Annotated in this window: 40 protein-coding genes and 3 tRNA genes; 18 read left to right on the top strand and 25 right to left on the bottom strand. The window is 34.0% G+C overall.

Annotated features, from left to right (window positions below; genetic code table 11):
* Nucleotides 1–99 precede the first annotated feature (99 nt).
* From PMI10_RS11090 to PMI10_RS11060, 7 genes are all read right to left on the bottom strand, one after another.
* A complete protein-coding gene (locus PMI10_RS11090; protein ID WP_007807757.1) occupies nucleotides 100–1,395 on the bottom strand; it encodes a cryptochrome/photolyase family protein in 1,296 nt (431 codons plus the stop codon).
* A 155-nt stretch (nucleotides 1,396–1,550) separates the two neighbouring features.
* Nucleotides 1,551–1,994 (bottom strand): sterol desaturase family protein, encoded by a 444-nt coding sequence (locus PMI10_RS11085; protein ID WP_007807755.1) that lies wholly within the window; start codon nucleotides 1,992–1,994, stop codon nucleotides 1,551–1,553.
* A gap of 253 nt (nucleotides 1,995–2,247) precedes the next feature.
* A complete protein-coding gene (locus tag PMI10_RS11080) occupies nucleotides 2,248–3,087 on the bottom strand; it encodes a phytoene/squalene synthase family protein (RefSeq protein WP_007807752.1) in 840 nt (279 codons plus the stop codon).
* 3 nt (nucleotides 3,088–3,090) lie between these two features.
* Nucleotides 3,091–4,557, bottom strand: coding sequence for a phytoene desaturase family protein (locus PMI10_RS11075; RefSeq protein WP_007807749.1), 1,467 nt, complete (start codon nucleotides 4,555–4,557; stop codon nucleotides 3,091–3,093).
* A 36-nt stretch (nucleotides 4,558–4,593) separates the two neighbouring features.
* The gene (locus PMI10_RS11070) at nucleotides 4,594–5,493 is read right to left on the bottom strand and encodes a MerR family transcriptional regulator (RefSeq protein WP_007807746.1); all 900 of its coding nucleotides are present in this window, start codon (nucleotides 5,491–5,493) and stop codon (nucleotides 4,594–4,596) included.
* Between the two features lie 74 nt (nucleotides 5,494–5,567).
* Nucleotides 5,568–6,527: an ion channel gene (locus PMI10_RS11065; protein WP_007807744.1), complete on the bottom strand. Its 960-nt coding sequence runs from the start codon at nucleotides 6,525–6,527 to the stop codon at nucleotides 5,568–5,570.
* A gap of 125 nt (nucleotides 6,528–6,652) precedes the next feature.
* Nucleotides 6,653–7,153, bottom strand: a complete 501-nt coding sequence (locus PMI10_RS11060; protein WP_007807741.1) for a tetratricopeptide repeat protein — start codon at nucleotides 7,151–7,153, stop codon at nucleotides 6,653–6,655.
* Between the two features lie 328 nt (nucleotides 7,154–7,481).
* On the opposite strand from PMI10_RS11060, the gene PMI10_RS11055 reads away from it, so the two are divergent.
* The 6 genes from PMI10_RS11055 (at nucleotide 7,482) to PMI10_RS11030 (ending at nucleotide 16,974) form a co-directional block, all read left to right on the top strand.
* Nucleotides 7,482–7,859, top strand: a complete 378-nt coding sequence (locus PMI10_RS11055) for a hypothetical protein (RefSeq protein ID WP_007807738.1) — start codon at nucleotides 7,482–7,484, stop codon at nucleotides 7,857–7,859.
* A gap of 174 nt (nucleotides 7,860–8,033) precedes the next feature.
* Complete coding sequence (locus tag PMI10_RS11050) at nucleotides 8,034–9,116, top strand: efflux RND transporter periplasmic adaptor subunit (protein WP_007807736.1); 1,083 nt, start codon at nucleotides 8,034–8,036, stop codon at nucleotides 9,114–9,116.
* A 25-nt stretch (nucleotides 9,117–9,141) separates the two neighbouring features.
* Nucleotides 9,142–12,309, top strand: a complete 3,168-nt coding sequence (locus PMI10_RS11045; RefSeq protein ID WP_007807734.1) for an efflux RND transporter permease subunit — start codon at nucleotides 9,142–9,144, stop codon at nucleotides 12,307–12,309.
* Entirely contained in the window at nucleotides 12,302–13,735 is a 1,434-nt protein-coding gene (locus PMI10_RS11040) for a TolC family protein (RefSeq protein WP_007807732.1), read from the top strand. Before PMI10_RS11045 ends, PMI10_RS11040 begins: the two co-directional genes overlap by 8 nt.
* 271 nt (nucleotides 13,736–14,006) lie before the next feature.
* A complete protein-coding gene (locus PMI10_RS11035; protein ID WP_007807730.1) occupies nucleotides 14,007–14,993 on the top strand; it encodes a hypothetical protein in 987 nt (328 codons plus the stop codon).
* Nucleotides 14,983–16,974, top strand: coding sequence for a RecQ family ATP-dependent DNA helicase (locus PMI10_RS11030; protein ID WP_007807728.1), 1,992 nt, complete (start codon nucleotides 14,983–14,985; stop codon nucleotides 16,972–16,974). The genes PMI10_RS11035 and PMI10_RS11030 overlap by 11 nt, the downstream gene beginning before the upstream one ends.
* A 196-nt stretch (nucleotides 16,975–17,170) precedes the next feature.
* Here the strand turns inward: PMI10_RS11030 and PMI10_RS11025 are convergent, their stop codons facing one another.
* Nucleotides 17,171–17,395, bottom strand: coding sequence for a helix-turn-helix domain-containing protein (locus PMI10_RS11025; protein ID WP_035631743.1), 225 nt, complete (start codon nucleotides 17,393–17,395; stop codon nucleotides 17,171–17,173).
* Between the two features lie 58 nt (nucleotides 17,396–17,453).
* On the opposite strand from PMI10_RS11025, the gene PMI10_RS11020 reads away from it, so the two are divergent.
* The 4 genes from PMI10_RS11020 to PMI10_RS11005 all read left to right on the top strand — a co-directional run bounded on the left by PMI10_RS11020 (nucleotide 17,454) and on the right by PMI10_RS11005 (nucleotide 19,453).
* On the top strand, nucleotides 17,454–17,642 hold the full coding sequence (locus PMI10_RS11020) for a SymE family type I addiction module toxin (protein ID WP_035631741.1): 189 nt from the start codon (nucleotides 17,454–17,456) through the stop codon (nucleotides 17,640–17,642).
* Nucleotides 17,643–17,968: 326 nt separating this feature from the next.
* On the top strand, nucleotides 17,969–18,385 hold the full coding sequence (locus tag PMI10_RS11015; protein WP_007807726.1) for a lipocalin family protein: 417 nt from the start codon (nucleotides 17,969–17,971) through the stop codon (nucleotides 18,383–18,385).
* Between the two features lie 316 nt (nucleotides 18,386–18,701).
* Complete coding sequence (locus tag PMI10_RS11010; protein ID WP_007807724.1) at nucleotides 18,702–19,235, top strand: DUF2975 domain-containing protein; 534 nt, start codon at nucleotides 18,702–18,704, stop codon at nucleotides 19,233–19,235.
* A 2-nt stretch (nucleotides 19,236–19,237) separates the two neighbouring features.
* Nucleotides 19,238–19,453, top strand: a complete 216-nt coding sequence (locus PMI10_RS11005; protein ID WP_007807723.1) for a helix-turn-helix domain-containing protein — start codon at nucleotides 19,238–19,240, stop codon at nucleotides 19,451–19,453.
* Nucleotides 19,454–19,723: 270 nt separating this feature from the next.
* Here the strand turns inward: PMI10_RS11005 and PMI10_RS11000 are convergent, their stop codons facing one another.
* The 4 genes from PMI10_RS11000 to PMI10_RS10985 all read right to left on the bottom strand — a co-directional run bounded on the left by PMI10_RS11000 (nucleotide 19,724) and on the right by PMI10_RS10985 (nucleotide 26,737).
* Nucleotides 19,724–20,725, bottom strand: a complete 1,002-nt coding sequence (locus tag PMI10_RS11000; protein ID WP_007807720.1) for a PorP/SprF family type IX secretion system membrane protein — start codon at nucleotides 20,723–20,725, stop codon at nucleotides 19,724–19,726.
* 17 nt (nucleotides 20,726–20,742) lie between these two features.
* Entirely contained in the window at nucleotides 20,743–25,185 is a 4,443-nt protein-coding gene (locus PMI10_RS10995; protein ID WP_007807719.1) for a PKD domain-containing protein, read from the bottom strand.
* A gap of 311 nt (nucleotides 25,186–25,496) precedes the next feature.
* A complete protein-coding gene (locus PMI10_RS10990; RefSeq protein WP_007807716.1) occupies nucleotides 25,497–25,958 on the bottom strand; it encodes a DUF1810 domain-containing protein in 462 nt (153 codons plus the stop codon).
* Nucleotides 25,959–26,110: 152 nt separating this feature from the next.
* A complete protein-coding gene (locus PMI10_RS10985) occupies nucleotides 26,111–26,737 on the bottom strand; it encodes an alpha-ketoglutarate-dependent dioxygenase AlkB family protein (protein WP_007807714.1) in 627 nt (208 codons plus the stop codon).
* 148 nt (nucleotides 26,738–26,885) lie between these two features.
* Here PMI10_RS10985 and PMI10_RS10980 point away from each other — a divergent pair, with 148 nt between their 5' ends.
* The gene (locus PMI10_RS10980; RefSeq protein WP_007807712.1) at nucleotides 26,886–27,662 is read left to right on the top strand and encodes an XRE family transcriptional regulator; all 777 of its coding nucleotides are present in this window, start codon (nucleotides 26,886–26,888) and stop codon (nucleotides 27,660–27,662) included.
* A 123-nt stretch (nucleotides 27,663–27,785) separates the two neighbouring features.
* On the opposite strand, the gene PMI10_RS10975 is transcribed toward PMI10_RS10980, so the two are convergent.
* The 6 genes from PMI10_RS10975 to PMI10_RS10950 all read right to left on the bottom strand — a co-directional run bounded on the left by PMI10_RS10975 (nucleotide 27,786) and on the right by PMI10_RS10950 (nucleotide 30,868).
* Nucleotides 27,786–28,277, bottom strand: coding sequence for a hypothetical protein (locus tag PMI10_RS10975; RefSeq protein ID WP_007807710.1), 492 nt, complete (start codon nucleotides 28,275–28,277; stop codon nucleotides 27,786–27,788).
* A gap of 62 nt (nucleotides 28,278–28,339) precedes the next feature.
* Nucleotides 28,340–29,206, bottom strand: coding sequence for a chromate resistance protein ChrB domain-containing protein (locus PMI10_RS10970; RefSeq protein ID WP_007807709.1), 867 nt, complete (start codon nucleotides 29,204–29,206; stop codon nucleotides 28,340–28,342).
* Between the two features lie 175 nt (nucleotides 29,207–29,381).
* On the bottom strand, nucleotides 29,382–30,200 hold the full coding sequence (locus tag PMI10_RS10965) for a hypothetical protein (RefSeq protein ID WP_007807707.1): 819 nt from the start codon (nucleotides 30,198–30,200) through the stop codon (nucleotides 29,382–29,384).
* Between the two features lie 359 nt (nucleotides 30,201–30,559).
* Nucleotides 30,560–30,642, bottom strand: a tRNA-Leu gene (locus PMI10_RS10960).
* A 41-nt stretch (nucleotides 30,643–30,683) separates the two neighbouring features.
* Nucleotides 30,684–30,756 (bottom strand) — tRNA-Lys (locus PMI10_RS10955).
* Between the two features lie 39 nt (nucleotides 30,757–30,795).
* A tRNA-Lys gene (locus PMI10_RS10950) sits at nucleotides 30,796–30,868 on the bottom strand.
* A 126-nt stretch (nucleotides 30,869–30,994) separates the two neighbouring features.
* On the opposite strand from PMI10_RS10950, the gene PMI10_RS10945 reads away from it, so the two are divergent.
* Nucleotides 30,995–31,513 (top strand): shikimate kinase, encoded by a 519-nt coding sequence (locus tag PMI10_RS10945; protein WP_007807705.1) that lies wholly within the window; start codon nucleotides 30,995–30,997, stop codon nucleotides 31,511–31,513.
* On the opposite strand, the gene PMI10_RS10940 is transcribed toward PMI10_RS10945, so the two are convergent.
* Nucleotides 31,505–32,005 (bottom strand): phosphoribosyltransferase family protein, encoded by a 501-nt coding sequence (locus PMI10_RS10940; protein ID WP_007807702.1) that lies wholly within the window; start codon nucleotides 32,003–32,005, stop codon nucleotides 31,505–31,507. The two genes, PMI10_RS10945 and PMI10_RS10940, sit on opposite strands and share 9 nt — an antisense overlap.
* Before the next feature lie 153 nt (nucleotides 32,006–32,158).
* A complete protein-coding gene (locus tag PMI10_RS10935; RefSeq protein ID WP_035631747.1) occupies nucleotides 32,159–32,548 on the bottom strand; it encodes an RNA-binding S4 domain-containing protein in 390 nt (129 codons plus the stop codon).
* A gap of 79 nt (nucleotides 32,549–32,627) precedes the next feature.
* On the opposite strand from PMI10_RS10935, the gene PMI10_RS10930 reads away from it, so the two are divergent.
* The gene (locus PMI10_RS10930) at nucleotides 32,628–33,818 is read left to right on the top strand and encodes an FKBP-type peptidyl-prolyl cis-trans isomerase (protein ID WP_007807698.1); all 1,191 of its coding nucleotides are present in this window, start codon (nucleotides 32,628–32,630) and stop codon (nucleotides 33,816–33,818) included.
* A gap of 71 nt (nucleotides 33,819–33,889) precedes the next feature.
* Here PMI10_RS10930 and PMI10_RS10925 read toward each other — a convergent pair whose 3' ends face one another.
* The 3 genes from PMI10_RS10925 to PMI10_RS10915 all read right to left on the bottom strand — a co-directional run bounded on the left by PMI10_RS10925 (nucleotide 33,890) and on the right by PMI10_RS10915 (nucleotide 36,340).
* Entirely contained in the window at nucleotides 33,890–34,843 is a 954-nt protein-coding gene (locus tag PMI10_RS10925; protein ID WP_007807696.1) for a transketolase family protein, read from the bottom strand.
* A 78-nt stretch (nucleotides 34,844–34,921) separates the two neighbouring features.
* A complete protein-coding gene (locus PMI10_RS10920; RefSeq protein ID WP_007807695.1) occupies nucleotides 34,922–35,773 on the bottom strand; it encodes a transketolase in 852 nt (283 codons plus the stop codon).
* Between the two features lie 252 nt (nucleotides 35,774–36,025).
* Nucleotides 36,026–36,340: a hypothetical protein gene (locus PMI10_RS10915; RefSeq protein ID WP_007807693.1), complete on the bottom strand. Its 315-nt coding sequence runs from the start codon at nucleotides 36,338–36,340 to the stop codon at nucleotides 36,026–36,028.
* Between the two features lie 392 nt (nucleotides 36,341–36,732).
* Here PMI10_RS10915 and tgt point away from each other — a divergent pair, with 392 nt between their 5' ends.
* From tgt to dnaB, 5 genes are all read left to right on the top strand, one after another.
* Entirely contained in the window at nucleotides 36,733–37,863 is a 1,131-nt protein-coding gene (tgt, locus tag PMI10_RS10910; protein WP_007807692.1) for a tRNA guanosine(34) transglycosylase Tgt, read from the top strand.
* A 100-nt stretch (nucleotides 37,864–37,963) separates the two neighbouring features.
* A complete protein-coding gene (locus PMI10_RS10905) occupies nucleotides 37,964–39,052 on the top strand; it encodes an LptF/LptG family permease (protein WP_007807689.1) in 1,089 nt (362 codons plus the stop codon).
* A complete protein-coding gene (locus PMI10_RS10900) occupies nucleotides 39,039–39,926 on the top strand; it encodes a DMT family transporter (protein ID WP_007807687.1) in 888 nt (295 codons plus the stop codon). The genes PMI10_RS10905 and PMI10_RS10900 overlap by 14 nt, the downstream gene beginning before the upstream one ends.
* Nucleotides 39,927–40,037: 111 nt before the next feature.
* On the top strand, nucleotides 40,038–40,991 hold the full coding sequence (locus tag PMI10_RS10895) for an acetyl-CoA carboxylase carboxyltransferase subunit alpha (RefSeq protein WP_007807685.1): 954 nt from the start codon (nucleotides 40,038–40,040) through the stop codon (nucleotides 40,989–40,991).
* A gap of 140 nt (nucleotides 40,992–41,131) precedes the next feature.
* Nucleotides 41,132–42,679, top strand: a complete 1,548-nt coding sequence (dnaB, locus tag PMI10_RS10890) for a replicative DNA helicase (RefSeq protein WP_007807682.1) — start codon at nucleotides 41,132–41,134, stop codon at nucleotides 42,677–42,679.
* 87 nt (nucleotides 42,680–42,766) lie between these two features.
* Here dnaB and PMI10_RS10885 read toward each other — a convergent pair whose 3' ends face one another.
* Nucleotides 42,767–43,285 (bottom strand): hypothetical protein, encoded by a 519-nt coding sequence (locus tag PMI10_RS10885; RefSeq protein ID WP_007807680.1) that lies wholly within the window; start codon nucleotides 43,283–43,285, stop codon nucleotides 42,767–42,769.
* A 111-nt stretch (nucleotides 43,286–43,396) separates the two neighbouring features.
* Nucleotides 43,397–43,948 (bottom strand): T9SS type A sorting domain-containing protein (locus tag PMI10_RS10880; protein ID WP_007807678.1); only part of this gene is annotated, 552 nt, incomplete at its 5' end.

The following is a 43,948-nucleotide window of genomic DNA, read 5'->3' as shown; positions in this document are numbered from 1 at the left end:
AAGCAATCACATGCAGCATATCTTTTTGACTAGCAAATTTGCTTCTTGTTAGTGTGGTTGCTTCGTTCCTCGCAAAGACTTTGCAGAGGTAATTTTTGTTTACCTCACAATCCCCGCCTTATAAGCCGCAATAGCACGATCTCTCGCAAAAGCATGATCAATCATAGGTCCATTATAACCCAAATCAAATTCGGGAATCCATTTGCGGATGTAGATTCCTTTTTCGTCAAATTTCTTCTGTTGAATTTCAGGATTAAAAACCCTGAAATAAGGTGCGGCGTCACAGCCAGTTCCTGCAGCCCATTGCCAGTTTCCGACATTCGAAGCCAATTCAAAATCAAGTAATTTTTCAGCAAAATAAGCTTCGCCCCATTGCCAGTTAATCAATAAATGTTTGCACAAAAAACTCGCAACCACCATACGTACGCGATTGTGCATATACCCCGTCTCATTTAACTGACGCATTCCCGCATCGACCATTGGGTAACCAGTTGTTCCGGAACACCAGCGTTTAAAATCGTCTTCGTTATTTCGCCATTGAATGCCATCATAAGCCGATTTGAAATTATGATCGACTACTTTTGGAAAATTAAACAGAATCTGAATAAAAAATTCACGCCAAATCAATTCGCTCAGGAAAGTCTGGTTTTTCCCGTTTGCCCAATTTATCAATTTGCGAATACTCACAGTTCCAAAACGTAAATGTGGAGAAAGATAAGAAGTACTGTCCAGAGCCGGAAAATCTCTGGTTTCTTTATAATTTGCAATTTGAGTTAAGTTATACGGGAATACTTTTATTGTACTTCTTTCAAAACCTGTTTCAGATAATTTTGGAAATTGAAATTGATTTTTGGCAAAATTCAAAAAGTGTGGTTTTGTATCATATTCCTGAACTGTTCCTGAAAGATGATATTTCTCCAGCCATTTGTTTTTGTAAGGTGTGTAAACCGTGTAAGGAAGTCCGTCGGATTTAGTGATTTCCTTTTCTTCAAAAATAACGTGGTCCTTGTATGATAAAGATTCAATATTATTTTGCTGTAATAATGCATCAATTTCCTGATCGCGTTTTATGGCATAAGGTTCGTAATCTTTATTGAAGAAAACTTTCTGAATATCAAATTCGGTTAAAAGTGATTTCCAGACTTCGGCAGTTTTTCCTTTTTTAATTAAAATGGAAGAATCAATAGCGGAAAGCTGTTCGTTTATTTTTTCGAGGGAATCGTATATAAAACTTACCCTTGCATCGTTCTTTGGAAGGTGGTCGAGAATATCTTCATCAAAAATGAATAATGGAATCACAGGAAAATTAGACTGTAATGCATGAAATAACCCAATATTATCGTCTAAACGTAAATCGCGTTTGAACCAGAAAAAGGTGATTTTTTGTTTTGTCATTATGTTAGTTTCTGATTGTGTTTTTTTTATTGCCACAGATTTTTATGATTTTTAAAGGATTTTTAATCTGTGTTAATCAATGAAATCTGTAATAAAAAAATATTTCATGACAAGTTAAGTATGCAAAATCATGCTTTTGATTTTGTTTTCTACGATTAGTTTATTTTATAATATTTAAAAGGAACGAATAACATTCCAAAGCATTCGCCATCTTCTTTACCCAGATGTTTATGGTGTATTTTATGTGCTTTTCGCAATCCGATGAGGTATTTGTTTTTTGTATTTTTAAACCATTTAAAACGTTGATGAATTAAGACATCATGAATTAAAAAATAACAGATGCCATAAAATGTTAGCCCACATGCGATGAAAAACAAATAATTGAATCCACCCTGAACACCAAAATAAAACAGAACAATACTCGGAATAGCGAAAATGACAAAGAAAATGTCGTTGCGTTCAAAAGTATGTTCGTATTTCGGTTGATGGTGATCGGCATGAAAGTACCACATAAGTCCGTGCATAATGTACTTGTGTGTGAGCCAGGTTACACATTCCATGAATAAAAAAACACCTAAAAAGATTAAAAATGAAATCATTTTGTATTTGCTGAATTATTAAATTATTACTTAAAATCTTGAGAGGTTAGCTTTAAATATTAAAAGATTGACTCAAAAGAATATTTTTCACTATAAGCATTTCTTAACACATAGAAACATAGAATTTTTAGTTGAAAATAAGGCGTTTCACTTTTTTAAAATACACATAGCTATGTGGAAAATGATATATCATTTCATTTCGATCTAACTGAGGCAAATAATCTATGTTTCTATGTGTTAAGAAAAAAAACATTTACACTAATTTTAGTTTGTAAGTAACAAAAGATTGTGCTAAAAGTCCTGCTTTAGTATAGTTTGAAACTCTAATTCTGGAATTCCCAATTTGATTGCTGGGTGTGTTTTTTAGCTTCTTTAAAAGTTTTTTATAATAGACAAAAGCAGTATAAACACCAAATTGAGCTTCGATCGGGAGTTTTACAATTCCCTGATAAGCAATCCTGAAATCTTCTTCAATTTCGTTTATGATTGCTGTTTTTGAATTTTCATCAAAAGTATTCAGATCAACACCCGGAAAATAATTTCGGTTTAGAACCAGATTGTCATCTTTTAAATCCCTTAAAAAATTTACTTTTTGAAAAGCTGAACCTAATCGCATTGCTTCGTGCTTTAGCTGCTCGTATTTTTCAGTTTTTCCGTTTACAAAAACTTTCAGGCACATTAAACCCACCACGTCTGCGGAACCATAAATATAGTCTTCGTATTCTGTTTGTGTATTGTAAGTTGATTTTACCAAATCGAGTTTCATGCTTTTTAAAAAAGCCTGTACCAAATCGTCGGTAATATTATATTGTTTTACAGTATGCTGAAAAGAGTTGAGAATAGGATTGAGGCTGATTCCCATTTCCATAGCTTTGTAATATTCTTTTTCGAAATCATTAATAAGTTTTTCTTTGTCATAGTCATGAAATGAATCGACAATTTCATCTGCAAAACGCACAAATCCGTAAATGCTGTAAATGGCACCTCTGATATTTGGTGATAACATATAAACAGCCAAAGAAAAGGATGTACTATAGTTTTTGGTAACCAACTTGCTGCACTTAAAAGAAGTAGTATCAAATAGTGATTTCATTTTTTACGATCTAATAGATTTTTGAATTAACTCAGCAACCAATTTTCCTGAAATTAAAGCAGGAGGAACACCAGGGCCAGGAACTGTCAATTGTCCTGTAAAATATAAGTTACGAATTTTTTTGCTTTTTAGTTTTGGTCTTAAAAAAGCGGTTTGCAATAAGGTGTTTGCCATTCCGTAAGCATTTCCTTTGTAAGCATTATAATCGGCTACAAAATCGTTTTTACAGAATGATTTCTTAAATATAATGCTATTTTTAATTTTTTGTTGTGTAAGCTGTTCAAAACGAGTAATTATTTTTTCGAAATATGCTTCTCTAAGTGCTTCAGTATCATTTATTCCCGGTGCTAACGGAATGAGGAAAAAACCACTTTCCATTCCTTCCGGTGCTGCAGTTTTATCTGTTTTTGATGGGAAGTTAGCATAAAATAAAGGAGCTTCCGGCCATTTTGGATCATCATAAATAGCTGAGGCATGCTGGTTAAAATCAACATCAAAGAAAAGAGCATGATGTGAAATGTTTTCTATTTTTTTATCAAAACCTACAAAAAACAAAAGAGAAGAAGGTGCGAAAACGCGGTTTTCCCAATATTTTTCTGAATAGACACGATGTTTTTCTTCCAGTAAAGTTTCGGTATGATGATAATCGGCACCACTTAAAACAATGTCTGCTCCAATAAATTCCCCATTTATTACAATTCCGGTCGCAGTTTTATTTTCGACAACTATTTTTTCTATTGCTGAATTGGTTTGGATTGTAACCCCCAGTTCAGTTGCCAATTTTTCGATCCCGCAGACCACATCAAACATCCCGGTTTTGGGATGCCAGGTTCCTAAACCAAAATCGGCATAGTTCATGAAATTATAAAATGATGGTGTTTTTGTCGGTTTTGCTCCGAGAAATAAAACGGGGAATTCCAGTATCTGAATTAATCTTTCGTTTTTGAAATTCTTCCTTATATCTCGGCTAACGGTACTAAAAAACTGATTTAGTTTTAGAACTGTTTTTGGAGTAATTAATTCCAATGGCGAAATTCCCGGACGATATACCAAATCTTTTATGGCAATATCATAATTGCTTTTTGCATGACTGATGAAGTTTTCGAGTCTTTTACCGCTTCCTTCTTCAATGTTTTCAAAAGTGGTTTTTATCTTCTCTAAATTATCGAAGATGCTAATGAAATCATCAACTCCAAAATAAACCCGATATGCGGGATTTAGTTTTATGAGTTCGTAATAATCAGATGTTTTTTTGTTGAAATCCTGAAAGAAAAGCTCAAAAACATCGGGCATCCAATACCAGCTTGGCCCCATGTCGAAGGTGAAGCCGTTTTTACTGAATTGTCTTGCCCTGCCGCCAATTGAATCATTTTTTTCGTAAACAGTAACTTTATGACCATGCTGTGCCAGGTAGCATGATGCTGCTAAAGCTGAAAAGCCTGATCCTATTATTGTGATAGTTTTTTTCATTTGTTTAACAAATGTATAAAAACTTTAAACAAAAAATTATATTTTATTAATTGTTTCCTCGATTGAGTCAAAAATAAAAGTTCTTTGAGATAAATTTTTCCTGTCGATATGTTCTGTCATTTTTCCCATGAGCCAAATTTCATTGTTTTTTAAAAGCAATTTTTGCTCCATTGTTTTTACATATTGGTTAACATTGGTGCGATCTGGCTGGACAGTCATAAAGGTGACAAATGTTATTGTACTGAAATGTCTGGTGATATCTTCAAGGTTTTCGATCGGCATACTTTCACCCAGATAGATAGTTTTGTAACCTTGTAATAAAATTTCATATTGAAGATATAGTAATCCTATTTGATGAATTTCATTTAATGGTAATGAAAGTACAAATACTTTATGGGTTTTAGTTGGCTTTAAAATCTGTATTCCTTCTGTATAAATTAATATTTTTTGCCTGATCAAATGGCTCATAAAATGCTCATTTGCAGGACTTATTGTCTGAGACTGCCATAATAATCCTAATTCTTTCAATAAAGGAAGGAAATTTTCTTTGAAAACTTCTTTAAATGATTTTTCAGCAATCAGCAAGTCAAAAGTGTTAAAAAAGATTTCCTGATCAAAATTCATCATGGCCATTTTAAAGGAATTAATGGCATAATTCTGCGAATTTTTCTTAGAAATAATTTCACGGACTGATTCCTGGATTTTCTCTTCTGAGAATGTGGCGATTTTAGATATTTTATAACCATATTCATGAAGTAATGTAATGTTTAATAGTTTTTGTAAACTGGATAAATTATACATTCGAATGTTAGTGTCAGTTCGCATGGGCTCCAGAACTTTATATCTCTTTTCCCAAATGCGGATGGTATGTGCTTTTATTCCGGATAAGTTTTCAAGATCTTTTATACTGAAAACTGTCTTTATGTCGTTTATCATTTTTGTTATTGTGTAAAAGTAAAAATAGAATAAAGTCTGAAATTACCTTTTAAACTAGTTTAAAATGATGAATTTTAAAAAGTGTATGGGTCAAATTTGTTTAACAAATCTAAATGCAGAATTGTTTTAGAACCATCTTTGCTTCTATTGTACATCGTTTTAAATTTGGCTCCGTATATAATTTCATTAAAAGTATAAGATGTTCTTGCAGCAACAGTATTACTGAAGAGGTCATCAAAAGTGGTGATGAATACTAAAAATTCACCATGGATTTTCTTGAAATCTTCTTCGGTAAAATTATATAAAGGGCTGTTTTCGGTAATGGGGTGAACTAATGTCCAGCTTAATGAAAGTGCATTAACCCGATCTAATTCTAATTCTAAATTATAAAATTTGTTAGTCATTTTTCCGTTTTCCTCTACACTCATACCCAATGTTACTTTTGCTTTGGCATCAGTAAAATTGGTATTTTTAAAAGGAACGAGCCTAATCATTAACCCTTTCTTGTCTTCATATGGAGCTATTAAAGCATTATGTGAAAATTTTAAAAAAGCTGTTGGTTTGCTGAATCTTCCAAAAAATAAACCTGTTGCAATTGCAAAACTCAAAAGACCAATTAAAGCTTCAGCGGCTGAAAGTGCACTGGTTAAAAAACCAGTTGGGCTTATATGTCCGTAACCAACGGTGGTAAAAGTTTGTGCACTAAAAAAATAGGCCTGGCCAAACTGTGTTAATACACTTTGTGATTGGGCAATTCCGTCAAGGTGCTGAATGCCAATTGCATAATAGATAAGTGCAAAAATAAAATTGATTACAATATAAAATGCAAATAAAATAAGCATGAATTTCCAGTTGGGCATATCAATCATAGTGTGGTACCAACTGATTCGGCGTAACAGATGCATCCCTCTTTTTTCGATATTAGGAGTTCCGTCTTTGTTTACAAATCTTCCTCCGTAGCTGTTTGCGTTGGTTCCAAAACCTGAATTTTTATCGGCTTTTGCTTTTGTATTTACATTTCTTAGAAGTGCCATTGATTTTTGCTTTTAAACAAATGTAGGAATATCTTTTTAGGATAAATAACTTCATTATTTTTAATAAAAAAAGCAATCTGTAAGATTTTAATTCTTCCAGATTGCTTACTGTTAGCTAGTTGTACTTATTTACAAAAAGTAGCTCTGTTTTTGATAGCACTCTGGCTGCCTAATTCTATTGCTTTTGAAAAATCCTTGCAGGCATTTTTTTTGTTCCCGATTTTGTTATAAGCTAAAGCCCTGAGATTGAAGGCTACATAATCTTTAGGATTCAAACCAATAGAGGAGGAACAATCTTTAATGGCTTCCTCATATTTCATTAACTTGTAATTGACATTGGCCCTGCCGGTAAAAGCGTCAGCATTCATGTCATCCAATTCGATTGTTTTATTAAAATCGGCAATGGCTCCGGTCAGGTCATTAGCTTTGAATTTTGCAACTCCTCTGTTTTGATACGCTGCAACAAATTTTGTATTCAGGCCAATAGCTTTGGTGTAGTCTGCAATTGCTCCTTTTGTGTTTCCGGCTTCTGCTTTTTTAAGAGCTTTGTCAAAAAAATCGTTTGCAGATTGTGACCAGCCCAGGCAGGTCATCATAAAAAATAAAGTAAGTAGTAGGTTTTTCATAAAAACTAATTTGGGGGTTTAGATTAATATTGTGAAAAACGAATATAGAAATATTTATTTTGCAAGAAAAGTTCTTTTGCTCAAAAATGAGAAGAAAAATAGAAATAAATTTGCCTTTCTTAGCTACTTAAATGATTGACAGCGATTAAAAAGCTGTAAATATTTTTTTTTCGTACAGAAAAAGTCTTCTATTTTTTACAAATAAAATCTAAAATTTTTAGTGTTAATTTTTTAAAGCGAAAAAGAAAACGTTTTCGTTTCTTTTACTTGTTAAAGCTTATTAAAATTTATTTTTTTGTTTCAATACTTTCATTACTTTCGCAGTCAAATGAGAAAATTAATTGTATTTCTGGTATTCATGAATTTCCTTCTGCTTGGCGGAGGGCAATATCTTAATGCGGGTACACATCAAAATTCTCATCTTCATGCTTATGAGCATAAACACCGTGTAAAATACACTAATCAGGATCAGGGCAGTTCCATAATCGAGGAAGCTGATTTAGATGAGGAGCATTTGGGTGATGATACTTTTAAAAATAATGTAGTAAATAAAAATTTTGCTGCAAATTACAGCTTGCTTGATAACTGGTATTTGACATTCTCAAGTCAGATCATTGTAAATTATCACAGTCATTTTAAATTCTTCGTGCCATTCTGTGGCAATTCAAATCCTATTTATATTACTCAGAGAGTTTTAAGAATTTGATTCTACTTATTATCGGTTACCAATAAGCGTGATCATGTATAAGTACGGATTGTATTTTTAAGATACTTTTTCATTTTAACTTTTCACGGTTTATTCTGGCGACTGATTTTATGTTTCAGACCTCAGGAATCTTGTATTCCTGACATCCTATCGCTTAATTTCCAAATTTATATCATGAAAAGAGTAGTTATTTTAACGGGCTTATTAGCCTTGTTGTGCCTAACCAGTTGTACATCAAAAAAAGAAGAAAAAGAAGAAGCAGAAAAATTTACAGTAACCAATCCTGTAAAAATAGACACTTCATTTGCCAAACAATATGTTTCGCAGATTAAATCTGTACGAAACATCGAAATCCGTGCTCAGGAAAAAGGATTCCTGCAAAACATTTATGTTGATGAAGGCCAGTTCGTAAAAGCGGGTCAGGTATTGTTTAGAATCATGCCGAAAATGTATGAAGCTGAATTACTTAAAGCTCAGGCAGAACAAAAATCTGCTGAAATAGAATTACTAAACGCCAAAACTCTGGCCGATAAAAACATCGTTTCAAAGAATGAACAGGCTGTTGCCCAGGCTAAACTTCAGTCGGCAAAAGCTGAGGTGGCCCTTGCAAAACTGCATTTATCATTTACTGAGATCAAGGCTCCGTTTGACGGAACAATCGACCGTCTTCCTTTAAAATTAGGAAGTCTTATCGATGAGGGTGAATTGTTGACCAGCCTTTCTGATAACAGTCAGATGTTTGCTTATTTCAACGTATCAGAACCAGAATATTTACAATATCAAACCGATGTAAAAGATCGTGCAGGAAATAAAGTCAGTTTGATTTTAGCTGATGGGCAAGTTTTTAAATACAAAGGAAATGTAGAAGTAATCGAAAGTGAATTTAACAATGAAACCGGAAATATTGCTTTTAGAGCAAGATTTCCTAACTCTGGTAAATTACTTAGAAATGGTGAAACAGGACAAGTTCAAATGCTTGTGCCTCTTAAAAATGCAATCGTAATTCCACAAAAAGCAACGTACGAGATCCAGGATAAAAAATATGTTTTTGTTGTAGATAAAAATGATAAAGTAAGTTCAAGAGAGATCACTATTACAGGTGAAATTCCGGATTTATACGTGATACAAAGCGGACTTACTGAAAATGACAAAATTTTACTTGAAGGGGTTCAGAAAGTAAAAGAGAATGACAAAATTAAATACGAATTCCAGTCTCCTCAAACGGTAATTAATAATTTACGCGTAAAAGCAGAATAGGTTTAATCATTAAAAAAATATAAAAATGTTTAATAAATTTATTCAAAGACCTGTACTGTCGATCGTAATATCGTTGATAATTGTCTTTTTAGGGGTGTTATCGGTACTAAATTTGCCTATTACCCAATTCCCTACTATTTCTCCTCCTTCGGTAACTGTTACTGCAGATTATCCCGGATCTAATGGTGAATTGATGATTAAAGCGGTTGTTATTCCTTTAGAAAGAGCTTTAAATGGAGTTCCGGGAATGAAATACATGGCTTCTGATGCCGGAAATGATGGTGAAGCTACCATAAAAGTTGTTTTTAACTTAGGTACTGATCCTAATCAAGCCGCAATTAACGTTCAAAACCGTGTTGCTTCGGTTACTAATAAATTACCTCCATTAGTAATTAGAGAAGGTGTGAAAATTACCCGTGAGGTTCCTAGTATGTTGATGTATGTGAACCTTTATAGTACGGATAAAAATACCGACATGAAGTTTTTATACAACTATGCCGATATCAATGTACTGTCAGAGTTAAAAAGGGTAAATGGTATTGGATCCGGAGATATCTTGGGAACACGTGAATATGCTATGCGTATTTGGTTAAAACCGGATCGTATGTTAGCTTACAAAGTTTCTGCCGATGAGATAATGGATGCTTTATCAAGTCAGAGTTTAGAAGCCTCACCAGGTAAAACAGGAGAGAGTTCGGGTAAACGTTCACAGGCGTTTGAGTATGTATTGAAATATTCCGGACGGTTTACGACTAAGGAGCAATATGGCAATATTGTAGTAAAATCAAATGCTAACGGAGAGCTTTTGCGATTGAAAGATGTTGCTAAAATTGAATTTGGCAGCTCGATGTATGATATTTATTCTAATTTGAATGGCAGGCCATCAGCAGCGATTGTATTAAAACAATCTTTTGGAAGTAATGCCAATCAGGTTATTGAAGACGTAAAAGCTAAACTTGAAAAAATTAAACAAAGATTTCCAAAAGGAATGGATTATGAAATCTCTTATGACGTTTCTAAATTCCTGGATGCTTCTATCGAAAAAGTAATTCACACTTTGATTGAAGCTTTTGTTTTGGTAGGATTGGTTGTATTTCTTTTCTTAGGTGACTGGCGTTCTACGGTAATTCCGGCAATTGCGGTACCGGTTTCGTTAGTTGGAACTTTTGTATTCATGACATTCTTCGATATTTCATTGAACTTAATTACATTATTTGCTTTGGTATTAGCGATTGGAGTCGTCGTCGATGATGCGATTGTGGTTATTGAAGCCGTTCACGCGAAGATGGAAGAGGAACATCTTTCACCATTTAAAGCGACTAAAAAAGCGATGCATGAGATTGCCGGGGCAATTATTGCGATTACGTTCCTGATGGCTGCGGTATTTATTCCGGTTGCTTTTATGTCTGGTCCTGTAGGAGTCTTTTACAGACAGTTTTCGATTACGATGGCAACAGCAATTATCCTTTCGGGTATTGTGGCATTGACTTTGACACCGGCACTTTGTGCGATGATGTTAAAAAATAATCATGCTATACCTAAAAAGAGAACTCCTGTAAACAGATTTATAGATGGTTTTAATAATAAGTTTAACCTGGCACAAGGTAAATATCAAAATGTATTAGGTAAAATTATTAACAGAAGAGCAGTTACTATTATCGCACTTCTGGGCTTTTGTGCAGGAACATGGTTGATTAGCAGCACAGTTCCTTCCGGATTTATTCCAAATGAAGACCAAGGGATGTTTTATGCCGTTATTCAGACACCTCCGGGTTCATCATTAGAAAGAACAAATAATATTGCAGAGAAATTACAAAAAATAGCCGAAACAGTAGAAGGAGTAAAATCGGTTTCTTCATTAGCCGGTTATGAAATTTTGTCTGAAGGTACAGGTTCGAATTCAGGAACATGTTTAGTTAACCTTAAGGATTGGAATGACAGAAAGCAATCTGTTCTGGAGATTATGACAGAACTGGAAGAAAAATCCAAAGACATTTCCGGGGCTAATATCGAATTTTTCCAGCCGCCTGCCGTTCCCGGATATGGAGCTGCGGGAGGATTTGAACTTCGTTTACTGGATAAAACAGGTTCAGGGGATTACAAAAAAATAGAAAAGGTAAATAATGATTTTGTTGCTGAGTTAAACAAGCACAAAGAATTATCTAATGTATTCAGTTTCTATAGTTCTAGTTTCCCTCAGTACATGATGAAAGTAGACAATGATTTGGCACAACAAAAAGGGGTTTCTATCGAAAACGCCATGAACACACTGTCAACTCTTGTGGGGAGTAACTACGAAATTAGTTTTATTAAATACGGAATTAACTATAAAGTAATCGTTCAGGCGGCTCCGGAATATCGTGCCTTGCCAGAGGATATTTTGAAACTTTATGTAAAAAATAACCGTGATGAAATGGTGCCATTTTCAGCTTTTATGAAATTAGAAAAAGTATATGGTCTTTCGGAAATTACGAGACATAATATGTATACTTCTACTCAGATAAGTGGTTCTGCTGCTCCGGGATACAGTAGTGGAACAGCCATTAAGGTTGTTCAGGAAGTTGCTGCTGAGAAATTACCAAGAGGATATGATATTGACTGGGCGGGTATTTCTGCCGATGAGGTGGCTCAGGGTAATCAGGCAATTTGGGTATTCCTGATTTGTTTAGGATTTGTGTATTTGGTTTTGGCAGCTCAATATGAGAGTTTTATTCTGCCATTATCAGTAATTCTTTCTTTACCGGCGGGTATTTTTGGCGCTTTCCTTTTATTAAAATTAACAGGATTGGAGAATAATATTTATGCTCAGGTTGCCATGGTAATGCTTATTGGTTTACTTGGTAAAAATGCGGTATTAATTGTAGAATTTGCTATTCAAAGGCATGCGGCAGGAAAATCAGTTCTTGAAGCAGCTATGGAAGGCGCGAAAGCGAGGTTCCGTCCTATTTTAATGACTTCATTTGCTTTTATAGCAGGATTACTTCCACTTGTTTTTGCCTCAGGTCCGGGTAAAATTGGTAACAGAACTATTGGTACTGCTGCAGCTGGAGGTATGTTGATCGGAACCATTTGCGGGGTCTTTGTAATTCCGGGATTGTATTACATTTTCGCAAGAATTGCTGAGAAATACAAATTGGTGAAACATGAAGAAGAGAATCCATTAACAGAAGAAATTGACAATAATCATGTATAAATTCAAATTACAATATAGTATTGCGTTAGGTCTTTGTCTTGCAGCGGTTAGCTGCAAGGCTCCGCAAGCCACAACGGAAACCCCAAGTAAAGTTGTCGTTCCTGAAGCTTACACAGACAGTAAGGATACAACAAATATGGCTGCTATTCCGTGGCATGATTTCTTTAAAGATCAAAATCTGGTAAATCTGATTGATACTGCCCTGAAAAATAATCAGGAATTATTGATCACTTTGCAGGAAATTGAAATCGCTAAGAATGACATTCGTATAAAAAAAGGGGCTTATTTACCAACTGTTGGCGTTAGGGCAGGAGCAGGAGTAGAGAAAGTAGGAAGATATACGAGTCAGGGTGCCGGTGATGCCACTACAGAAATTAAGCCCGGTAAAGAAACACCGGATCCGCTTGGAGATTTTGTTGTAGCCGCCTATGCAAACTGGGAAGTAGATATCTGGAAAAAACTGCGCAATTCCAAGAAAGCAGCAGTAAGCAGGTATTTATCAACAGTAGAAGGAAAGAATTTTGTAGTTACAAATCTGATCGCTGAAATCGCTAATTCTTATTACGAATTATTGGCTCTTGACAGTCAGTTAGATATTGTGAAACAAAATATAGAATTACAATCTAATGCTTTAGAAATCGTAAAGATCCAGAAACAGGCAGCCAGAGCAACAGAATTGGCTGTTCAGAAATTTGAGGCTGAAGTACTGGATTCTAAAAGCAAAGAATTTGACATTCGTCAGCAGATAAAAGAGACGGAAAACAGGATTAACTTTTTGGTGGGTCAATATCCACAGGAAATTAAGCGAGATAGAAACAACTTTTTAAGTTTGTTGCCATCAACTGTGAGTTCTGGAATTCCGTCTCAATTATTACAAAATCGTCCTGATATCAAACAGGCAGAAATGGAGCTTACAGCTGCAAAACTGGATGTAAAAGTAGCTCGTGCCGAATTTTATCCTTCATTGGACATTTCGGCTGCGGTAGGGGTTAATGCTTTTAATCCGTCTTACCTGTTTACGTTTCCGGAATCACTTTTGTATTCTTTGGCCGGAGATATTGCTGCGCCGTTGATTAACAGAAATGCTATTAAAGCTGAGTTCCGCAATGCCAATGCAAGACAGCTTCAGGCGTTGTATAACTACGATCGTACGGTTTTGAATGCTTATATCGAAGTTTCGAACGAGCTTTCTAAAATTGATAATCTTCAAAAAGGATACGATTTAAAATCACAACAGGTGGATGCTTTAAACAAATCGATAGATGTTTCAAATGATTTGTTTAAATCGGCAAGAGTAGATTATTTTGAAGTTCTGATGACACAACGCGATGCATTAGAATCTAAACTCGAACTGATAGATACTAAAAAAGAACAGCTTAATGCTGCAGTCCATGTTTACAAGGACTTAGGCGGTGGCTGGAAATAGATTATTTTTTAACTAACTAGATTGCGACTGAACCTTCCGAAAGTAAAATTTCGGGAGGTTTTTTTATGATTTTGTGTTTGAGATTTATAATGGTGAATTTTGTAATATAAAGATTGTTATATTAGCTGAATGAATTACCAGTACCTTATTATAATACAAAGCTAACTCATGTTGGGTAGAGATTGGAGCCATTTTATGGCTGGTATATAGGTTACTGGCAAGTGTAAAGACGACCATGCAAACAACAAACCGACTGATAAAAAATTGAAATATGTATTATTTAAGGGAACAAGATAGTAGCATAGAAGAAATTTGCTATAAGCAAGAACATATTGACAAAGTTTGGGACGAAATCAAACAAGTCATTCCAGAATATTTTCAGCGATGTATTGACACAGAAGGCGGACACACTATTCAAGACAGTGAAGTAGATAAACTTGCTGAAAAGTTTGGTTCTACTTCAAGACCTCAAAATAAGGTAAAAGACGTCAAGAAAGTTCTTGAAAGACTATTGAAGGAAACAATTGCTGACTTTGAAAAAGAACGACAACCTTATCAAGACATTCTTGACCTGGAGTCTCTTGAAGAATATAAACACGATGTAAATTCCTTTAAAAATACTGTTTTAAAAAATCAAATTCCTATTATTCGTAAGACACTTCAAAATAAACAAGCGAAGGAACTTGATAAATTTCGTATTAACTTCAACAAGGCGCAACCAGGACACTTATTTGAAGTAACTTCAAATATTATCAAGTTAGCAAACGAATGGCATAATGAACGGTATAATGCAAAGGAATTTGAGCAAATAAATTTTTGTGATGATTTAGGCTACTATAATTTAGACGAACCAAATTATACAGCGTTTGGCGTTATTGGAGGTGGCATAAAAAGCCATTTTATTTTTAAATTGTTTCCCGAAATGTATCCATATAGGAGCAGAGAAGGTGTTTGGGCATTGTATTATTTAAGCAATAAGAAAAAGTTTGGTTGCACACAAGATTCTCAATTTCTAATGATTAACATAGAAGAAGGCACAACCCAGCAGAATTACTTTTATCCCTATGGACTTTTTGCTTTCTATGCATTACGAATTTTTAATAAACTCAAAGAATTATACGCTAAACACGGAATCAGTTTACCAATAGAATATAGGTTTGTAGCTGTTGACGCGTTTCTTTCATTTGTTTCGAGAAGCCACCAAGATGAAATAAATGTCTTAAAAAAGAATTCGCAAAATTATCATTATGACTACTAAAGCAGTTGAAGTTTTTGAAAAGGAATTTCCTTTATTGGCAAGTAGTTTTTCTTTAAAACCCTTTCAAGAAAAAGTAATAAACCAAGTAATTACTAATGGCTCAACGTTGGCAGTAATGCCAACAGGTGGTGGTAAATCCTTAATTTATTGGGTAACAGCAAAAGCTTTAAAGGGAACTTGCTTAGTTATTTCACCACTTATTGCCTTAATTGACGAACAAGCCGAAAAACTATCAAAAGAAGGCCTAGATGTATTAGCAATTCACGGTGGGATGGCTGCTTCTGAGCAAATCAAACAACTTAAAAAATTTGCAAAAGGAGAATCTCATCCCGACTTCATTTTTGCAAGTCCTGAAAGAATGGCAACTGATGGGTTTTTTGAATACTGTATCTCATTACAAAAAGACAAAATCAAATTAGCTGTAATTGATGAAGTTCATTGTATTAGCCAATGGGGATTTGATTTCAGACCATTTTACAAGCATATACCTATATTTTTAAATTCGGTTTTCTTTAATCAATGGCCAAAGATTTTAGGTTTAACTGCAACAATCAACCCAAGAGAATTAATAGATGTTATAAGTGATTTTAAAATCGACAAAAAATCAATCTTAAAAGATGATGTGCTTTTGCGTTTTGATATTGATTTAAAAGTGGAGAAATTTTCAAATGAAGAAGAAAAGCGAGAAAGACTTTGGGAAATAATAGAAGATCATAAGAGCGAAAAGATTTTGGTTTATTTATATCGCAAGTATCACAAAGGCGGTGTAGAAGATTTGTGTGATGTTGCAAATCAAAAAGGTTTAACCGCATTGTCTTTTCACGGTGATATGACAAGTTCAGAAAGACAGCAAATAATAACAGAATATAGAGACGGTTCAACAAATTTAGTTTTTGCGACCAATGCATTTGGAATGGGTATAGATATTCCAAATATTCGTGTTGTTATTCATTTTATGTTACCCGAATCAATTGAACAGTATTACCAAGAAATTGGAAGAGCAGGACGTGACCAAAATGGTGCAACTTCTCATATGCTTTATTCAAACAAAAATATTCAGGTTCGAAAAACGCATTTTATTGACAAGTCATTTCCCAAAGGGAGTGATGAAATAAAGGAATTATTTAAAAAAGCCAGCAATAATGAAATTGGTAAAAAGACACTTCAATATTTTGCAGAAGAAGAATTACAATCTGCACTACCTTATTTTTTGAATAGCCACGCAATTACAATTGAAGGAAAAGGGTTTACAGGACTAAAAGTTTTTAAAACAAACACCAATACAAGATTAAAATCCATCGTAGATTCGTCAAAAACAGGTATGGTAATTCCAGTTCTTTCAAGGCCAGAAAATTCAATGCTATCCTGCAAAGACTTTTTCAATATTACTTATAAAGCATTGGTTGACGATGAAGTGACATTAACAAAAAATCTTGATAAATGCTTAATTATTAATGCGGCTGAATATGAATTAAAAAATGACCAACTTGAAAGCATAAGTAGGGAAACAGCAAGGAAAAGAGAATACAAACACAACCTATTAGACTATCTCGTTTATCTTCTTGAGAACTTTGACGGTTCAAATTCAATGCATCAGGAAATTGGAAGATATTTAGGTGTAAACAAACACTTGCTTAACAAAATCCATAAAACCGAGAGCGGAATTTGGGTTCGTTCAAAATCAGAAGTCATTATTGCAAACATTTTATATCGTTCAGGTATAGATTTTCAATATGAAGAAAAACTTTACTACAACGCCATAGAATGGAAAGAGCCTGACTTTACAATTAGATATAAGGGTAAGACTTGGTATTGGGAGCACCTTGGACTTTTAGGAGAGGATCAATACAATGAAAATTGGCAGGAGAAGAAACAAATTTTTAAAGACCTTGGAGTTTTTGACAATGTAATTACAACAAAAGAAAGCGCAGTTTTGAGTAACCAAGCAAATGAATTAATTAAAAAAATTGCAACAACTTGAATATGGTGAACAGACAGAACCTAAACTCGTTCCTAATTTTGATTGCTTTATCGCTTATCTTTTGGGGAGTTATACTCAGAGAACTTTTTTGTGAAGCTTGTATGAATAGTGCTTAAGAAGCCTAAACTGGTGCTCGTTTGCAACGAGTACCTATATAAATTAAAAAAATGTATGGTAGCGTTTGCAACGCGGATAATTAAGATAAATCTATCAACTTTGACAAGGAAATTTCCAGAGCGTTGGTGATTTTTATTAACGTCAGTAAACGTGGGTTTGTTTTACCGTTTTCGATCATATGCAATTGAGTTCTGCTGATCTCACAATCAAAGGCAAAAGCTTTTTGATCAAGATTCTTTTCCTCTCTCAATTGCTTAATCTTTTCGCCTAATTTCTTAAAATATTTTTCTTCTTTCGTGTTCACTATAACGAATATCTAAAATTTATGCTTACCTTGTGTTCGTAATAACGAACACTTAATAATGAGCCAATTCAGGAAACTAAAAATACATAGGAAGTTCCGCACCAGAAGGTGGGACAATACGACTGTTCCCGAAATCAGGTTAGAAGGCAAATGGCTTGAAAGACTTGGTTTTAAGGAAGGACAAATCGTAAACATAGAACAAAAGAAAAACAAGCTGACTATTACTATATATAAAGGACAGAAATAACTACGCTCTACGAAGTCTTTCTTTAAAAAAACAAATATTTAAAGTTAGGATACATTGTATTGTTATTGCTGTACTAAGTCAGGAGACTTTGCCGGCATGAGATGGCCGGAAACAATTAGGTTAAATTAAGGTGTATATAAACGCTTTCCGGAAATTTATTCCAGAAGGCTTTTTTATATTATTATTTAAAATATTAACATAAAATTACGTTTTTATCAAATAAGCGTCAATTATGTAAGTTTTTTTGAAAATTATGAAACAGATTTGAATGACATCGAGTGTAATTTCGCTTATATAAATCAAACATAATTTAAAAAACAACAAACATGAAGACGAGAAATTTTTTATACGTATTAGCACTAAGTTTTGGATTATTCGCAGCAACATCTTGTAGTAACGATGATAATGACGGAGAAACAATAGTACCAATCCAGGGGAAGTACAGCCTAAGCAAAACAGGGACAATTGTTAACGGACAAGAAGTGTTAATTGATGCTGCAGAAAATCAAAGTGGCTGTAGTAAAGATTATTTAGAACTAAAATTGAGTAACGTAGCAATTATAGGTGATTATGGTGCTGGTTGTACCTTAACAGAAGCTACGGGGACATATGTAAGATCTCATAATGATTTAACTATTACTATTAATAATGCCAGTACAACCAGCGACATCATGAATCTTACTAATAAAGAATTAAAATTAAAAGATAAGACTACTGGTGAAATTACAGTTTATACAAGATAAAATAATATCTTAAGGCAAAATCTGATTCTTGAGAATTGGAATTAAAAACGGAAATCACTGATATAAAAGTTATTTCCGTTTTTTTTAGGCCTTATTTAAAGGTACTGTAAAATATAATTTTGTGATTTAATATTAAAAATGAAGTTATTTTTAATATTTTATAATTATTTTAATGGAAACAGTATTAGCAAAAACTAAGGGTATTGTTTTGCGATCTTTAATTTTTTTTTTTTTTTTTTTTTGAATATAGATGTATATTTATTGTTTATCGATAAATATATGTTATATTTGCGATATAGTTTTAATCTTTAACGTTATGTCAAAAAGAAACTTTGTATTTAAAGGTTTGTATATTGTTGCCTGGGTCATCTTCGTTGGCTTATGCATTGAAGCCGGAGGATTGATAGTCAATTTTTTTTTCAGTCTGTATAGGCCTGAATTTGTCCCAAACTTATACCAAAAGTTGGACTTAAGTGAAATGTATGAACGTAGTAAATGGGCTTTTTTCAGTATATATAGTTTTATCCTGGTCATCTCGATTTTGAAAGCAGTCCTGTTTTATGTAGTTATCAGACTAGTGAGCAAAATTAATTTATCAAAACCCTTCAGTAATTTTGCTTCGAGACAGATTTCGCAAATTAGTTACTACACTCTTTCAATAGGACTTTTAAGCTACTTAGCACGAGAGACAGCCAAAAAAATGCAAGATCAAGGCTATATTATTGACACCTTAAACCATTTTTGGGCAGACAGTCAGGCATTTATTTTAATGGCAGCTGTAATCTATATTATTGCGGCTATTTTTTCAAAAGGAGTTGAAATCCAAAACGAAAACGATTTAACTGTTTAGCTATGCCAATCATTGTAAATTTAGATGTGATGATGGCAAAACGGAAAATTTCTTTGAATGAACTTTCTGAAAGAGTTGATTTGACATTGTCTAATCTTTCTATCTTAAAGACAGGAAAGGCAAAAGCAATCCGTTTTAGTACCTTAGAAGCAATTTGTAAAGCACTAGACTGTCAACCGGGTGATATTTTGGAACACGTTAATGACGACAAAAAATAACAAACCTCTAACATTGGTTTGACAAAAGCAGCGATTCACTAATCCGAAGGCATATTTGTTGTTAATTCAATATTTATTCTTGATAAAGGAGTAAGCAAAGGCTTAAAAAAAAACTTGAATCCATTAATTAAAAGTAAGGGATCCAAGTTTGTTGTAGATTGTGATGATCTCTAATCTTAAGTGTTCCGTTAGTTAAATAAGACAGTAACAAAAAACCTCTCGGAAATTTACTTATTTCCGAGAGGTTTTTTTAAACGAAACTGCTTAATTTTAGTTCCCTGCGTAATTCGGACAGCCAAAACATTTACGGGCCAGATTAAATTGATATGTTAAGGAAAGTTCATAAACACCACCTGTTCTTCCTATTTTAGAGGTATTCAGATCATAGGAGAAACCTAATCGTAAATGCTCATACTGTAATCCGGTAAAAAGATTGATAGAGGTAAGCAATTCATGGTTCATACCATTTTTTGCAGGATTGGTAACGAATGTAGTTCCAAAAAACATCTTATTAAATAAGATAGAAGCTCCCATATCAAGTCGATTATATCTCCCTTGCTGCATATAATTTGACGTAACAAACATTTTTGTTTCATATGGCAAAGCCAAAACATCAATATAATCCGCAATAAGAAATTCATAACCGCTGCTTAGCGAGAAAAAAGTGTTTAATGGCAGATTTCCGTTTGCACTCAACGCAATATTTGGCCTGTTAAGGTGTTTCATCGAAAGACCAATCCAAATAGCATCAGTGTTAAAAACCATACCGGCAGATACATCAAAAAAAGTAACCTTGTCGTTTGCTAATAAAGGGTCAATCGAAGTTGCATTATTTGGGCCATTTATGTTAATCTGATCTTCCAGTAATAAATTTTGAAATGCAAATGACTTTATTCCAAAACCGGCTTCGATACCGGGTCTAAAATACCAGTCATCATTTATTCTTACCCTGTAGGCATAATTTCCATTAATTTGTGTGAAATTATATTTACTTGCGTTTTCTCTCTGGTTCAATACACTTAACCCAAAACCACTTTGGATGCTTTCGCTCCAGGTATTTACGAAAGCATAATCGGTATCAACTCTTAAATCTAAATCAGGCCATTGCTCACGGTGTATAATTCCGGTATAGGTAGTTTCCATGAAACCCGAAAAACCAGGATTTAAAGTTTCAGGAACTAAAAAATACTGTGTAAAAATAGGATCTTGTGCTCTTGTTTCGGTATAAAAACAACATGTGACAATTATAATAAATAGTAATTTTAATCTCATTTTTTAATCTGTTGCTTTTATTTAATTAATGTTAATGATCCTTTTTCTGTTACGGTATGATTGTAAAAGGTTTTTGCTGTTATTTTAAAATAGTAATTACCATTTTGAGCATCCAGATCTTTAATTTTTCCACGCCATCCATGAATGTTTACTCCGGTTTCTGAATAAATGATTCCTCCCCATTTATCAAAAATATCCAGGGTTATATTGTTTAATCCCGTGAATACCGGTGCAAATGAATCGTTGATTCCGTCATTATTTGGTGTAAAAGCATTTGGCATAATCAGGGTGTAACCCTTTTCAACAACTATAGAGGCTTCATAAGAATATTGGCAGCCAAAAGGATATGTAACCAATTGTTTAATACTGTAAGTTCCTTCTCTGGTATAAATATGTTTTGGGTTTTCTTCATCTGAAAAATTACCATCCCCAAAATCCCAGGAGACATGAGTAAAATCACCTGTAGCTATGTTTGTAAATAAAACAGGATCATAGATCGCATATAAGCCATAAACATCTTTACCAATAGAGCCGGTAGAGAAATTGGGTGTGCCTAAAACAGGTGTTTTTACATTATGAACTACATCGGCAGTACAGCCAAAACTATCGGTAACACTAAAAATGACTAATCCTTTATTATCGGTTTTCATTATTTCGCCATTTACACCGGAAACAATTCCATCTGACCATTTTAATGTATAAGGTGGAATACCTCCTTTAACATGTCCTATAAATGTCTGATCTACAAATTTTGTGTCACAATTAAAATCAGTTAAAACTTCAATTGTTGGAGTAAGCTGTTCAAATCGCGTAATTTGAAAGGCATCTGATTTTTTACAACCTCTTGAGTCAGTTACCGTAACAGTATAGTTATCAGGAGTAAGCTGACTCAGGTCTTCTGTTCGTGCACCATTAGACCAGACATAGGTATAAGGAGCTGTACCACCGGTTACGACAAGATCTATAATACCGGTATTTGCCTTAACGCAATCAAGTGAATTTGAAACGTCTCCTCTTATTTCTAATTCAAGCGGATCAACAACAATATATTCTGCTTCTATTACACATAATTTGGCGTCGGTAATTTTTACTTTATAACTTCCTGGGCCTAGATTGTTTCTTTCAATTCCGGCAGTAGAGCCATCACTCCATTCTAATTTAAGCGGAGCCTGGCCACCAACAAGATTTAGTCGGATGTGTGCATCATTTGCGCCATGACATGAAATATTTTGAAAGTCCGGATCAATCTTAAAAACAGGGGCATTGTTAATTACTATCGGGAATTCTTTCGGACAGCCTAACGCATCGGTAATTGTAATTAAATAATTTCCTGCAGACAAATTAGATTGTTCCATTCCGGTTCCTAAATTGCTCCATTTTATAATATACGGATCACCGGTTGCAAAAGGAACTCCGCCAGTAATATTATTAATTTTTATGACTCCATCCCTAACGCTGTAACACGTTAGATGAGTTACTGTACGGTCTAACTTTATTTCAGGGTTTTGCAGTATGGTTACAGACAATGGAACAGTACATCCGGAATTATCTGTAACGGTTAAGTCATAAGTTCCTGCATAAAGATTTTTTAAATTTTGAAGATTACTTCTAAATCCGTTTGGCCCTGTCCAGCTGTAACGATGAGTAGGTCTTCCTCCCGATGAACTTACATTAATCTCTCCGGTATTATATCCATAACACAAAACATCGACTTGACTTACCCATTTTACTTCCAGTAATGGAGGTTCGATAATGGTATAACTTCCTGTAAGAGTATTGCAATTATTAGCTTCTGTAGCTGTAACGGCATAAACGCCTGGTCCCAGATTACTAAGATTGCCTGAATTAACAGGATAAGCACTTCCGTCTTTCGTCCAGACAAAATTATAAGGCTGCGTTCCTCCCGATGTTGATAAATTTATATTTCCGTTATTTAATCCGAAACAAGTTATATCATTTTTGCCTGGTGAAAACTGGAATAACCCAGGTTCAGGAACATAATAACTTTTTACAAAAGGACAATTTCCATTGTCAATAACTTTTAAATTGTAGTATCCTGATTTTAAATTAGAAATGTTTTTATCTGTACTTGTAAATCCGTTAGGGCCGGTCCAGGAGAATTTGTATGGATCTCCGGTTGTAAAAGGAATACCTCCAGTTACATTTATAGAAATAGAACCGTCATTTGAGCCAAAACAGGTGCCGCCTTTAATAGTTTCAACTACATTTATTAGAGGATCAACTGTTACCGTGATTGTAAAATCTGGTCCCGGACATACATTCGATATTGGAGATACAGTATAGGTTACGGTTGCAGGACTGGCAGTATTGTTTATTAATGTCTGACCAATACTTGTTCTTGGAGTAGATTGTGAAGTTGCTCCGCTAATTGCCCCCGGAGGAGAAACTGTTGGAGTGGACCATATATAAGTAGTTCCTGATGGTACATTATCTGTGGTTCCGTTGCTTACAGGCGTAATTTGAAAAGAATTACCACTACATATTTTTGCTGTTTTTGGAGTGATAACAGGTGAAAGAACCATGTCGACAGAAAAGTTTCTTGATACTGTTGTTGTACCACAACTATTTGTTACGCTAAAAGTAGCTACATAATTACCAGTTGTAGTGTAATTAATAGCTCCGGGGTTAAGTGCAGTAGAAGTTGAAGGCGTTCCTCCCGGAAAGCTCCATGAATAGGTGATTTCTGAACTCGGAGAACACGTTTCTTCTACCGTTCCGACAGGATAAATCGTTGCCGATTTACAAAAATCTGAAATTGGTTTTAAGGAAATAACAGGTTTCTTTTTTACATGGATTGCCTGAGTGCTGTAATTATAAATTCCGCAAGAATTAATTGTTTCTAATCGAACATAATAAATGCCCGGAGTTACAAAATTAAATGCCGGATCTTTAGAGGAGGAATGTGTTCCGTTTGCAAAATTCCACTGCCCCCTTCCTGATCCGGGCGAGGTTTCTTTACCACAATAGGTTGGAGTATAACCTGTCACTTCCCAATAGAATCTTGAAACTCCACAGCTTAAATTTGTATCGGTAGTATTTGTTATTTGAACTGCTTCTGAAGCACAGGCATTGCCAAAAGTAAATTGTGGCTGTAATACAGGTTCAACACAAATATATTGTGGAGGAGGAGTGATTCCTACACCGCATGGTGTTGTCGCATTTAGAGTAACTTTATAAGTTCCCGGTGTTGAATATGAGTGATATGGATTAACTTCTCTCGAGGTTGTTCCATCCCCAAAATCCCAGGTATAAACATTCAGGGTACTACAGCTATTAGTATAACCGGCATAGGTTGAATTGCTAAAATATACACTTGAATTTACACATGCAACAGCCGGAACATTATAACTGATTACAGGGACATCTAAAATAATAATGGGTCCGGCAGTAAGATAAGTGCTTCCGCAGGATGTTGTTATAGTTAGAGTAACGGTATTTCCTGACGGACAGTTGGCTCTTGTAAATTTATGAGGAATAGGGAAATTTTGTGAAGCCTGAGGATTCAGACTATTGTAATAAACAGAACTTTCCAGTTGGGCCTGAGTGTAATTTTGAGAGGTACCATCACCATAATTAACATAATAATTAGTGTCAGAAGGATTAAGTGCCCACGATCCAATTGCAAAATCCATTGGATCGACAGGAATACATAAATTGGTTGTGTTTCCCGGAGCGATAAGAGCACCGATTGGATTATTAGAATTCTTGACTACATAGGTAACAGAGTTATTGCAGGAATTACTTCCAACTCCTGTTATTACCATATTAAATGAACCTAATTTTTGATATTGATGACTTTTTGGAAAAGTGACATTTGTTTCTGAAATTCCATCACCCCAATCTACATTGTAAGATGAAATACAAGAAACGGAATTTGAACTGTTTCCAACATTAATACTATATTTTGGATTTGAATTATTGTCTCCACATCTTTCAAAAGGTTTGTTAGATCCCGGAGAATTTAGGTCAACGAATTTTAAATCAGGTTTTTGTTTTACAGAAACAGTTTTTGTTATAGTATTGACTTCACCATTAGTATCGATAACAGTTAGTTTTACACTAAAATTCTGAGAACCACAGCCAAGTGCCTTAAAACTATGACTTGGGCTTCCCTCGGTAGAAGTACTTCCGTCTCCAAAATCCCATTTATAAGTAAAAGGAGCGTTACCGGTTACAGTTGGATTAAATGTAATCGGAGTTCCTGAACAAGCACCATCATTGCTAAAACTAAAATCAACGTTTGGAGGTGTAAAATTGCTATGATTTTTATTAATATAATTATTTCTATCGTTACGATTAAAACTATAAGCTGAAGAGGTAATTATTAAGATAAAAAGTAAATTTAAGAAGTAAAGTTTCCTCATGTAATATAATTCGTTATTTTTCAGGACAAAAGTATGTGTTTTTTTTAAATCAAAAGAACGATTATGAATAATCATTTTTTTGATTTAGAAGTTAATCCAAAAACAGCTCTCTTTTTCGGTTTATCTGATTAAAAAGATTCCAAGACCTTTAAAAAGATATTATTATAACCCGTTGGGTATAATTATTAAAAATGGAGTGTTTCTATCTAAAATCACTCGAACTGACGAAAAATTATCATTAAAAAAATGGGTTATTATAGATTTATTATCGTTGTTAAAAGATGTTTGTCAGCAAAAAATAGTTATTTTGCCAGAACAATATCAATCAATGATATGGTTTATGCAGGTAATAATTAAAATAAACAAATTGAAGTATCATGGTGAAATCAGGATAATGTTTCTTCAATTTGTTTATTTATTGTTGAATTAATAATAGACAGGGTAAGGGAGTCCGTTTCACCTGAGAAAAAAGCATCTAATATTTCCTGAAATATAGGGTCAGCATTTTCAACAAGTGAAAAGAGTGTCATTGAAGAACGTAATTTTCGGGCATCTAAATCACCGAAAATAGATTCGGCAGATTTTCTTTTAAAAGTTAAAAGCAATTCTGAAATCTCAATAAGGTGCTTTCCTAAAATTGGGTGTGCCAGGAATTCATTAGCTTCTTCCAGATTTGCAATGGCATAATAATTTGCATTATCACTAGAGCCTAATCCTTTTATCTGAGGAAAAATAAACCACATCCAGTGAGTCTCTTTTTTCCCTTTTTTAATTTCAGAAAAAGCAGTAAGATAAAGTTTATTTTGCGCATCTAAAAAACGCATCAGATCATTGTTTGAGTAAGCCATTATTATATTGTAAATTATAAAAAAGGTTGCGAAATTAATCAAAAAGATAAGGGTTACGAAATTAAAAGTCCAAGCAGTGAACAGTTTAACTTTTAAAGGAAGAATTTTCTACTTTTATTTGGAATAAAAATAATCTTCATTATTTGCTAAAATTATAATTCTCTATTGACTCTTCTAAAAGTCAAATTAATTCTGGGCAATACCTTTTTTGTCGTTTTAGGAACCTGATGCTGCCAAAAACTGTTAGTTGTTCCTGCCATTAATAGAAAAGATCCATGATGTAAAGGAATATCTACCCGAGGGATATCTTTTCTGAATTTATGACGAAGCCTGAACATTCTTGTTTCTCCAAAAGTTACCGAAGCAATAATAGGGTTCTTGCCTGTATGGTGCTCTTTATCGCTATGCCAGGCTACACTATCATTACCGTTTCGGTAAAAATTAAGGAGGAGACTGTTAAAACTCAGTTCGGTTTCGGTTTCTACTTTTTTACGGATTGTTAATAGCTCCGGAGTCCAATCAGGTTCGTTTAGACTTGCTCCAATATTTTCTTTGTCCTCGTACCAGGCTATCATTCTTGGGGCGGTAACAGTTTTGTCAAAGATTTCCATTTCATATTCTCTCCATTTTATCTGATGCAGCAATGTGTTGTAATAATAGTCAGATTCTTCTTTGTTAAAGAAATTATCAATCAAAATAAGTTCGCTATCCGGAAGGTCAAATATTTTTTTGCCACATAAACCAGACGAAAATAATTCGGTGTCGTTAAATAGCATCATAAGTTGTTTTTTTATTTAAACATATTATAATTAAATGTTCAGCAAAGAGACATTCAGGTATAATTGCTCTTAATTTATTGGAACAAAATTAATACAGTTTGTAACAATTTTAATTACATTTGCTGTTACAAATTGTAACAAATTTATTATGTCCTTATTTTCAGATAATATCAGGGCTTTAAGATTAAAGCAAAAAATATCGCAGGAGAAATTAGCGGAGAGTTTACAAATTACCAGAGGCAGGTATGTCAAATATGAAGATGGAACCTCAGAAGCACCTTATGATATTTTAAAGAAAATTGCACAGCATTATCATATTAGTATTGATTTGCTGCTATCAGTAGATGTTCGTAAAATTGATGTACAGGATTTATTAAAACTGGAAAACAACCGGCTTGTTTTACCCATACAGGTAGATAGGGAGGGGAAGGACTTTATTGAAATAGTTACACAAAAGGTAAAGGCAGGTTATTTAAACGGATATGCAGATCCTGAGTATATTGAAAACCTGCAGCAAATCTCACTTCCTTTTTTAGGCCCGGGTAAACACAGGGGTTTTCCTGTAGAGGGAGATTCTATGCCTCCACATGAAGATGGAAGTATTATTATTGGTCGTTACGTAGAGAGGCTTGGAGAGGTTCAGGATGGTAAAACCTATATATTGATTACCAAAAGCGAGGGAATGGTTTATAAACGTCTCAATAAAAACAAAAAAAACATTCTGGTTTTAGAGTCTGATAATAGTTTTTATCCTAAATATGATGTTAAGGTTTCTGATATTCTTGAAATTTGGGAGTATGAGTGTAATATAGGCCGCAGCGATAAACGACAGGAAATGTCAGAAACCCAAACTACAAAAGAGTTGCTTTTAGAAGTAAAAAGAGAGGTTGCCGAAATTAAGAGCAGTATTTTAAATATAAATTGATGCGTTTTTATATTGATTGTTTTTTTTTTTTTTTTTTTTTTTTCTATTTTCAGTTTTGCCATGATGAGTTCGAAAAAGAAATGTATTATATTTTTGATTTTCTCTTCCATGAGGTAATGTTTTTTAGAAAGCAATTCCCAATTGTACACCAATGGTGACTGTTGCGGGATGATCATTTCCAAAGCGAACCGGCAGGGGAACAGCAACAAAGTAGCTGCTGTTTGCGTTTTTTATTACAGTTTTGTTGATCACAGGAGTTACACCATACCTGCCGGAATTTTCAAAAGCCATTCTGCCTGCAAAAGTGTAACCATTTCCCAAAGCCACTAAAACGCCGGGATGGAATACTATATTGGTCACTTTATCACTGGCACCCTGAACTTTAATATTGGGTACTATTTCAAAAGAAAAACCTATTTTGGAACTTTTCCAGATGTTTATTCCTGTTGGGAAACCAACGGCATAATAATCCCTGAAATTTAAATTAGTCTGCTCGCTGCTAGTGGTAATTATCGGATGATAAACTCCAAAATACCCTGTTATTTTAGGATATGTCTCTTGTGAAAAAACAAGTCTGCTTAAAAAAAGCAATGTAAAAAGTGCAATATGTTTCATTGATTTGTATAGTTTAATTCAATGAACAAAACTATACAGACCTGTCAAGAATAAATAGAATGTTATTTACCTTTTGTATCTGAATTACTTTTTTGTTTATTTTTTCGATAGAAAGAGGGATTTTTTCCAGTATGTGATTTGAAAATTCTGGTGAAATGACTCTGATCGGAGAAACCGGTCATATATGCTATTTCAGTGAGTGTATAAGAAGAATTTTCAATAAGGTTCACTGCTTTTTCAATTCTCAATTTCCTAATGTAGTCACCAAAATTCAAGTCTTCAAAATATTTAGAGAATTCTCTGGACAAATAGGAGGAATTCAATTCCAGATCATTTGAAATTTGTTTTAAATCGAAAGTGAACCGGGTATCAATTTGGTCCTGAATAATTTCTTTAAGTTCCTGTACCCAGGAAGGTGTCTTTTTATTTGATTTTTTTTCGTTTAAAAATTTGTTGTAAACCTCATGTAAAAGATTCTCAAAAGGACTGTTTTGAAGATGATTTTGCTTGTACAAATGTGTCGCCCAACTATATAGCGCATCATATAGTACCATTCCGCTTTCCAATAGTTTATAATCATCAGTAATATTATAGGAAAGCCCGGCTGAAATTGCCCAAAGTCCAGCCGATTCTTTTGCAATATCATGTCTGTCTGTGTCTGCACCACGAACAATTCCGGCTATAATTAGTATAGCCGGATCTTCAATTTTATATTTTTTAACAATATAATCAAAAGTACTTTGCTCATTATAATGGGTAAATTCAACATTGGGAATGTCAAAAGGAATAGCATCAAGTTCTTTAGCCTTCACTAAGACTTCATTATAAGGGACGTAAATAAATTCAGCCTCTTTGTCCACGAATTTATTTATCAGCCAGGGACAGGCAATTCGATCTATTTTGGGTCTTTCTCTAGTGATCCATTTCATCTAAAATCCAGTTTATTATCTTATTCCAATTAATCATAGATTACGATCTATGATTTTTAAATCTAAGCTAATTTACATTTTTTATTCTTCAATATTTTTCATTTTATTCAAAAGAATAAGCCTTTTTTATTTGATTTTAAAAGTTTGCTATAAGCGTTAAACAGACCTGAACCGCTTAATTATGTAATTGATTTTTGAGAGCGTACAGCCTGCTTCTAAGATTTTTTAACATTAGAGGATCGGTAACTTTACCTCTAACCCTGGTTAAAATAATGGCTTCTCCGATAGTCATTTTCAGGGCGTGTCCTTGTTTGTTAAAGAGTTCCGAAATCAGTTTTGAAGTTTGCAACATCGGATGAATTGATTTTAACATACTGAAGAAAAAACCATTATTTCCATGAAAATATATAGGCAGAATAGGAACATCAGCTTTACAGATAATTTTCCCTACCACAGGATGCCACTCCGGATCTGTGATTTCACTAGTCTTAAAATTATAAGATGAAACTTCCCCGGCAGGAAATATTGCAACAGGAATACCTTCTGATAAAGCTTTGAGCGTCATTTTTAATCCAGTAATACTCGCAGAATTTTGCACATTTTCAAATGGATTTACTGCAATAATGCATTTTTCAAGATTTGGAATTTCCTTTAATAAAAAATTCCCCATATACATTGTGTCAGGACGTATTTTCGCGATTGTACTTAATAAAGCTAATGATTCGATACCTCCATAGGGATGATTTGCAACAACTATAAAAGCTCCTTCACGAGGAATATTTAGTAATTCGGCAGCATCAAATTGAACTTTTACACCAATTTTCATTAAGATGTAATTAGCAAAATCTGCACCCTCAAGATTACCTGCTTCTTTTACAATAGTATTTAAATTGTTAATTTTCATTACTTTCATCAAATAAGAGGATAATCCTGGGATAGGGATTTTAGAAAGGCCGGCAGCTTCAGAAAATTTTTCTTTGGATATCAATGTCATAATATTATAGCTTATTAAGGTTGAATACGAAAACTAATAAAGAACCTAAAAGGAATGAAACTAGCATAGGTTAATGTTTATTAGTGAAATTTTGTTATTATAACTTTATGACTTGAAACAAGAATTTGGAGTTATGAAAAGGAGAGATGATCAATCATCTGCATATTCTTTATCACAATCATGGGTAAAGATACTCTGATTTTATATGTGAACATTGAATATGCAAATAAAACAACATTGAAGAGAAGGATATTTGCCTGACACCCAACTTTTGAACATTGATCCTATTTCTCTTAACACTGACTTTGTAATTAGAAATAAAAAAAGGTAAAACACATTATGTATTTTACCTTTTTTTGTGACCACGGTGGGATTTGAACCCACACGCCCTTGCGAGCACCACCCCCTCAAGATGGCAAGTCTACCGTTTCTCCACGTGGCCAAAAATAAAAAAGGTCAAGTAATAAATTACTCGACCTTTTGTGACCCGACTGGGGCTCGAACCCAGGACCCCATCATTAAAAGTGATGTGCTCTACCGACTGAGCTATCGAGTCATTGCTTCAAGAAACTTAATTTGTTAATCACAAAATTTGTGACCCGACTGGGGCTCGAACCCAGGACCCCATCATTAAAAGTGATGTGCTCTACCGACTGAGCTATCGAGTCATTTCGTTTCTTGAACGCGGGTGCAAATATAAGGAGTTTATTTTATTATTTGCAAGCAAATTTATTATAAATTTGTCTTTTTTTAACCAAAGTTCACAATGCCTTAGTTTATAAGGTTTTATTAAAATGAAAAAAATTATATTATTAGGATATATGGGTTGCGGAAAGTCTACAATTGCCCAAAACTTATCAAAAGCTACAAATATTCCATATCTGGATTTAGATAAATGTATCGAAAAAAGAGCAAATTTATCTATAAATGAAATTTTTGAACAACATGGTGAAATCTATTTTCGAAAATTAGAACACGAAATGTTTGTAGAATTACTTGAGTCTTCAGAAAATAGTATAATAGGTTTAGGAGGAGGAACTCCATGTTATGCCAATAATCACGAATTATTAAAAAGAGATGATGTTGTTTCAATCTACCTGAAGGCTTCCATAGAGACTTTATATAGCAGATTAATTCATAACAAAAGCAAACGTCCTTTGATTGCTGATATGAATGAGGAAGAAATGAAAGAGTTTATTGCGAAGCATTTGTTCGACAGAAGCTTTTATTACAACCATGCACAGCATAAAGTTTCTGTCGACAATAAAACTGTTGAGGAAACAGTTCAGGATGTTTTGGAAATATTAGCTTAAGAAAGCGTAATCGTCACCGTTTTCATCAAAAATAACCTGTACATGTTCTAATAAGGATGTAGAAAGCGAAATTCCTTTGAAATCGGCTTTTACAGGGTATTTTTTGTGATTTCTGTCTACAAGTACTGCAGTTTTGAATTTCTTCAAGGGAACATCCAGGAAATGACGAACAGCATAGATTAATGTAGTTCCAGAGTTTAGAACGTCATCAACCAGTACTAAGCTTTTGTTTTCGTATTCTGTCACAGACAAGGAAGTCTGTATTGGCAATTGAGGGTTTTGTTTGTCTACTATAACTTCACACAAAGAGATTTTAAGAGTAGATATGGTACTTAAGGCTAAAGCAATTTTTTTGGCAAAAATAGATCCGTTAGTAGCGATTCCGGCAATCACAACTTCATCTTCATCAACAAAAGTCTCGTAAATTTGATATGCGATACGTTTTATTTTGTGTTCAATTTCCTGATTGGTTAAGATGATGTTTTTGCTCATGGTTTATTTTTTTGCTAAAATACAAATTTCATGTTTGAAATTCCAATGTTAAAAACCCAAATTCCAATTTTTAATAGTGAGGTTCAGCTTTTAGATTTGCTTTTAATGTTTATGATTTAGCGTTTAAGTTTTGGAATTTTAGAAAATTGGAATTTACTCTGTTTCTTCCTCATCAAAAATTTCATTACCATATTCATCAATATCTCGTCGGTCTTTTTTGGTAGGTCTTCCGGTGCCGCTTTTGCGATAATGCTCTTTTGATAGTTTTAATAATTCTAAATGAGCATATGTTTCAGCCGGAGTCTCATTTTTTCTGTAAATATCGACCAGTTTTGCTCCTACACGACTTTCCGGAATATCAAGAACAGTAATTATTTGTGTAATCTGGTCTTTTCTGAATGTTATTCGGTCAGTAGGAAAAACTTCTTTAGATGGCTTGGCTACCTGACCGTTTACTGTAATATGGTTCTTTTTGCAAGCCTCGGTAACCATATTTCGAGTCTTATAATATCGTACACACCACAGGTATTTATCTATTCGCATAATTTTTCTAAAATCAGAGTTAAATTCTTTACAAAAATAAATCAATATTGTATCTTGCGCACTTAAAAAATTAATAATAATGAACAAATTTAAATATTTTTTTATTCTACTGGTTGCCGGTTCTTCTTTGATTTCCTGTAATAAAAATGATGATAATCAGGATGTAGAACCAATAAGGGATTTTGCCGTGCAATACGCCACAGATAAAGCTACTATCGAGGGATATTTAAATACACATTATATTGTTGTTACGGAAAGTGCAGGTAATACGGAGGATATGGATGTGGTTATAGATTCTATTGAAGATGCCGCAACACAAGTGCCAATTATGTCATATAAGGCTAATGTAGGAACGGCTACTTTTCCTCAGTTAAAATCCAAAAATATTGATTTACACGGAATAACTTACGAGCTTTATTATTTAGTTTTAAGAGAAGGAACAGGAGAATCTCCAATGAATACTGATGGAGTTTTGGCTTCTTACAGTGGAAGCTATCTGTCAGATGTGGCTAAAACGGATAAAAATCCGGCATATGTTTCGACAACATTTTTTGAACAGCTTAAATATCCTCAATCTGTCTTTGATTTGACCGGGGTTGTAAGAGGGTGGTCAGAGACTTTTCCTGAATTTAAAACAGGAACTGCCAGTGGGAATGCAAATGGGACAATTACCTATACTGATTTTGGAGCAGGAGTAATGTTTCTTCCTTCGGGACTAGGTTATTATACGGGTAGTAATTCAATACCTGCTTATCGACCTTTGGTGTTTAGTTTTAAATTATATCAAATACAAAGACTGGATCATGATGCAGATGGTATTTTAGATTTAAATGAAGATATTAATGGAGATGGGTATATTCACGATTTCCGTAACACAACATTATATCCTAATGCACCGGTTAATCCGGACGATACTGATGGTGATGGTATTCCTGACTTTATAGATGTAGATGATGATGGCGATAGTTATACCACTAAACTTGAAATTACTAAGCCAGCAACTGAAGTAGGTGTGGTAAATGGTGTTAATTACGGGCCAAGTAAATACTTTCCGTTTGAAGCTTTTACTCTGGTAGATGATCCTGCAACACCTAATACTGATGAAAGCTTAAATAGTGAGCCTAAAGGAATTCCGGCATTTGTTAAGACTGAAACGGTTAATGGTGTAGTTAAAAATGTTTATGATTATGAGACCGCGGGCAGACTTAAGATACATCTTGATAAAGCACATAATACGACCAAGGTAACTACAATAACTGCAAAGCCTTGATTTGAAAAATATAGAATACAAAAAAACCTCGAGTGATTTCGAGGTTTTTTTATGAATAAGAAAATCTGAAATTATTTTCTTTTGATAACTTTTTCTGCAGCTTCAACAATCGCCTGATTGTTTAATTTGTATTTCTCCATTAATTGTTCCGGAGTTCCGGATTCACCAAAACTATCGTTTACAGCTACAAATTCTTGTGGAGCAGGAGTGTTTAGAGCTAATACTCTTGAAACGCTTTCTCCTAAACCTCCAAGTATGTTATGCTCTTCGGCAGTTACGACACATTTTGTTTTTGCCAATGATTTAAGAATCGCTTCTTCATCAAGTGGTTTAATAGTGTGTATGTTGATTACTTCAGCAGAAATTCCTTTTGCTTCTAAAGCTTCTGCAGCAATAAGAGCTTCCCAAACTAAATGTCCGGTAGCGATTATTGTTACATCTGTTCCTTCGTTTAATAAAATAGCTTTTCCAATTACGAAAGGTTCGTCAGCAGGTGTGAAATTTGCAACAACCGGACGTCCAAAACGTAGATAAGCAGGGCCATGGTGATCTGCTAATGCAAGAGTAGCCGCTTTTGTCTGATTGTAATCACAAGTATTGATTACAGTCATTCCCGGTAACATTTTCATTAATCCAATATCTTCCAGGATTTGGTGTGTTGCTCCATCTTCTCCAAGTGTTAAACCTGCGTGAGAAGCACATATTTTTACATTTTTATCTGAATAAGCAACTGATTGACGAATTTGATCGTAAACTCTTCCTGTTGAGAAGTTAGCGAAAGTTCCCGTAAAAGGAATTTTTCCTCCAATAGTTAATCCTGCAGCAATACCAATCATGTTAGCTTCTGCAATACCGATCTGGAAAAAACGCTCCGGGTGATTTTTCTTGAATTCATCAAATTTTAATGAACCAATTAAATCGGCACATAAGGCAACAACATTTTCGTTTTTCTGACCTAATTCAGTCATTCCCGCTCCAAAACCTGAGCGAGTATCTTTACTTCCTGTATTTGTATATTTTTTCATTTTTGTCTTTTTGAGGTGCTAAGTTTCTAAGTGGCTAAGTTTCTAAGCTGAAAACTGTCACTGAGACTGAACACTTTTTTAGTAATCGATTTGATCTTCAGAATAGTTTTGAGCCAAAGCAGTTGCCAACTGATCATTGTTTGGTGCTTTTCCGTGCCAGGCGTGAGTATGCATCATGAAGTCAACACCATTACCCATTTCAGTATGTAATAAAATACAAACTGGTTTTCCTTTTCCTGTTCTTGATTTAGCATCAGTTAATCCGGCAATAATTGCCTCGATACTATTTCCTTCTGTGATTTCTAAAACGTCCCAATCAAAAGCTTCAAATTTAGCACGAAGGCTTCCCATTGCAAGAACTTCGTCAGTAGTTCCGTCAATTTGTTTTCCGTTAACATCGATAGTAGCGATAAGGTTGTCTACTTTTTTTGCAGAAGCATACATGATAGCTTCCCAGTTTTGACCTTCCTGCAATTCACCATCACCATGTAAAGTGTAAATTAAATGATTGTCTCCATTTAATTTTTTAGCCTGAGCTGCACCAAGAGCTACAGATAAACCTTGTCCTAATGAACCAGAAGCAATACGAACTCCAGGTAATCCTTCGTGAGTTGTTGGATGTCCTTGTAAACGAGAGTTTAGTAATCTGAATGTTGCAAGTTCTGAAACAGGGAAATAACCGCTGCGTGCTAAAACGCTATAAAATACAGGAGAAATATGTCCGTTTGAAAGGAAGAAAATATCTTCTCCGATTCCGTGCATATCAAAACCTTCTTTACGTTCCATAATATTTTGGTATAGTGTTACCAAAAATTCAGTACAACCTAGTGAACCGCCTGGGTGGCCTGAGTTGACAGCATGTACCATTCGAAGAATATCTCTTCTTACTTGGATAGTTAAATCGCTTAATTGTTGTGTGTTAGGCTTCATTTTATATGTAAAAGTTAAACTGGTGCAAAAGTAATTTTTATTTTGCGGGGAGACAAATGATTTTTTGCTTTAGTTTGTCACAATTGTTAAATTTTGGTTCTTTTTTTATAGATATTTAAAAAAAAATCTAAGTGTTTTGGTTTTTGTTTGGAGAATATGCCTGAGATTTTAGAAAACTGCTTTTATTTTTCTTGTGTGTAAATAAAAAAAGCCCTGTTTGTCAAGGCTTTAATTTTGTTATTGTTTAGATAATTAATTATCACTTTCGCTATAGTAATTATTTTCTTCGTCTTCAGAACCGATTTTTTCTTGTTCGTCATCGAGCTCAGAACCGGGAACATCCAGATCATTACCGGTTATGTCTTCTTTATCAATATTAAAGGTATTCTCATTCCATTCACCTTCTTTCTGGTCAATAGATTTTTCAGTATTGATGTTTTCCGGATTAATGTTTTTTATTTTTTCCTCCTGGTTATAAATGTCTTCTTTGGGAGGATAATCCAATTCGTTTAGATTTCTTTCGATTTCGTCTTCATTTATTGCTTTTTTTTCGTGTAGATTTTTCATGATTTCTATTTTTAGAGTACTGAGGAATATTGAAAATAGTTGTACTGGTTTTTTTTATTCCTCACAAAGAGTAAAGTTATAAAGTACTTATCGTTAGAATATTATATTTTTATAACGGGATGTTTTAGTATTCACATATTATTGCGTTAGGGATAGGAATGTTATCCTTTTGTGACAAGATGAAAGTCTTGTTTGACTACTAAAAGAAATGGAACAAAAGATATAATGGATAGCCCGGCCCTTGGGAAACGCCCAAATAAAAGTTAAAGTTTCAGGTTTTTCTTTGTTTCAAGTTTCAGATTAGTAAAACATTATCTAATTTTCTAATTGACAAATTATCTAATTAATTTTCCCTTAAATTAGCCTATCTTTGCCGACTGAAAAACGCATATATGAAGTTTGATTTATTACAAAAAGATCCGCAATCGAAAGCAAGGGCGGGGAGCATTACTACTGATCACGGAGTTATTGAAACTCCTATTTTTATGCCCGTTGGTACTGTTGCTTCTGTAAAAGGAGTACACCAACGTGAACTTAAGGAGGATATTAATCCTGATATTATTCTTGGAAATACATACCATTTATATTTACGTCCGCAGACTGAGATTCTTGAAAAAGCAGGCGGGTTGCATAAATTCATGAACTGGGACCGTAATATTTTGACGGATTCAGGAGGGTACCAGGTGTATTCGCTTTCAAATAACCGAAAAATTAAGGAAGAAGGAGTGAAGTTCAAATCACATATTGATGGTTCGTATCATTTTTTTACACCGGAAAATGTAATGGAAATTCAGCGTACTATTGGAGCCGATATTATAATGGCTTTTGATGAGTGTACGCCTTATCCCTGCGATTACAGATATGCGCAACGCTCGATGCACATGACGCACCGCTGGTTGGATCGTTGTATCAGTCATTTGGACAAAGTGCCTTACAAATATGGGTATGAGCAAACATTTTTCCCGATTGTTCAGGGAAGTACTTACAAAGATTTGCGTCGTCAATCGGCTGAATATATTGCTAATTCAGGTCAGCAAGGAAATGCTATTGGAGGTTTATCGGTAGGAGAGCCTGCTGAAGAAATGTATGCTATGACCGAAGTTGTTTGTGAAATTTTACCGGAAGATAAACCCCGATATTTAATGGGGGTCGGGACTCCGATTAATATTTTGGAAAATATTGCTTTAGGAATTGATATGTTCGATTGTGTAATGCCAACACGTAACGCCAGAAATGGTATGCTGTTTACGTCAAACGGGACAATCAATATTAAAAATAAAAAATGGGAAGCTGATTTTTCTCCAATTGACGAAATGGGACATACTTTTGTTGATACAGAATATACGAAAGCTTATTTACGTCATTTGTTTGCTGCCAATGAATATTTAGGAAAACAAATTGCGACAATTCATAACCTTGGTTTTTATATGTGGTTGGTTCGTGAAGCCAGAAAACATATCTTAGCAGGAGATTTTAGACCATGGAAAGAAATGATGGTTAAAAATATGAGTCAAAGATTATAAAGAGTTTCATGTTTTTTAGTTTCAGGTTTCAGGTTGCTCACAGGAACCTGAAACTTGGAACTTGAAACGAGAAGCTTTTCAACTTGAAACTAAAAGATATATGTTAACGATAATAGATAAGTATATTTTAAAAAGATATTTGGCCACTTTTTCGGTAATGTTGCTATTATTTATTCCGATTGGAATTGTAATTGACGTTTCTGAAAAGGTGAATAAAATGCTGGAGAACAAAATTCCGTTTATGGATATTGCGATCTATTATTATAATTTCACGGTGTATTTTGCAAATTCCCTGTTTCCGATATTTTTGTTTTTATCGGTAATCTGGTTTACTTCAAAACTGGCAAATAACACTGAAATTATTGCAATTTTGAGCTCGGGAATTTCATTCACACGCTTTTTACGACCTTATATTATTGGAGCTTCTATTGTTTCGGTTTTTGTGCTTTTAATGGGATTTTTTATTGTTCCTGCTGCCAGTGAAGGATTTAATAATTTTAGATATACGTATCTCAAAGGAAATGGTAAAGCCGAAATGCGCGGTGAAAATACTAATGTTTACAGACAAATTAATGACAACGATTTTATTTTTGTTAATAGTTTTAATGATGAGTCTAAAACAGCTTTTAATTTTTCGTTAGAACATTTTGAAAAAGATAAATTAACTTATAAAATTACTGCAAGCCGTATTAAATGGGATCCCAAAAAGAAAATATATACGCTGTATGATTATACTAAAAGAACAGTTGGCGGACTGAGCGACAAAATTGAAAAAGTACCTGAAAAAAATGTTGCTTTCAAGTTTGAATTAGAGGATTTAACCCCTGTCGTTTATATCGCTGAAACCTTGAGTTTAGGAAAGCTTTATAAATTTATTGAAAAAGAAAGAAAACGTGGTTCAGGAAATATAAATACTTACTTAGTAGTGCTTTATAAAAAATACAGCGTTCCTGTATCTGCTTTCATCCTGACAATTATAGCTGTTGCAGTTTCTTCCATGAAACGCCGTGGTGGTATGGGTGTCAATCTTGCTATTGGAATTGCAATTGCATTTTCTTTTGTGTTTTTCGATAAAATATTTGGCACTCTTGCCGAAAAATCTACTTTTTCACCTTTTTTAGCGGTATGGTTTCCGAATATCGTTTTTGGAATGCTGGCGGTTTATTTATTACGAAATGCGAAACGATAATTTAAAAAGTTATTTAAATCTTCATTTAATTGTTTTTATTTGGGGTTTTACAGCCATTTTGGGTGCGTTAATCACGATTGATGCCGAAAATTTGGTTTGGTACAGAATGCTTCTTGCCGGAATCTTTCTGGGAGTTTTTATCGTTTACAAAAAACAATCTTTTCAGGTTCCTGTTAAAGAATTTTTTAAATTGATTTTCGTCGGATTATTAATAGCACTCCACTGGATTTTCTTTTTTAAAGCCATTCATGTTTCAAATGTTTCCATAACGCTTTCGATATTTTCGCTTGGAGCTTTTTTTGCATCTTTGCTAGAGCCCCTTTTTTTTGGAAGGAAAGTATTATGGTACGAGGTTTTTTTCGGACTTGTAATTATTGGAGGTTTAGCATTAATTTTGCAGGTTGAAATTAAGTATTTGCACGGTGTTTATTTTGCATTGGCTTCTATTATTCTTGGTGTATTATTTACGCTGATGAATGGGAAATTAATAGCAGATCATGAACCATCAGTAATTACTTTTTATGAATTTGGTGCCGGGGTTTTCTTTATTTCGATTTATTTTTTAGTGCTGGGGAAATTCAATGCAGATTTCTTCTCAATATCATTAAATAACTGGGTTTTATTGTTTGTTTTAGCATCAGTCTGTACAGCTTATGCTTTTACGGCTTCGGTAAAAGTTATGCAAAAATTAACTCCTTACACTGTGATGTTAACGACTAATTTAGAGCCGGTTTACGGAATTGTCCTGGCTTATTTTATTCTTGGGGGAAAAGAAAAAATGAGTACGGAATTTTATATTGGCGCCATAATAATTGTGATTACAGTTATCTTAAATGGTGTTTTTAAACATTATCAAAAGAAGAAGGAAGTGTAATGTTTTACTTATTTTGAAAATTCAATTTATACTTTAAACAACAATTAACTGCGCCAATGATATAATATTTTTATATTTGCGGTTCGATTTACAAACAAAATTCAAAAATCCATGGAATATTTAGATTTTGAGCTTCCAATAAAAGAACTTGAAGAACAGTTACAAAAGTGTGTTATAATTGGAAAAGAATCTGCTGTTGATGTAACACCAACCTGCAAGGAAATCAACAAAAAATTAGAGCAAACTAAGAGAGAAATATATAAAAACCTCACGGCATGGCAGCGTGTTCAGCTTTCAAGACACCCAAATAGACCGTATACTTTAGATTATATCAGGGCAATTTGTGGTGAAACTTTTTTAGAACTTCATGGCGATCGCGGCTTTAAAGACGATAAAGCAATGGTTGGCGGATTAGGGAAGGTTAACGGGCAATCGTTTATGATTGTTGGACAGCAGAAAGGGTTTAATACAAAAACACGCCAGTATCGTAATTTTGGAATGGCAAACCCTGAAGGATACCGTAAAGCTTTGCGTTTGATGAAAATGGCAGAGAAATTTGGTATACCAGTTCTAACTTTGATTGATACTCCGGGTGCATATCCGGGACTTGAAGCCGAAGAACGTGGACAAGGTGAAGCGATTGCCAGAAATATTTTTGAAATGGTCCGGTTGAAAGTGCCAATTATCACGATTATTGTTGGTGAAGGTGCTTCTGGAGGAGCTTTAGGGATTGGTGTTGGAGATAAAGTATATATGTTGGAAAATACTTGGTATTCTGTAATTTCTCCGGAATCATGTTCTTCTATTTTATGGAAAAGCTGGGAGTATAAAGAACGTGCAGCTGATGCTTTAAAATTGACTTCTTCTGACATGAAAAAACAAAAATTAGTTGATGATGTTATTCCGGAACCATTAGGAGGAGCACACTATGACCGCGAAACTACTTTTAAAACGGTTACTGAATACATTACAAAAGGATATAATGAATTGAAAGACTTATCAACAGCTGACTTAATTGCCCAAAGAATGGACAAATACAGTAAGATGGGCGAGTATAAAGAGTAAATTCTTGAAAAATGATTTAAAATCCGAAGCCTTACCGTTTCGGATTTTTTTTTGGTTATAAACAAAAAAACGATACTTATAAACAATTAATAGTTATAACTAGATAGTAATATTTTTTTAAAATTTGCTACTTTCGCTATATGGAAAATTTCAAAAATATAAACCCAATAAAGGTTGAAAAAACCACGATTATTAACTTAGAAAAAGGAAAATTACCACCACAAGTACTTGATTTAGAAGAAGCTGTACTTGGGGCAATGATGATTGATAAAAAAGGAGTTGATGATGTAATTGATATTCTGCAGCCTGATGCTTTTTATAAAGATGCACATAAATTTATTTTTGAAGCCATTGTACAACTTTTTACAGAAACACAGCCAATTGATTTACTTACTGTTTCCACACAACTTAAAAAAAATGGTAAGCTGGAATTAGCCGGCGGTGATTTTTATTTAATTCAGCTGACACAAAAAATAGCCTCTTCGGCACACATTGAATTTCACTCCCGTATTATACTTCAAAAATATATTCAGAGAAGTTTAATTCGAATTTCTTCGGAAATTATTGAAGAATCTTATGATGAAACTACCGATGTATTTGATTTGCTGGATAAAGCGGAATCAAAACTTTATGAAGTAACTCAAGGAAATATTAAACGAAGTTCTGAAACGGCTCAGAGTTTAGTTTTACAGGCAAAGAAACGTATTGAAGAAATTGCAGGTAAAGAAGGTTTGAGCGGTGTGGCAACCGGTTTTGAAAAATTAGACCAGGTAACTTCAGGATGGCAGCCTAGTGATTTAATTATTATAGCGGCCCGTCCTGGTATGGGTAAAACGGCTTTTGTACTTTCGATGGCCCGTAACATCGCAATTGATTTTGGTCATCCGGTGGCTGTATTCTCTCTGGAGATGGCTTCCGTACAGTTGATTACAAGGCTTATTTCTTCTGAGACAGGTTTGTCATCAGAAAAATTAAGAACAGGGAAACTGGAGAAGCATGAATGGGAACAGCTAAGTACTAAAGTAAAAGATTTAGAAAAAGCACCTTTGTTTATTGATGATTCTCCTTCATTATCTATTTTCGACTTACGTGCAAAATGCCGTCGTTTAGCGTCACAACACGGAATAAAACTAATTATTGTCGATTATTTGCAGCTGATGACTGCCGGAGGAAGCGGAAAAGGAGGAGGAGGGAATCGTGAGCAGGAAATCTCGACTATTTCCCGAAACTTGAAAGCTTTGGCAAAAGAGTTAAATGTTCCGGTTATTGCACTTTCGCAATTATCCCGTGCGGTTGAAACTCGTGGATCAAGTAAAAGACCTTTGCTTTCGGATCTTCGTGAATCCGGAGCAATTGAGCAGGATGCCGATATCGTTTCGTTTATTTATCGTCCTGAATATTATAAAATTGAAGAATGGGATGATGATGAACAATCACCAACAGCCGGCCAGGCAGAATTTATTATAGCAAAGCACCGTAATGGAAGTCTTGAAAATATTCGTTTGAAATTTATTGGAAACTTAGGTAAATTTGATAATCTTGAAGATTTTACTGGAGGTTATGATGATTTACCATCTAAAATGAATCATGATGATAATCCTTTTATTACCAAAAACCTGCCATCTGCCAACGAAGCCTTCGGAAGTAATCTGAATGAAGATGATGACGATAGCGATGTGCCATTTTAAGTTTTGTTAAATCCTGATGACATATAATTAAAAGAATAAAAAAAGGGAAAATAATTAAATTTTCCCTTTTTACATTAGTAAGCACTTCTAAGTGAACATCGAATTTTTTACTAAATAAAAATTAAATTTTGATAGTACAAATTCTGATTCTTCCTTATTTACCGGGCAGTATTCGGATTTAAAATCCGGATTGTATTGCCATTGGTCACTATGAACATTACACCCTTTTTTGGTTATGTAAAGATTCGATTCATATGGTTTGTATCCATTTATTTTAATTTCAATTATTACTTTTTCAGATATTTTATCGGAATTTGAAAATCCGGAATAAATTGAATAAGATCCATTTATAGCAGTAATAGAATGTTTTTTTGAATAAAATCTATTTCTTTTTACTTTAACATTTATATCTGTAGTTATTGGCAGATGTGTTTTGGAATCTAAAATTAATCCTTTTATTATAATTTTTTTTCCAGTAATAAACAAAGGAGTTAAATCAAGATTGCTATTATTTTGTTCAGGGGTAGATAATATGATTCCAGTTGGAAAAATTAAAACCCCGGAAGCCAGCAGGCTGGCCTTTTTTGCAAATAATCTTCTTTCCATAGATTTTATTTAAATGTTAGAAGACGGTTTATAGTGTGTGTAATTGTTTATCATAAATAATTTGTGTTTTTAAATTAAAAAAGGGGATGTCAAACATCCCCCCTTTATCAATTATTTCTTTAGAATTAATTTGTGTGTAACTGTTTTACTTCCTTTCTCGCGAATAAAATAAATACCGTCAGCAAGGCCTTCAATATTAATAGTATTAATTCTGTTGGAAGAAACTTTTACTGTTTTAATAGTTTGTCCTAATTGATTTATAATATTTAAATCACCATCAGAATCACATTCTATATTCACTATACCCTTACTTGGATTTGGATACATTATAAATTTAGATTTTTCCTCAAAATCAGGATTAGCTAAAGTATTTACTAAAACGCATGATGATGTAACACTACATCCACCGATTGTTATGGTAACTCCATAAGAACCATTAACTGTTGGTGTGAATGATTGTCCGGTTTCTCCTGATATTATAGTACTTGGACATTCAAACCATTGGTATGTTGCACCAACTTGATTAGCAGTTATAGTTGCTCCCAGTAACGAAGTTGTCGCGTCTATAGGTGCTGGTTCAGTAATGGTATAATTACGTGTCGCTGTACATCCGTTCGCATCCGTTATTGTTACGGTATAACTTCCTGCCGCAAGACCTGTAGC

This window comes from Flavobacterium sp. CF136, from assembly GCF_000282055.1.
In the GTDB taxonomy this organism is placed as follows: Bacteria; Bacteroidota; Bacteroidia; order Flavobacteriales; family Flavobacteriaceae; genus Flavobacterium.
The sequence above is the reverse complement of the archived record's forward strand: the minus strand, read 5'-3'. Positions and strand labels throughout refer to the sequence as shown.

Bases quoted from the DNA above. Each gene is read 5' to 3' on its own strand.
- PMI10_RS11075 (WP_007807749.1), bottom strand. From the start codon at position 4,557: ATGAAAAAAACTATCACAATAATAGGATCAGGCTTTTCAGCTTTAGCA.
- PMI10_RS11015 (WP_007807726.1), top strand. From the start codon at position 17,969: ATGAAGACGAGAAATTTTTTATACGTATTAGCACTAAGTTTTGGATTA.
- PMI10_RS10920 (WP_007807695.1), bottom strand. From the start codon at position 35,773: ATGAAGCCTAACACACAACAATTAAGCGATTTAACTATCCAAGTAAGA.
- PMI10_RS10965 (WP_007807707.1), bottom strand. From the start codon at position 30,200: ATGACATTGATATCCAAAGAAAAATTTTCTGAAGCTGCCGGCCTTTCT.
- PMI10_RS11045 (WP_007807734.1), top strand. From the start codon at position 9,142: ATGTTTAATAAATTTATTCAAAGACCTGTACTGTCGATCGTAATATCG.
- PMI10_RS10895 (WP_007807685.1), top strand. From the start codon at position 40,038: ATGGAATATTTAGATTTTGAGCTTCCAATAAAAGAACTTGAAGAACAG.
- PMI10_RS11070 (WP_007807746.1), bottom strand. From the start codon at position 5,493: ATGATAAACGACATAAAGACAGTTTTCAGTATAAAAGATCTTGAAAAC.
- PMI10_RS11050 (WP_007807736.1), top strand. From the start codon at position 8,034: ATGAAAAGAGTAGTTATTTTAACGGGCTTATTAGCCTTGTTGTGCCTA.
- PMI10_RS11085 (WP_007807755.1), bottom strand. From the start codon at position 1,994: ATGATTTCATTTTTAATCTTTTTAGGTGTTTTTTTATTCATGGAATGT.
- PMI10_RS11005 (WP_007807723.1), top strand. From the start codon at position 19,238: ATGCCAATCATTGTAAATTTAGATGTGATGATGGCAAAACGGAAAATT.
- PMI10_RS10990 (WP_007807716.1), bottom strand. From the start codon at position 25,958: ATGGCTTACTCAAACAATGATCTGATGCGTTTTTTAGATGCGCAAAAT.
- PMI10_RS10900 (WP_007807687.1), top strand. From the start codon at position 39,039: ATGCGAAACGATAATTTAAAAAGTTATTTAAATCTTCATTTAATTGTT.
- PMI10_RS10945 (WP_007807705.1), top strand. From the start codon at position 30,995: ATGAAAAAAATTATATTATTAGGATATATGGGTTGCGGAAAGTCTACA.
- PMI10_RS10925 (WP_007807696.1), bottom strand. From the start codon at position 34,843: ATGAAAAAATATACAAATACAGGAAGTAAAGATACTCGCTCAGGTTTT.
- PMI10_RS11000 (WP_007807720.1), bottom strand. From the start codon at position 20,725: ATGAGATTAAAATTACTATTTATTATAATTGTCACATGTTGTTTTTAT.
- PMI10_RS10975 (WP_007807710.1), bottom strand. From the start codon at position 28,277: ATGAAACATATTGCACTTTTTACATTGCTTTTTTTAAGCAGACTTGTT.
- PMI10_RS11035 (WP_007807730.1), top strand. From the start codon at position 14,007: ATGTATTATTTAAGGGAACAAGATAGTAGCATAGAAGAAATTTGCTAT.
- PMI10_RS11060 (WP_007807741.1), bottom strand. From the start codon at position 7,153: ATGAAAAACCTACTACTTACTTTATTTTTTATGATGACCTGCCTGGGC.
- PMI10_RS10915 (WP_007807693.1), bottom strand. From the start codon at position 36,340: ATGAAAAATCTACACGAAAAAAAAGCAATAAATGAAGACGAAATCGAA.
- PMI10_RS11055 (WP_007807738.1), top strand. From the start codon at position 7,482: ATGAGAAAATTAATTGTATTTCTGGTATTCATGAATTTCCTTCTGCTT.
- PMI10_RS11090 (WP_007807757.1), bottom strand. From the start codon at position 1,395: ATGACAAAACAAAAAATCACCTTTTTCTGGTTCAAACGCGATTTACGT.
- PMI10_RS11065 (WP_007807744.1), bottom strand. From the start codon at position 6,527: ATGGCACTTCTAAGAAATGTAAATACAAAAGCAAAAGCCGATAAAAAT.
- PMI10_RS11030 (WP_007807728.1), top strand. From the start codon at position 14,983: ATGACTACTAAAGCAGTTGAAGTTTTTGAAAAGGAATTTCCTTTATTG.
- PMI10_RS10995 (WP_007807719.1), bottom strand. From the start codon at position 25,185: ATGATTATTCATAATCGTTCTTTTGATTTAAAAAAAACACATACTTTT.
- tgt (WP_007807692.1), top strand. From the start codon at position 36,733: ATGAAGTTTGATTTATTACAAAAAGATCCGCAATCGAAAGCAAGGGCG.
- dnaB (WP_007807682.1), top strand. From the start codon at position 41,132: ATGGAAAATTTCAAAAATATAAACCCAATAAAGGTTGAAAAAACCACG.
- PMI10_RS11010 (WP_007807724.1), top strand. From the start codon at position 18,702: ATGTCAAAAAGAAACTTTGTATTTAAAGGTTTGTATATTGTTGCCTGG.
- PMI10_RS10985 (WP_007807714.1), bottom strand. From the start codon at position 26,737: ATGATGCTATTTAACGACACCGAATTATTTTCGTCTGGTTTATGTGGC.
- PMI10_RS10905 (WP_007807689.1), top strand. From the start codon at position 37,964: ATGTTAACGATAATAGATAAGTATATTTTAAAAAGATATTTGGCCACT.
- PMI10_RS11020 (WP_035631741.1), top strand. From the start codon at position 17,454: ATGAGCCAATTCAGGAAACTAAAAATACATAGGAAGTTCCGCACCAGA.
- PMI10_RS10970 (WP_007807709.1), bottom strand. From the start codon at position 29,206: ATGAAATGGATCACTAGAGAAAGACCCAAAATAGATCGAATTGCCTGT.
- PMI10_RS10885 (WP_007807680.1), bottom strand. From the start codon at position 43,285: ATGGAAAGAAGATTATTTGCAAAAAAGGCCAGCCTGCTGGCTTCCGGG.
- PMI10_RS10935 (WP_035631747.1), bottom strand. From the start codon at position 32,548: ATGCGAATAGATAAATACCTGTGGTGTGTACGATATTATAAGACTCGA.
- PMI10_RS10940 (WP_007807702.1), bottom strand. From the start codon at position 32,005: ATGAGCAAAAACATCATCTTAACCAATCAGGAAATTGAACACAAAATA.
- PMI10_RS11040 (WP_007807732.1), top strand. From the start codon at position 12,302: ATGTATAAATTCAAATTACAATATAGTATTGCGTTAGGTCTTTGTCTT.
- PMI10_RS11080 (WP_007807752.1), bottom strand. From the start codon at position 3,087: ATGAAATCACTATTTGATACTACTTCTTTTAAGTGCAGCAAGTTGGTT.
- PMI10_RS10980 (WP_007807712.1), top strand. From the start codon at position 26,886: ATGTCCTTATTTTCAGATAATATCAGGGCTTTAAGATTAAAGCAAAAA.
- PMI10_RS10930 (WP_007807698.1), top strand. From the start codon at position 32,628: ATGAACAAATTTAAATATTTTTTTATTCTACTGGTTGCCGGTTCTTCT.